Origin of the sequence: Hydrogenophaga sp. T2 (assembly GCF_049843535.1) — a bacterium.
GTDB lineage: Bacteria > Pseudomonadota > Gammaproteobacteria > Burkholderiales > Burkholderiaceae_C > Hydrogenophaga > Hydrogenophaga crocea.
The window spans coordinates 607,660-657,500 of the sequence record NZ_JBBHZJ010000002.1; the positions used below are offsets into that span (position 1 = coordinate 607,660).

The window sequence follows — 49,841 nt, forward strand, 5'->3', positions numbered from 1 at the left end:
TGACTCATTCCTTCACGATCAGCACCGGCTGCTTGGCGTGCGTGAGCACTTTCTGCGCCACGCTGCCGAGGATCAACGCCTTCACGCCCTGGCGGCCGTGCGAGCCCATCACCACCAGGTCGCAGCCCTCGGCCTGGGCGGTTTCGAGAATGCCCTCCCAGACCATGTTGCGTTCGATGGTGTCGCCCGCGAACGGCACGCCGCGCGCGCGGCAGGCTTCGGACACGACCGCCAGCGCGGTGCCGGCCACGCGCTTGGCGTCGTTGAGGTAGCTCTGCAGACCCACGGCCGACGCATCGCCGATGCCGATGTAGGGGAAGGGGTCGATCACATAGACCCCGACCACCTGGCCGCCCGAGCCCTGGGCGATCTCCGCAGCCATGGCCGCGGCCTTGATGCCGACCGCCGAGCCGTCGGTGGGAACGAGGATCTTCTTGAACATGCGGGCCTCCTGGGTGCTGCGGTGAAGGCCCATTCTGGGCCGGCACCGCGCGCCCGGGCTTGATGCCCGTCAAACCGGCGTGGCTTCCGGCCTCACGTCGACGGCGCAGTACTTGAGCTCGGCGATCTTGCCCACCGGGTCGAGCGCGGGGTTGGTGAGCACGTTGGCCGCGGCCTCGCGGTAGGCGAAGGGGATGAAGGCGGTGTCGGCGGGCAGCGCGTCGTCGAGCCGCACCGGCAGCGTGATGGCGCCCCGGCGCGAAGCCACACGCGCCGCCGCGCCCGCGCGCAGCCCCAGCCGCGCCGCGGTCAGCGGGTGCAGGCTCACCACCGGGCCGGGCTCGATCGCGTCGAGCACCGTGGCGCGCCGCGTCATGCTGCCGGTGTGCCAGTGTTCGAGCTGGCGGCCGGTGATCAGCACCAGCGGGTACTGCCGATCGGGCGTTTCGGCCGGCGGCGTGAGCGCCGCGGGCACCAGGCGGCCGCGGCCGTCGGCCGTGGGAAAGCCGTCGGTAAACACCACGGACTGGCCGGGGTCGGCCTCGTCGGCCACCGGGTAGGTGACCGCGCCCTCGCGCCACAGGCGCGGCCAGCTCAGTCCGCGGATGCTGGGCATGAGCGCGCGCATCTCTTCGTACACCGCGGCGATGCCCTGCGTGGCATCGCCGCTGCCGCTGCCGTCGGGCGCCACGCCGTAGCGCCAGGCCAGGCCCAGGCGCTGCGCGAGCTGCTCGGTGATCCAGGCGTCGGCGCGCGCCTCGCCCGGCGAACCCACGGCCTTGCGGCCGAGCTGCACGCAGCGGTCGGTGTTGGTCACGCTGCCGGTCTTCTCGGGCCAGGCGGTGGCGGGCAGCACCACGTCGGCGAGCGTGGCGGTTTCGGTCAGGAAGATGTCGATCACCACCAGGTGCTGCAGGGCCGCGAGCGCTTCGCGCGCGTGGGTGGCGTCGGGGTCGCTCATGGCGGGGTTCTCACCCTGCACGAGCATGGCGGTGATCTCGCCACGGTACGCGGCGTCGACGATCTCGACCACGGTGAGGCCGGGCTCGCTGCCCAGCGTGCCCGCGGGCAGGCCCCAGAGCGCCTCGGCCTTCTCGCGCGCGGCGCCATCGGCCACGCGCGCGTAGTCGGGCAGCACCATGGGGATCAGGCCGGCGTCGCTCGCGCCCTGCACGTTGTTCTGGCCGCGCAGCGGGTGCAGGCCGGTGCCGGGGCGGCCGATCTGGCCCGTGACCAGCGCGAGCGCGATCAGGCAGCGCGCGTTGTCGGTGCCGTGGGTGTGCTGGCTCACGCCCATGCCCCAGAGGATCATGGCGTTCTTTGCGGTGGCGTAGGCGCGCGCGACCTCGCGCAGCGTGGCCGCGTCGATGCCGCAGACCGGGGCCATGGCCTCGGGCGTGAACGCCGCCACGTGTTCGCGGATGAGCTCGAAATCGCGCGTGTGGGCGGCGATGTAGGCGGGGTCGGTCAGGCCCTCGGCCACGATCACGTGCAGCAGCGCGTTGAGCAGGGCCACGTCGCTGCCGGGCTGGAAGCCCAGGTGCTTCCAGGCGTGGCGCGCGAGCTCGGTGCGGCGCGGGTCGGCCAGCACCAGGCGGGTGCCGCGCTTCACCGCGTTCTTGATCCAGGTCGCACCCACCGGGTGGTTCTGCGCCGGGTTGGCGCCGATCAAGAGCACGAAATCGGCGTGGGCCACGTCGCGCAGCGGGTTGGTGACCACGGCCGAGCCCAGACCCTCCATGAGCGCGGCCACGCTGGAGGCGTGGCACAGGCGCGTGCAGTGATCCACGTTGTGGGTGCCGAAGGCGCTGCGCACGAGCTTCTGGAACAGGTAGGCCTCTTCGTTCGTGCCCTTGGCCGAGCCGAAGCCCGCAACCGGGCTCGCGCGACCGCGCGCGGCCGTGGCCTGCAAGGCGCGCTGGAAACCCGCGGCGGCGAGATCGAGCGCTTCGTCCCAGCTCGCTTCGCGGAACTGCGCGCGCAGCTCGTCGGGCGTGAGGCGGCGGCCCACGGCCAGCGGGTCCTTGGCCACGCCGGCGCGGCGCACCAGCGGGCGCGTGAGGCGCTCGGGGCTGTGCGCGTAGTCGAAGCCGAAGCGGCCTTTCACGCAGAGCCGGCCTTCGTTGGCCGGGCCCGCGATGCCCTCGACGTGCGCGATGCGGTCGTTCTCATCGACGTGGTAGCGAAGCTGGCAGCCCACGCCGCAGAAGGGGCAGACCGAATCGACCTGCTTGAGCGAGGGCTTGGCGAAGGCACCGTTGGCGGGCGCGATGGCGCCCGTGGGGCAGGCCTGCACGCACTCGCCACAGGCCACGCAGGTGCTGTCGCCCAGGGGGTCGTTCTGGTCGAACACGATCTGCGCGTGGCCGCCGCGGAAGGCCAGGCCCAGCACGTCGTTGCCCTGGGTCTCGCGGCAGGCGCGGATGCAGCGCGTGCACTGGATGCAGGCATCGCGGTTCACGGCCATCGCCGGATGGGAGCGGTCTTCTGCCACGGCCTCGCGCGCGGCGAAGTGCCCGGCGCGCGCGCCGGTTTCGCGCGCCCAGTGCGCGAGCTCGCTGTCGTGTTTGAGCGCGGCGGTGCCGGGCGCGTCGGCCAGCAGCAGTTCGAGCACGGTTCGGCGCGCGGTCGCCGCGCGCGGCGTGTCGGTCTTGACCACCATGCCCGCGCTCGGTGCGCGGCAGCACGAGGGCGCGAGCACGCGCTCGCCCTCGATCTCGACCACGCAGGCGCGGCAGTTGCCCGCGGGGCGCAGGCCGTCGCTCGCGCACAGGCGCGGCAGCACGACGCCCGCGCGATCGGCGGCCTGCAGCAGGGTTTCGCCGGGTGCGGCCTCCACCGCGCGGCCATCGAGGATGAAGGGGATGTTCACGGGCCCACCTCGTCGGGGAAGAACCGGCGCACGCTGTCCACCGGGTTGGGCGCGGCCTGGCCCAGGCCGCAGATGCTGGCCTCGCGCATCACGGCCGAGAGTTCGTCCATGCGCTCGCCGTCCCAGGCAGGCGACTGCATGAGGCGCACGAGCTGGCCGGTGCCGGCGCGGCAGGGCGTGCACTGGCCGCAGGATTCGTGTTCGAAGAAGCGCATGAGGTTGAGCGCCGCGTCGCGCGCGCGGTCGTGCTGGCCCAGCACCACCACCGCCATCGATCCCACGAAGGCGCCGTGCTCGGCCAGGGTGTCGAAGTCGAGCGGCACGTCGGCCAGCGACGCGGGCAGGATGCCGCCCGAGGCGCCGCCGGGCAGGAAAGCGTGCAGCGTGTGGCCCTCGGCCATGCCGCCGGCGAATTCGTCGATGAGCTCGCGCAGCGTGATGCCCGCGGGCGCGAGGTGCACGCCCGGCCGTTTCACGCGGCCCGAGACCGAAAAGCGCCGCAGGCCGTGGCGGCCGCGGCGGCCCTGCGCGGCCCAGGTGGCGCCGCCCTGCGCGAGCAGCAGCGGCACCCACCACAGGGTTTCGAGGTTGTGCGCGAGCGTGGGCCGGCCGAACACGCCGTGGTGCGCCACGATGGGCGGCTTCAGGCGCGGCAGGCCGCGCTTGCCTTCGATCGATTCGATCAGCGCCGACTCTTCGCCGCACACGTAGGCGCCCGCGCCGCGGCGCAGCTCGATCGCCGGCGCACGGTAGCCGGGGAAGCGCTCGGCCAGCGCCTGCAGCCGCGGCCGCAGGGATGCGATCTCGCGTTCGAGCAGCGCGCGCGCGTCGTGGTACTCGTCGCGCAGGTAGAGCCACACGTGGCTCAGGCCCACCACCTCGGCCGCGATCAGCAGGCCTTCGAGCACCTGCGGCGCGCCCGTGGTGAGCACGTGCCAGTCCTTGAAGGTGCCGACCTCGCCTTCGTCGATGTTGACCACGCCGTAGCGCACGCCCGGCTGGGCGCGCACCGTGTCCCACTTGCGCCAGGCCGGAAAGCCCGCGCCGCCCAGGCCGCGCAGGTTCGCGGCCTTGAGCTCGGCGATCACCGCATCGCCCGTGAGCGCGCCCGCGAGCAGCCGCTGCAGTTGTGTGAGCGCATTGGCCTGCGGCGCGGGCAGCGCGCGCGGGCCGGTGGCGCCGCGCGCGATGGCGTCGCCGATGGCCTCGGTGCTGGCGTGCGGCAACTGGTGCTGGCCCACGCAGGCCGCGGGCGCCTGGTGGCACTGGCCGATGCAGGGCACGGGCTCGACGGCCAGGTGCGGACGGTCCGCGAGCGCGGCCCGGGTGCGCGCGAGCAGGTCCTCGCCGCCGGCCATGGCGCAGGCCAGGCTGGTGCACACGCGCACCGTGGTGCGCGCCACCTCGGCGGTGTCGTCGACGAGCTTGAAGTGGTGGTAGAAGCTCGCGACCTCGTAGACCTCGACCTGGCTCAGGCGCAGCCGCTCCGCCAGCGCCGCCAGATGGCCCTGGCGCAACGCGCCCTCGGCGTCGTTGAGGCGGTGCAGGTGCTCGATCAGCAGGTCGGGGCGCGGCGCCAGGCCTTCGCAGAGCGCCGCCACGCGCTCGCGCGCGGCCGGCTCGACCTGGCGGCCCTTGGGGGTGCGGCGGGCCGCCCCGCGCGCCTGCCGTTCGAGCGGGCGGATGGGGATGACCACGGGTGTGGCGGAAGAGGTGTTCATCGTGGGGTCCGGGCTGTGACAGCACGGTAGCACCATGAAGGCCGCTTAATATGTTCGGTCTTGCACATAGGGGATCCGTCATGCCCGCCCGTTCCGCCGCCGCCCTGCACGTCAGCCTGCACCCGCACTGGCGCGTGGGCCGCAGCGAAAGCGACACGCTCGACGCCACCGCCCTGCTCGACCTGCTCGCCACGGTGCAGGGCACGGGCAGCATCGCGCAGGCCGGGCGCGAGCTGGGCCTGTCGTACCGCCACGCCTGGGGCCTTCTGCAACAGGCCGAGGCGCTGTTCGGCCAGCCGCTGCTGATGCGCGGGCGCGGCCGCGGCTCGGCGCTGACCGAGCTCGGCGAGAAGCTGGTCTGGGCCGACGCGCGCATCGGCGCGCGCCTGCAGCCGCTGCTCGAATCGCTGGCCTCGGAGCTCGAGGGCGAACTGGGCCGCGTGCAGCGGCGCACCCGCGCCGTGCCGCGCCTGCACGCGAGCCACGGCTTTGCAGTGGCCGCGCTGCGCGAGCAGCTCGCCGCGCGCGAGGTGGCGGTGGAGGTGCGCTACCGCAACAGCCTGGAGGCGGTGGCCGCGCTCGCGCACGGGGAGTGCGAGCTCGCGGGCTTTCACGTGCCGCTGGGCGCCTTCGAAGCCGAGGCCGCGGCGCGCTACCGCGCCTGGCTGCAACCCGAGCGCCACCGGCTGGTTCACCTGGCGGTGCGCACCCAGGGTCTGTTCGTGGCCCCGGGCAATCCGCTGGGCCTGAGCGGGCTGGCCGATCTGGGCCGCCCGGGCCTGCGCTTCGTGAATCGGCCCGAGGGCTCGGGCACGCGCGTGCTCACCGAACTGCTGCTGCAACGCCAGGGCCTGGCGGCTCGCGCGGTGAGCGGCTGGGACAACACCGAGCTCACGCACGCGGCCGTGGCGGCCTACGTGGCGAGCGGCATGGCCGACGTGGGCATCGGCGTGCAGACCGCGGCGCAACGCTTCGGCCTGCACTTCATCCCCTTGCTGCGCGAGCGCTATTTCTTCGCGGTGCCGGCCGACGCGCTGCAGCGCGACACGCTCAAGCCCGTGCTTGCGGTGCTGCGCTCACCGGCGTTCCGCGCGCGCGTGGCCGCGCTCAAGGGTTACGAGGCCGCGCAGACCGGTCAGGTGCTCACGCTGGGCGAGGCCTTCGGGGCCTGAGGCCGCGCACGGCTCAGGCCGTGCGGGCCAGCAGCGCGTGCGCGCGTTCGCGGCTGCTGCGCTCGTCGGGCGCGAGGGTGGCCTCGCGCAACACGGCCTGCACGTAACGCGCGTGCGCGAGCGCGCGGCGCAGCTCCTGCATGAGGCGCTGGGCGCCCTCGGGCTCGGCGAGCCAGAGCACCTGCAGCAGGTAGATGCGGCCGCTGTCACCGTCGCACGCCAGCACGCCCTGGTGCCGGGGCACGCTCTGCAGGTTCAGCTGCAGCAGCCGGCCCAGCACCGCGTCGCCCTGCCCGGCTTCGAGGCGGCCGATGGGGATGCGCGCCTGCAGCAGGTGGGGCGCGTCGAAGGCCGAGTAGCACAGCTCCAGGGCGAAGCCGTCGAGCGTGAGCGGCAGGCAGGCCTGGGGGGCCTGGGGCGCGGGCAGGCCCGCGAATTCGCACCATTGCCGCAACGCGGCCTGAAAAACGCCTAGTGCCATGCGGGCTCCCTGGCGGCGGTCGACCGCCTGTTCGATGGCGACTGTGTCGCGGGCCCGGGGCAATGATTCCGCGGCCCCGGGGCGGCGTGATCGAGAGATCAGCGCCGCTGCACGCCCACCGCGGTCTGCCCCGCGCGCTCCCAGGCGCCGCTGTCGAACCAGGCGTCGCCCGCGAGCCAGGCCTGCAGCATGGGCAGGGCGTCGAAGCCCCAGAACACGCGGCCATCGGCCACCACCGCGGGCACGCCGAACAGACCGAGCGCGAGCGCTTCGTCGGTGTTGGCACGCAGGCGCCGCTTCACGGTGTCGCCGTCGGGCGCGAGCCATTCGCGGCCGCGCTGGCGCATGTGGTCCTGCAGGCGTTCCTGCAGCGCGGCCAGGCGCGCCGGATCGGCCGCGTCGGCGCCGCCGTGCCACACGTGCTCGAACAGCAGCCCGGTGACGTAGCGGTTGGTGTCGCCGGGCGCCTCGTCCTGCGCGGTGGCCAGGCCCAGGCGCAGCAGCGGCAGCGGGTTGAAGGGATGGGCCGCGGGCATGTCGAGGCGGATGCCGTGGCGGTGCGCGAGCCACTGCACCTGGCGGTAGGTCCAGTCGCGCTTGCCCGGGATCTCGGCCGGGCCGAGCTGGCCGTGGGCCTTGAGCAGCGCCGCGAACAGCACCGGGCGGTAGCGCACCGCCACGCTGTGGCCTTCGAGCGCCTGCGGCAAGGCCGCGAAGGCCAGGTGGGCGTAGGGCGAGATCGGGTCGTAGAAGAACTGCAGCTCGGTCATGCGGGCACCTCGCGGGTTTCGAGCTGCGCCCACACGGCGAGCTTGGCGGCGTCGTCCAGGCGGCTCCAGGCGCCGATCTCGTCGAGCGTGCGCCGGCAGCCCACGCACATCAGGCTGCGTTCGTCGAGGCGGCAGACGCCGATGCAGGGCGAGGGCGCGGCCACGCCGGGCTGGCGCAGGCGGGCGCGCGCGAGGTTGGGGCGCTCGGGCGTCTGGCTCATGCGGTTTCGATCTGCACCACGTCGGCCACGGGCGCGCCGGTGTAGCGCGCAAGCTCCTGCGGCGTGAGCGGGAACACCGCGTGCGGGTGGCCCGCGGCGGCCCAGATCACGTCGAAGCGGAACAGCTCGCGGTCGATCAGCGTGACGGGTTCGTTCGCGTGCGCGAGCGGCGACACGCCGCCGATGGAGAAGCCGGTCTGCGCCTTCACGAACTCGGCGTCGGCGCGGCCGAGCTTGCCGCCGGCCTCGGCGCACACGATGTCCTGCACGCGCTTTTCGTCCACGCGGCGGTCGCCCGAGGTGATGACGAGCACGGCGCGCTCGTCGCTCTTGCGGCGGAAGATGATGCTCTTGGCGATCTGGCCCAACGCCACGCCGAGCGCGTCGGCGGCCTGCTGCGCGGTGCGCGCGGCGTCGTCGAGCATCACGGGGGCATGGGCATGACCGAGCGCGGCGAGGCGGTCGGCCACGCGCTGGATGGCGGGAGTGGGGGCAGCGGAATTCAAGCTCATGGCCCGGGATGGTAGGGGGCTGCCGATCGGTCCGTCGGCGGCGTCAGCCCTGCCGCTTGGCGAGCAGCGCGCGCGCCACGCGCGAGTTGGTGGGCCGGCCCAGCTGCTCGCTGATGTAGCTGCCGGCGTCGATCAGCGCGTCGAGGTCGATGCCGGTCTCGATGCCCATGCCGTGCAGCAGGTAGACCACGTCTTCGGTGGCCACGTTGCCCGTCGCGCCCTTGGCGTAGGGGCAGCCGCCCAGGCCGGCCACGGAGGTGTCGTGGTGCCACACGCCCATCTCGAGCGCGGCCAGGGTGTTGGCCACGGCCTGGCCGTAGGTGTCGTGGAAGTGGCCCGAAATCTGGTCGATGTGGAAGTGCTTGAGCGTGGCCTCGATCGCGGCCTGCACCTTCTTCGGCGTGCCCACGCCGATGGTGTCGGCCACGCCCACGTGCTCCACGCCGATGCCCTTCATGAGACCGGCCAGGTAGTCCACGCGCGAGGGCGGCACATCGCCTTCGTAGGGGCAGCCCACGGTGCAGCTCATGGCGCCACGCACCGCGATGCCCGCGGCCTTGGCGGCCTGCACCACGGGCGCGAAGCGCTCGATGCTCTCGGCGATGCTGCAGTTGATGTTCTTCTGGCTGAAGGCCTCGCTGGCGGCGCCGAACACCACGATCTCGTCGGGCTTGTCGGCCAGCGCGGCCTCGAAGCCCTTGAGGTTGGGCGTGAGCACCGAGTAGCGCACGCCGGGCTGACGCCGCACGCCCTGCATCACCGCGTGGTTGTCGGCCATCTGCGGCACCCACTTGGGGCTCACGTAGCTCGTGACCTCGATCTCTTTGAGGCCCGCGGCCTGCAGGCGGTGCACCAGCTCGATCTTGACCGCGGCGGGCACGGGCTGTTTCTCGTTCTGCAGGCCGTCGCGCGGGCCCACATCGACGATCTTCACGCGGGAGGGCAGGTTGTTCATGGGGCGTCCTTGTTCAATAACCGCGGCGGCGGTCGACCTCGCCGGCCACGGCCTCGCCGCGTTGCAGCGCGGCGATCTTGCGCGCGATCTGGGCGATGCTCTCGTCGCGCAGGGTGCGCGCCGAGGTGTGCGGCGTGACCGTGATTTTCGGGTGCTTCCAGAAACCATGGTCGGCAGGCAGGGGTTCGGTGCGGAACACGTCGAGCGTGGCGCCGGCCAGGTGCCCGTCGTCGAGCAGCGCGAGCAGGTCGGCGTCGACCAGGTGCGCGCCGCGCGCGAGGTTGATCACGTAGCCGCCGGGGCGCAGCAGGCCCAGCGTGCGGCGGTTCAGGATGTTCTCGGTCTCGGGCGTGAGCGGCAGCAGGTTGATGAGCACGCGGCACTGCGACAGGAAGGCGTCGAGCTGCGCCTCGCCCGCGTGGGTGGTCACGCCCTCGATGGCCTTGGGCGTGCGGCTCCAGCCGTGCACCGGAAACTCGAACACCGTGAGCGCGCGCGCCACGCGCTCGCCGAGCACGCCCAGGCCCATCACGCCCACGGGGAAGTCGGCCCGCGCCCGCGGCTTGCGGTAGGACCAGCGGCCTTGGGCCACGTCGGCCTCGTAGCCGTCGAGCTCGCGGAAGTGGCGGATCACCGCGTGGCAGGCGAACTCGGCCATCTGCACCGACATGCCCGCGTCGTCGAGCCGCACGATGCGCGTGGCCTCGGGAATGCGCAGGGCGAGCAGCGCGTCCACGCCGGCGCCGGTGTTGAACGCGGCCTTCAGGCCGGGCTGTTCATCGAAGAAGGCCTGCGGCGGCGCCCAGACCACCGCGAAATCGGCGGCGGGCGCACCTGGCTGCCACACGCTCACGGTGGCTTCGGGGAAAGCGGCCTGCAGGCCCTGTTGCCAGGGCTCGGCCTTTTGCTGGCTGAGACAGACGGTGATGTGCATGGGCCGAGCTTACGCGGGCCGCGCGGCGCGATCTGTCACGCGCCCGCCAGCTTGAGCAGCTCCGCGCCCTCGGCCACCTGGTCGCCGGGCGCATAGAGCAGTTCGGCCACGGTGCCGTCGGCGGGCGCGGCGATGGTGTGCTCCATCTTCATGGCTTCCATCACCGCGAGCGCCTGGCCCTTCTTCACCGCGTCGCCGGCCTTCACCGCGAACGACACCACCTTGCCCGGCATGGGCGCGGTGAGGCGGCCGCTGTCGCCCTCGCCTTCGCCGGCGTGGGCCAGCAGATCGATCTCGACCAGGCTGGTGGCGCCGCGCGCGCAGAACACGTGCACGGTCTCGCCGGTGGTCCAGGTCTGCACGGTGTCGCGGCGGCCCGCGAACTGCAGGTCGAAGCGGCCTTCGGGCAGGGCCTCGAAGCGCAGCGGGCCTTGCAGGTCACCGAGCGCGAGCGTGGGCTCACCGCCACGGCCGTAGGTGAGCGTGGCCTGCAGGCGTTCGCCGGCCACCTCGAAGTCGAAGCGGCGCGTGGTGAGGCCGTGCGAGCGGAAGCCGTCGCGGCGCGAGAACGGGTCGGCGCCTTCGAGCGCGCGCTCGGCGCGCAGGGTCTGCGCGACCGCGGCGGCCACGGCCGTGGGCGTGCCCACGCGGTCCTGCTGGAACAGCACCGCGGCCTCGCGCGGGATCAGCGCGGTGTCGAGCCGCGCCCGCGCGAAGGATTCGCTCGCCACCACGTGGCGCAGGAACTGCACGTTGGTGGCCAGGCCCACGATGCGCGTCTCGGCCAGGGCGGCGTCGAGCCGCGCAAGCGCCTGCTCGCGCGTGTCGCCGTGCACGATGAGCTTGGCGATCATCGAGTCGTAGAAAGGGCTGATGGCGTCGCCCTCGCGCACGCCGTCGTCGAAGCGGATGGCCCCGCGCTCAAACGCGCTGTGCGCGGGCTTGCGGTAGACCTGCAGCGTGCCGGTGGCGGGCAGGAACTGGTTGTCGGGGTTCTCGGCGCAGATGCGGGCCTCGATCGCGTGGCCCTGCATGCGCAGTTCGTGCTGCTGCAGCGGCAGCGGTTCGCCCGCGGCCACGCGCAGCTGCCACTCCACCAGGTCGAGGCCGGTGATGGCCTCGGTCACCGGGTGCTCGACCTGCAGCCGGGTGTTCATCTCCATGAAGTAGAAGCGCATGGCCTCGGGACGCTCATAGCCCTCGGGCTGTTCGACGATGAATTCCACCGTGCCCGCGCCCACGTAATTCACCGCCTTGGCCGCGGCCACCGCGGCCTCGCCCATGCGCTGGCGCAGCTCGGGCGACATGCCGGGCGCGGGCGCTTCTTCGAGCACCTTCTGGTGGCGGCGCTGCACCGAGCAGTCGCGCTCGAACAGGTACACGCAGTGGCCGTGCGCGTCGCCGAACACCTGGATCTCGATGTGGCGCGGGCGCTGCACGTACTTCTCGATCAGCACCGCGTCGCTGCCGAAGCTGTTGCGCGCCTCGCGCTGGCAGCTCGCGAGCGCGGCGGCGAAGTCTTCGCTCTTCTCGACCACGCGCATGCCCTTGCCACCGCCGCCCGCGCTGGCTTTGATGAGCGCGGGGTAGCCGATGCGGTCGGCCTCGCGCTGCAGCAGCGCGGGGTCCTGGTCGGCGCCGTGGTAGCCCGGCACCAGCGGCACGCCGGCCTTCTCCATGAGGCGCTTGGACTCGGCCTTGAGGCCCATGGCCTCGATGGCCGAAGAGGGCGGGCCGATGAACACCAGGCCGGCCTGGGCGCAGGCGTCGGCGAAGGCCTCGTTCTCGCTCAGGAAGCCGTAGCCGGGGTGGATGGCCTGCGCGCCCGTGGCCTGCGCGGCCGCGATGATGCGCTCCCACTGCAGGTAGCTCTCGCGCGGCGCGGAGCCGCCGATGTGCACCGCCTCGTCGCAGGCGGCCACGTGCTTGGCGCGCGCGTCGGCGTCGGAGTACACGGCCACGGTGCGGATGCCCAGGCGGCGCGCGGTGGCGGCGACGCGGCAGGCGATTTCGCCGCGGTTGGCGATCAGGATCTTGGTGAACATGGGGCGTCTTTCGGCGGGTTCAGGGGAGCCAGTGCGGCGGGCGCTTGTTCAGGAACGAGGCCAGGCCCTCGCGTCCCTCCTCGCTGGCGCGGATGTCGGCGATGCGGCGTGCGGTCTCGCCGCGCAGCTCTGCCGTGATCGGCTGGCCCGCGACGTCGCGCACCAGGGCCTTGCAAGCGCGCACCGCGGCCGGGCCGTTGGCCACCAGCGTGGCCACGAGTTCGTCGACCCGGGCGTCGAGCGTGTCGGGCGTGGCGAGTTCGTGCACCATGCCCAGCGCGTGCGCCTGCGCGGCGCCGAAGCGCTCGGCCGTGACCATGTAGCGGCGCGCCGCCTGCGCGCCCATGGCGCGGGCCACGTAGGGGCTGATGGTGGCGGGCAGCAGGCCCAGGCGCGCTTCGGACAGGCAGAAGGTCGCGCCCTCGACGGCCACGAGCACGTCGCACACCGCGGCCAGGCCCATGCCACCGGCGTAGCAGTCGCCCTGGATGCGGCCCACGATGGGCACCGGGCACTGGTCCAGCGTCCACAGCATGTCGGCCAGGCGCTGCGCGTCGGCGCGGTTCTCGTCCCACGAGTAGCCGGCCATGGCCTTCATCCAGTGGAGGTCGGCGCCGGCGCAGAAGGCCTTGCCGTGCGCGCCGAGCACCACCACGCGCAGGTCCTTGTCGTGCGCGAGCATTTCGAAAGTGCGCGTGAGCGCGGCGATCACCTCGTCGTTGAAGGCGTTGCGCACCTCGGGGCGGTTGAGCCACACGCGCGCCACGTGCGCGCTGGGGCGGGTCAGTTCGATCACATCGCTCATCTCAATACCTCTTGGCCACTTCTTCGAGCATCACCTCGGTCGCGCCGCCGCCAATGGCCAGCACGCGCGCGTCGCGCCACAGGCGCTCGATCGCGGTCTCGCGGATGAAGCCCATGCCGCCGTGGAACTGCTGGCAGGTCTGCACCACCTCGTTCACGAGCTCGCCCGTAAGCGCCTTGAGCATGGACACCTGCTGCACGATGTCGCGGCCCTGGGTCACGTTCCAGGCGCAGTGGTACATGAACTGGCGCGCTGCGCGCACCTTGGCGTCGAGCATGGACAGGCGCTGGCGGATGGTCTGCTGGTCCCACAGCGGGCCGCCGAAGGCCTGGCGCTGGCGCACGTGGTCGAGCGTGAGCTGCAGCGCGCGCTGGCAATGGCCCACGGCCATGGCACCGAGCGCGATGCGCTCGGTCTGGAAGTTCTGCATCACCGCGTAGAAGCCCTTGCCCTCTTCGCCGAGCAGGTTGGCCGCGGGCACGCGCACGTTGTCGAACACCAGCTCGGCCGTGTCGGAGCTGAGCCAGCCGGTCTTGTTCAGCGCGCGGCCCACGCTGAAGCCCGGCGTGCCCTTCTCCACGATGAACATCGAGACCTCGCGCTTGCCGGGGCCGGTCTTGGCCGCGACGAAGTACAGGTCGGCGTGCACGCCGTTGGTGATGAACATCTTGGTGCCGTTGATCACCCAGTGATCGCCGTCGCGCACGGCGCGCGTGCGGATGCCGGCCACGTCGGAGCCGGCGCCGGGCTCGGTGATGGCCACGGCGCAGATGGCTTCGCCCGCGCACACGCGCGGCAGGTGCCGGGCCTTTTGCGCGGCATTGCCCGCGTGGTGCAGGTGGGGGCCGGCCATGTCGGTGTGCACGAGCACGGTGATGACGAAGCCCGCGTAGGTGCTCTGCGACAGCGCCTCGGCGAACACCAGGTTGGTCAGCGCGTCGGCGTCGCCGCCGCCGTGCTCGCCCTCGAAGGCCAGGCCCAGCAGACCGGCCTGGCCCATGCGGCGCAGCACCTCGCGCGGCACGAAGCCCTGGCGCTCCCAGGCGTCGGCGTGCGGCTCGACCTCGCGCGCGAGAAAGCGCGCCACCTGTTCGCGCAGGGTCTGGTGCTCGGGCGTGTCGTAGATGGTGGATTCCATGCGCTTGTCTCCGTCGGTGCGCCGGCTTCAGCCGGTCGGGGTCTTTTGGGCCTGCAGGAAATACACGAGGTCGAGCTCGGGCGCGGGCTCGCCGAACGCGGTGAGCGTGGCCGTGATCTGGCCGCGGTGGTGCGTGGCGTGGTTGAACACGTGGGCCAGCGTGGGGGCGAACGGCAGATCGACCTCGGCGCCGTTCATGCGCGTGTAGCGCAGCCGGGCCTCGAAGCGCTCGGCCGGCCAGGCGGCGATGGCGTCGGCCCAGGCCTCGGCGCCCGCTTGCAGCGCTTGCGCCAGGCGCGCGCGGTCGGCCTCGGCCTCGTGGTCGAGCGCGAGCCGCGGCGATTCGCCGTGGGCGAAGCGCCGGAACCACAGCAGGCTTTCGCCCACGAGCAGGTGGTTGAGCGTGCCGTGCACGCTCTTGAAGAACAGGCCCACGTCGCGCCGGTAAGCGTCGTCGTCGAGCGCGGCCACGGCGGCGAGCAGGCGCTGGGTGGCCCAGGCGTGGTAGCGCGCGAGCAGGTGGAAGTGGGCGCGTGCGTCCACGGCGGCTCAGCAGTTGAAGGGTTCCACGCCGCCGTCGAAGCTGCGGCGGCGCAGGACCAGCTCGGGCAGCACCAGTGCTTGCCCGTTGCGTTGCGCGGCGGGCCAGGCCAGCCGCACCATGGCGCCAGGCTGGGGCACCAGCGCCAGCAATTCGACGCGCCCGCCCGAGCGCGAGGTCTCGATCGGCTCGCCCTGCTGCCAGCGATCCCCCGGGCCGGGCGCGCGGCCGCCGTAGGACGGGTCGGTGAAACGGGCCGCGACGGGCTGGCCGTCCACCTCGAGCACGACAGGACCGGACAACGCGATCACCGTGCGCGCCGGCAACGTGAACGCCAGCGAGATCTGCAGGCCGCGCGTGTCCCCGCGGTCGAGCACGCTGCGCACCTCGATGAACAGGCCATCACCCAGGTCCAGCCGCACACCCGTCTGTGGCCCGGACTTGCCCTGGCAGTTCGCGCGCCGCCACTCGGCGCGCGCCAGCGGGGTCTCGGGACGGTAGTAGGTGCCATAGGGCGCGACCACGCAGGCGGGCAGCGTGGCCACGGCCGCCAGCGCGATCCAGTGGCGGCGGTTCAGCAAGGGCTTGGCCAGGCGCTTCATGGTCGCTGCCCCGGCTCACATGCGGAACACGCCGAACTTCGGCTCGCCGATGGGCGCGTTGAGCGTGGCCGACATCGCGAGCGCGAGGATGCGGCGCGTGTCGGCGGGGTCGATCACGCCGTCGTCCCAGAGGCGCGCGCTCGCGTAGTAGGGATGCGACTGGTGCGCGAACTGGTCGAGCAGCGGCTGCTTGAAGGCCGCTTCCTCCTCGGCGCTCCACTGGCCGCCCTTGGCCTCGATGCCGTCGCGCTTGACGGTGGCAAGCACGCTGGCGGCCTGCTCGCCCCCCATCACGCTGATGCGCGCGTTGGGCCACATCCAGAGGAAGCGCGGGCTGTAGGCGCGGCCGCACATGCCGTAGTTGCCCGCGCCGTAGCTGCCGCCGATGATGATGGTGAACTTGGGCACCTGCACCGTGGCCACGGCCGTGACCATCTTGGCGCCGTGGCGCGCGATGCCTTCGCTCTCGTACTTGCGGCCCACCATGAAGCCGGTGATGTTCTGCAGGAACAGCAGCGGCACCTTGCGCTGGCCGCACAGCTCGATGAAGTGCGCGCCCTTTTGCGCGCTCTCGGAGAACAGCACGCCGTTGTTGGCCACGATGCCGATGGGCATGCCCTCGATGTGCGCGAAGCCGCAGACCAGGGTGCTGCCGTAGCGCGCCTTGAACTCGTGGAACTCGGAGCCATCGACGATGCGCGCGATGATTTCGCGCACGTCGTAGGGTTTGCGCGTGTCGGTGGGGATCACGCCGTAGATTTCTTCGGCCGCGTACAGCGGCGCGCGCGGCGCGATCAGCGCCTGCGCCACTTCCTTGCGGCGGTTGAGCGTGGCCACGGCCTGGCGCGCGAGCGCGATGGCGTGGGCGTCGTTCTGCGCGAGGTGGTCGGCCACGCCCGAGAGGCGGGTGTGCACGTCGCCGCCGCCCAGGTCTTCGGCGCTCACGATCTCGCCGATGGCGGCCTTCACCAGCGGCGGGCCGCCCAAAAAGATGGTGCCCTGGTTCTTCACGATGATGGTCTCGTCGCTCATCGCGGGCACGTAGGCGCCGCCCGCGGTGCACGAGCCCATGACCACGGCGATCTGCGCGATGCCCTGCGCGCTCATGTTGGCCTGGTTGTAGAAGATGCGGCCGAAGTGCTCGCGGTCGGGGAAGACCTCGTCCTGGTTGGGCAGGTTGGCGCCGCCCGAGTCCACCAGGTAGATGCAGGGCAGGCGGTTCTGCATGGCCACCTCCTGCGCGCGCAGGTGCTTCTTCACCGTCATGGGGTAGTAGGTGCCGCCCTTGACGGTCGCGTCGTTGCAGACGATCAGGCAGTCGACCCCGCTCACGCGGCCGATGCCCGCGATCACGCCGGCGCAGGGCGCGTCGCCGTTGTACATGCCGTGCGCGGCCAGCGGCGACAGCTCGAGGAAGGGCGTACCGGGGTCGAGCAGCATCTGCACGCGGTCGCGCGGCAGCAGCTTGCCGCGCGCGGTGTGCTTGGCGCGCGCGGCCTCGCCGCCGCCTTGCGCGGCCTTGGCCAGTTGCCGTTTCAGGTCCTCGACCTGGGCGCGCATGGCCTCGGCGTTGGCCTGGAATTCGGCCGATCGGGGGTTGAGCTTGGTCTCCAGGAGGGGCATGGCAGGGCCTGTGTCTTGTGGGGCGGACGAGGCGCGAGGGTACACCCCGGCGGCGGCTTTCCGGTCGCCACGGCGGTAGCAAATCGCGCCACGCTTTCGGGCATGATGGCACACTCGCGCGATGGCCAACGCCCTGCCCGACACCGCCGATCTGCACACCGGCCCCGCGCTCACGCCCATGGCGCTCGTGAAGGCCATGGCGCTGGCCTACCGGGCGCGCGGCATGGACCCGTCAGGCGCGCTCGCACAGGCACAAATTCCGCCAGCACGGCTGAACGACCCCCGCGCACGCATCACGGCCGCGCAGATGGAGGCGGTGTCGTACGCGGCCATGCGCGAGCTCGACGACGAGGCCCTGGGCTGCTTCGAGCGCGCGCTGCCCTGGGGCAGCTACGGCCTGCTCGCGCGCGCCTCGCTGTCGGCGCCCACGCTGGGCGTGGCGCTCAAGCGCTGGTGCCGCCACCACGGTCTGCTCGCGCAGGCCATCGCGCTCTCGGTCGAGGTGGCGGGCGAGCGCGCCGAGATCGTGCTGCGCCTGGTGCGCGACCCGGGCCCCATGGCCGAACTCAGCGCGGTCTCGGTGCTGCGCAACATCCACGGCCTCGCGGCCTGGTTCATCGACTCGCGCATCCCGCTGCTCGACGCGCGCTTCCCCTACCCCGCGCCGCCGCACGTGGCGGCCTATGCGGTGCTGTTCGACGCGCCCAGCCGCTTCGGCGCGCCCGAGGCCGCGATCGCCTTCGACGCGCAATACCTGGCGCTGCCGCTGCGCCGCGACGAGGCCGCCATGCGCCAGCTGCTGCAGCGCGCGCTGCCGCTCACGGTGCGCTCGTACCGGCGCGACCGGCTGCTGGTGCAGCGCGTGCGCGACCTGCTCGCCAACCAGCCGCTGGCGGCGCACAACGCCGACGACATCGCCGCGCGGCTGCACACCTCGGCGCGCACGCTGCACCGGCAGCTCAAGGAAGAAGGCGCGAGCCTGCAGGCGCTCAAGGACGCCGTGCGGCGCGAGCGCGCGAGCCAGCTGCTGCTGCGCACGAACCGGCCGATCAAGCAGGTGGCCGAGGCCGTGGGCTTTCGCAACGAGAAGAGCTTCATCCGCGCCTTCCGCGCCTGGACCGGGCACTCGCCGGGCGACTGGCGCCAGCGCTGAGCCGGTTCGCGGCACAATCGGGAATAATTCTCATTTGCCAAGATCGCCCCGACCATGATGCTGCGAATCCCCCAGGTGCTGACGCCCGAGCAGGTGCGCCAGTGCCGCCAGTTGCTCGACGCGGCCGACTGGTCCGACGGCCGCGCCACCGCGGGCCACCTGGCCGCGCAGGTCAAGCACAACCGCCAGCTCGGTGACGACCAGCCCGCGGCGCGCGAGATCGGCGAGCTGGTCCTGCAGGCGCTGGGCCGGCACCCGCTGTTCGTGTCGGCCGCGCTGCCGCTCAAGGTGCTGCCGCCGCGCTTCAACCGCTACGAGGGCGGCGGGCACTACGGGCCGCACGTGGACGCGGCGGTGTTCAGCGTGCCGGGCACGCCGCACCGCATCCGCAGCGACCTGTCGGCCACGCTCTTTTTCAGCGAGCCGCACGAGTACGAGGGCGGCGAGCTCACGGTGCAGGACCACTTCGGCCCGCACAGCGCCAAGCTCGCCGCGGGCGATCTGGTGCTCTACCCGGGCACCAGCCTGCACCACGTCACGCCGGTCACGCGCGGCGTGCGACTGGCCGCGTTCTTCTGGGTGCAGAGCCTGGTGCGCGACGACAGCCAGCGCAGCCTCATGTTCGAGCTCGACACCGCGATCCAGCAACTGGCGCGCGACACGCCGGGCCACCCGGCCCTCGACCGGCTCACGGGCGTGTACCACAACCTGCTGCGGCAATGGGCGAACACCTGAAGCCGCCGCTGGCGCAGATCCCGCCCACGGTGGCGGCCGTGGCCGACTACGAGCCGCTCGCGCGCGAGCGCATGGGCGCGCCGGCCTGGGCCTGGCTGCAGGGCGGCGCGGCCGACGAGATCACGCTGCGCGAGAACCGCGCGGCCTTCGAGCGGCTGCGGCTCGCGCCGCGGGTGCTCGCCGAGCTCGCCGGCGGCCACACGCGGCTCACGCTGCTGGGCCAGGCGCTCGACCACCCCCTGCTCGTGGCGCCCATGGCCAGCCACGGTCTCGCCCACCCCGACGGCGAACTGGCCACCGTGCTGGCGGCGGCCGCCATGCGAACCCCGGTGGTCGTGAGCACGCAGTCGGGCACGCCGCTGGAAGCGCTGGCGCAGGCCGCGGGCGCCGCCCAGCCTCCCATGCCGCTGTGGTTCCAGCTCTACCTGCAGCCCGACCGCGGCTTCACGCGCGCGCTGGTGCAGCGCGCCGAGGCCGCGGGCTACCGCGCGCTGGTGCTCACCGTGGACGCGCCCGTGAGCGGCGCGCGCAACACCGAACAGCGCGCGGGCTTCGTGCCGCCGCCGGGCCTGGGCGCGGTGAACCTGCAGGGCGCCAGGCCCCTGCCGCCGCACACCGCGCGCCCTGGCCAGCCGCCGCTGTTCGGCAGCCCGCTGCTCGACGCCGCGCCCACCTGGCGCGACATCGCCTGGCTGCGCGAACAGACCGCGCTGCCCATCGTGCTCAAGGGCGTGCTCGCGCCGGCCGACGCGGTGCGCGCCGCCGATGAAGGCCTGGCCGGCGCGATCGTCTCCAACCACGGCGGGCGCGTGCTCGACACCGTGCCCGCCACGCTCGACGCGCTGCCCGCGATCGCGCAGGCCGTGCAGGGCCGGCTGCCGCTGCTGCTCGACGGCGGCGTCCGCCGCGGCACCGACGTGTTCAAGGCGCTCGCGCTCGGCGCCTCGGCGGTGCTGGTGGGCCGGCCGGTGCTGCACGGCCTCGCGGCCGCGGGCGCGCCGGGCGTGGCCCATGTGCTGCACCTGCTGCGCACCGAACTCGAAATGGCCATGGCGCTGTGCGGCTGCCGCACGCTGGACGAGATCGACGCCTCCCGGCTCTGGCGCGGCTGAGCCGCGCGCCGGCTCAGAGCCGCAGCTCGCGCATGTGGTGGAACACGCGCGCCACCGGCAGGCCCTCGAAGGCGCGGCCGTGGCCCTGGGCGCAGAAGCCCCACACGGTCGCGCCCGCGGCCAGGCCGGCCTGCGCGCCGGGCGCGGTGTCCTCGATCACCAGGCAGCGCTTGGGGTCCACGCCCAGGTGCGCGGCCGCGGCCAGGTACACATCGGGCGCGGGCTTGGAGCGCGGCAGGTCGTGGCCGCTGAACACCGCGTCGCCGAAGTAGCGCGACAGGCCCACCTTGTCGAGCTGCATCAGCACCTTGGGCTTGTCGGCGCCCGAGGCGCAGGCGATGCGCCCGCCGGTGTGTGCGTGCACCTGGGCCACGGCGTCGTGGATGCCTTCGATGGCCTGCAGCTCGGCCAGCAGCCGCGCGTTGCGGCGCACATAGAAGCCCTTGAGCCAGTCTTCGCTGAAGGGGCGGCCCGTGTGGTGCTCGATCAGCGCGCGCTGGTCGCGCACCGCGCGGCCGATGAACAGGCGTTCGCAGTCTTCGGCGCTGATGGCCCAGCCCGCTTCGGTGAGCAGCTCGCGCAGCACGCCGTTGGTGATGGGTTCGCTGTCCACGAGCACGCCGTCGCAGTCGAACAGCACGGCCTCGAATGTCATGCGGTGTCCTTGGTGATGAAGTCGCCGTCCACGTAGAACCACTGGCCGCCCTCGCGCACGAAGCGGCTGCGCTCGTGCAGCCGGTGGGCACGGCCCGCGCTGCGCGAGCGCGCCACGAACTCGACCTCGGCGCGGTCGGGGGCGGTGTCGCGCCGCGCGCGCACTTCCAGGCCCAGCCACTTCACGCCGGGCTCGAGGTCCAGCGTGGCCGGGCGCGTGCTCGCATGCCAGGTGGCGAGCAGGTGGGCCGCGTCGCCGCGCACGAAGGCCGTGTAGCGCGAGCGCATGAGCGATTCGGCGTCGGGCGCGGGCACACCGGTGCCCAGGTAGCGGCCACAGCAGGCGCTGAACGCGGGGCCGCGGCCGCAGGGGCAGGCGTCGGGGGCGGGGGTGGGCATGGGGCTTTGCAAAGAGGCCGGATTATCGATGCCCCTGTGCGGCATGGGCCTTCCGGCGCCGGTTCCACAATGCGCGCTCCCCCCACCAGGAGACCCCATGAGCCCCCTCGACAGCTTCCCCATCACGAAGAAGTGGCCCGCGCAGCACCCCGACCGCCTGCAGCTCTATTCGCTGCCCACGCCCAATGGCGTGAAGGTGTCGATCGCGCTCGAAGAAACCGGTCTGCCCTACGAGCCGCACCTGGTGCGCTTCGACACCAACGACCAGCTCTCGCCCGAGTTCCTCTCGCTCAACCCCAACAACAAGATCCCCGCGATCATCGACCCCGACGGCCCCGAAGGCCGTCCGCTCGCGCTCTGGGAATCGGGTGCGATCCTGGTCTACCTGGCCGGCAAGACCGGCCGCCTGCTGCCCACCGACACCGCGGCGCGCTACGAGACCCTGCAATGGCTGATGTTCCAGATGGGCGGCATCGGCCCCATGTTCGGCCAGCTCGGTTTCTTCCACAAGTTCGCGGGCAAGGACTACGAAGACAAGCGCCCGCGCGACCGCTACGTGGGTGAGAGCAAGCGCCTGCTGGCGGTGCTGAACCAGCGCCTCAAGGGCCGCCGCTGGATCATGGGCGACGAATACACCATCGCCGACATCGCGGTCTTCCCCTGGGTGCGCAACCTCGTGGGCTTCTACGGCGCGGGCGATCTCGTGGGCTTCGCCGACTTCCCCGAGGTGCAGCGCGTGCTCGACGCCTTCGCGGCCCGCCCCGCGGTGCAGCGCGGCCTCAACATTCCCGCCCGCGACTGAGGCGCCGCCGGGGCGGCGCTACTTGCGCCAGAAGTGCCCGGTGAACAGCACCAGCACCGTGAGCAGTTCGAGCCGCCCCATCATCATGGCCGCGCTCAGTACCCAGAGCTGGGCGTCGCTGAGCACGCCGTAGTTGCTGGCCGGCCCCACCACGCCCAGGCCGGGGCCGATGTTGTTGACGGTGGCGATGACCGCGGTGAACGCGCTCACGATGTCCAGGCCCGTCATCAGCAACAGCATGGTCAGGCCCACGGTGGCCGCGCCGTAGATCAGCATGAAGCCGAACACCGCGTTCATCACCGGCGCGGGCACCACCGCGCCGGCCAGCGTCACCGGATTCACCACGCGCGGGTGGATGATGCGCACCAGCTCGCGCCGCGCCTGCTTCACCAGCAGCACCATGCGGACCATCTTGATGCCGCCGCCCGTGGAGCCCGCGCACGAGGCGAAGCAGCCGAGGAAGATCAACAGCACCGGCAGGAACACCGGCCAGGCCGCGTAGTCGGTGGTGCTGTAGCCCGTGGTGGTGGCCAGCGACACCACGTGGAACGCCGCGTTGCGCAATGCGGTGGGGAAATCGGCGTACACGCCGTGCGCGAGCAGCATGAGCGTGACCACCGCGATGGCCACGGCCAGCACCACGAGGTAGGTGCGGATCTCGCGGTCGCCCGTGATGGGGCGCAGCGAACGGTGCTTGAGCACCACGAAGTAGCGCAGGAAGCTGATGCCCGCCATGGTCATGAAAGCCGTGGCCACCCACTCGATGCGCGCCGAGTCGTAGTGGCCCAGGCTCGCGTCGTAGGGCGAGAGCCCGCCCAGGCCCATGGTGGTGCACATGTGCATGAAGGCGTCGGCCCAGCCCATGCCGGCCCAGCGGTAGGCCAGCATGCAGGCCACCGAGAACAGCACGTACACGCCCCACAGGCCGCGCGCGGTCTCGGCGATGCGCGGGGTGAACTTGGTGTCCTTCATGGGGCCGGGTGTTTCGGCGCGGTAGAGCTGCATGCCGCCCAGGCCCAGCAGCGGCAGCACGGCCACCACCAGCAGCATGATGCCCAGGCCGCCGATGAGCTGCAGGAAGCAGCGCCACACGTTGATCGACACCGGCAGCGCGTCGAGCCCCGAGATCGCCGTGGCGCCGGTGGCGGTGAGCGCGCTCATGGCCTCGAAATAGGCCTGGCTCACGGTCAGGCCGGGCACCGCGTAGTGCAGCGGCACCGCCGCGTAGAGCGGCAGCACCACCCACACCAGGTTCACGAGCAGAAAGCCGTCGCGCGGCATGAGTTCGCGCCGGTGGCGCTTGGTGGCCATCCACAGCAACCAGCCGCTGAGCGCGGTGGCCGCGAAGCCCAGGGCCCAGACCTGCACGTGGTGGTCGCGGTCGAGGAACCAGGCCCAGGCCAGCGGCACCAGGAAGGTGGGCGAAAAGGCCAGCAGCACGCGCGAGAACACGCAGAGAACGGGCAGCCAGAGGGAGTGCATGGCGGGCGCGCGTTCAGCCGAAGAAGGTGGCGCTGACCTGGAACAGCTTTTCGACCTCGCGCACCAGGCGCTTGTGCGGGATGAACAGGATGATGTGGTCACCATCCTCGATCAGCAGGTCGTGGTGGGGCATGAGCACCTCGGAGTCGTGGCCCTCGCCGCGCACGATGGCGCCGATGCGCGCGCCCTTGGGCAGCTTCACCTCTTCGATGCGCCGGCCCACGAGCTTGCTGGTTTTCACGTCGCCGCGTGCAATGCCTTCGAGCGCCTCGGCCGCGCCGCGGCGCAGGCTGTGCACGGCCGCCACGTCGCCGCGGCGCACGTGGGCCAGCAGCTCGCCGATCACCGCCTGCGAGGGCGAGATCGCGATGTCGATGGTGCCGCCCTGCATCATGTCGGCGTAAGCACGGCGGTTGATGAGCGCCATGACGCGGCGCGCGCCGAGCCGCTTGGCCAGCATGGCCGACATGATGTTGTCCTCGTCGTCGCTCGTGAGCGCGAGGAACATGTCCATCTCGCCCACGTTTTCCTCTTCGAGCAGGTCCTCGTCGGCGCCGTCGCCCTGCAGCACCAGCATGCTCGAGGGCAGCTGGCTCGCGAGGTACTCGCAGCGCCGGCGGTCGCGCTCGAGCAGCTTCACCTCGCACTGCCCCACCAGGCTGCGCGCCAGGCGCAGCCCCACGCGGCCGCCGCCCGCGATCATCACGCGCTGCACCGGCTGGTCGGTGTTGTGGATGGCGGCCAGCACGTCGCGGATCTTGTCGGTGTCGGCGAGCACGAAGACCTCGTCGCCCGCGAGGATGCGCGTGGACGGCGTGGCCTCCATCTCGGTGTCGAGCCGGTAGAGCGCCACCACGCGCATCTCGCAGCGGGTGAAGCGCTCGCGGAACTCGCCGATGGTGTGGCCCACGAGCGCGCCGCCGTGGCTCGCGCGCACCGCGATCAGGCTGGCGCGGCCGCCCGCGAATTCGAGCACCTGCAGCGCCTCGGGGTAGCTGATGAGCTGGTGGATGTAGCGCGTGACCGAGGCCTCGGGGCAGAGCACGTGGCTCACCGAGAAGCTGGTGCGCGAGAGCTGATCGTCGCCTTCGCCATCGGTGAACTCGGGTGAGCGCAGCCGCGCGATGGTGGTGGGCACGTTGAACACGTCGTGCGCCACCTTGCAGACCACGAGGTTGGTCTCGTCCTGCGCGGCGCAGGCGATCACCATGTCGGCGTCCTTCACGCCGGCGTCGCGCAGCACCGAGGGCTGGATGCCGTTGCCCACCACGCCGCGCAGATCGAGCTTGTCTTCGAGCAGGCGCAGCCGCGCGGGGTCCATGTCGATGACGGTGATGTCGTTCTGCTCCGACACCAGGCTCTCGGCCACGCTTTCGCCCACGCGGCCCGCACCGAGGATGAGGATGTTCATGGGAGCGGGATCATATGCGCGCGCGACATCGGTGATCGCAACAGCAGGACCCGGCCCACCCCACCCGCCACCCAGGACGCGCGCCGCGACGGCGCCCGCCTGTTGTCCCCTGTTGTCCGTTCGCCAGCGAGAGGCCCCATGTACCTGCACAGCGCCCCCAAGCCCCCTTCCACCCCACCCCGGTCCACCGCCGGCCTGCCGCACACGCCCGCACCGCCCGACCCCGTGAACCCGCCGGACGCGGCGGGCCTGCCCACCGGCGAAGCCGGCGCCGCGCAGGGCGCGGGCGATCGCGCGACGGCGCAGGACACGGCGGTGGCGGCAGCGGTGGCGGCCATCGTCGCCCACCCCAGCTTTCCGCACGCCGACGTGATGCAGGCCCTGCTGCTCGCCTGGGGCGGCTGGTGCGGCAGGGCGCAGGACTTCGTGAACACGGTGGTGGTCGAAAAGGAGGGGCTGTTCAAGGCCTATCCCGATGCCCGGGCTGCCTTCGGCCAGGCCCTGCAGGCGGCCGTCGCGCAGCAGCTGCCCGACGCCCTGCAGCGGGCCCTGGGCCGGGTCATCGAGGACAGCGGCCCCTCGTACACGCGCCGGAAAGCCGCGGTGATCGCCTGGGCGAACGCGTCCGGCGCCCCGGTGCGGTCCGCCTCGCACCCGGACGCACCCATCCCCGTCCTCCCCACCCCCACGCTGGCCGAGTCGGTCGCGAACGCGGTGGAAACGGTCATGCGGCAGCTGCCCGACACCGCGCCGATGGGCCATCTGCTGAACGCCCTGGCGTTCGCCTGGGGGCGCAGCTACGACACCGACCCCATGGGCGCGTGGCGCACGCAGCCCACCCTGCCCGCGCACCCCCCGAAGTCGTTCATCGCCTTCATCCAGACCTTCAACAGCACCAAGCAGAACCTGCGCGCCCGGTGCCCGGGCCAGGAGGCCCTCATCGCGTTCAACAACGCCATTCGCGCGGCCCTGCTCGCGCGGCTGCCGCGCCCACTGCAGGACGCCTACCCCCAGTGGCCGCCCGGCACGGACTACGCGCTGCAGCGGCAGCAGGCGCAGCAGTGGGTGAAAGACGAGCAGGCGCTGTTCGAGAAGAACCTGGTGCTGCTGGTGGACCGCGTCACCCCGCGCAACCCGTCGCCCGCCGAAGTGCTCGGCCTGCTGGCCCACACCTGGGGCTTCGAGCCGCCGGCGCTGACAGCCCCGCACGAGGCGATACAGAACCGGCACACCCTGCACACCTGGCAGATCGAGCAACAGGCCCTGATCGCGACGTACGGCGCACCCGTGCACGGCGACATCCGCGCCGCAATGCGCGAACGCCTGCTCGACGCGCTGCCCGAGGAAATGAAGAACGCCTACATGCAGCTCGAGGCGCTCGGGCTGGCGCCGGCGCAGGCCCACGAAGACCCCTGGGAGCTGCGCTGGATGCGGGCCTGCCTGAAGAACCTCAAGGACCTGTGAGCCCGGCGCGCGCTCAGGCCAGCGCGCGCTGAATCAGGATCTTCTGCACGTCCGAGGTGCCTTCGTAGATCTGGCACACCCGCACGTCGCGCCAGATGCGCTCGACCGGGAAGTCGCTCACGTAGCCGTAGCCGCCGTGCACCTGGATCGCGTCGCTGCAGACGCGCTCGGCCATCTCGCTCGCGAACAGCTTGGCCATGGCGGCTTCCTTCAGGCAGGGCCTGCCGGCGTCGCGCAGCGCGGCCGCGTGCAGCACCAGGGCGCGCGCGGCCTCGATCTGCGTCGCCATGTCGGCCAGGCGAAAGCCCACGGCCTGGTGGTTGAAGATGGGCTGGCCGAAGCTCTCGCGCTGCTTGGCGTACGTGAGCGCGCATTCGAAGGCGCTGCGCGCCATGCCGATGCTTTGCGCGGCAATGCCGATGCGCCCGCCTTCGAGGGCCGACAGCGCGATCTTGTAGCCCTCACCCTCCTGGCCGATCAGGTTCTCGGCCGGGATGCGGCAGTTCTCGAAGTTGATCTGCGCGGTGTCGCTGCTGTGCTGGCCCACCTTGTCCTCGAGCCGCGCCACCACGTAGCCCGGCGTGTCGGTGGGCACGAGGAAAGCGCTCATGCCGCGCTTGCCCGCGGCCTTGTCGGTGACGGCAATGACGATGGCCAGGTGCCCGTTCTTGCCGCTGGTGATGAACTGCTTGACGCCGTTGATCACGTAGTCGCCGCCCTGCTTCACGGCCGTGGTCCGCAGCGCCGACGCGTCCGAGCCCACGTGCGGCTCGGTGAGGCAGAAGGCGCCGAGCATCTGGCCGGCCGCGAGCGGGCGCAGCCAGCGCTCCTGCTGCTGCGCATTGCCGTAGCGCAGCAGGATGGCGTTGACCGGGCAGTTCGTGACGCTGATCGCGGTGCTGGTGCCGCCGTCGCCGGCGGCGATCTCTTCGAGCACGATGGCCAGGGTCACGTAGTCGAGGCCGGCGCCGCCCAGGGCCTCGGGCACGCAGATGCCGTAGGCGCCGAGTTCGGCGAGCCCGCGGTGCACGTCGTGCGGAAAGTGGTGTTCCTTGTCCCACTTCGCGGCATTCGGCCAGAGCTCGGCCTGGGCGAAGGCGCGCACGGCGTCGCGCACGGCTTCCTGGTCGGGGGTCAACAGCATTCAGCGCTCCGGGTCGGGGGTTCGTTCCTGGGCGAGCTGCGCGAGGTAGCGCGCGCGCGTCGCCTCTTCGCTTTCCAGCTCGACGGCGGCGCCGAGCTGGTCGCGGATCATCTGGTTCATGGTGGGCAGGCCGCTGCGCTCGGGCCAGCTCTCGGGCGACCACAGCTTCGAGCGCATGAAGGCCTTGGCGCAGTGCAGGTAAACCTCGTGCACGGTGATCTCGATCACGAGCCGGGGGCGCTGGCGTTCCTGCGCGAAGGCGTCGCCGAATTCGGGCTCGTCGCGCAGGCGCGCGCGGCCGTTCACGCGCAGCGTTTCCTCCACGCCGGGGATCAGGAAAACCAGCGACAGCCGCGGGTCGGCGAGCAGGTTCTCCAGCGTGTCCAGGCGGTTGTTGCCAACCGAGTCGGGCAGCAGCAGGGTGCGCTCGTCGCGCACCTTCACGAAGCCGGGCGCGCCACCGCGCGGCGAAGCGTCGAGCAGCCGGCCGTGCACACCGCTGCTCGCGAGCACGCAGAACGGCGAGCGCTCGATGAAGCGGCGCGCGTGCGCGTCGATGCGGGCCATCTGCTTGAGCAGCGCGCGTTCGCGCGGCTGGCCGTAGAGCGCGCGCAACTGGTCGATGGTGTGGATCATGGTCGTTCGCTCACCAGCCGTCGAAGGCGCGGCCATCCTGGTCGATGAAGGCACCGCGTTGCGCGGGCGTGAGGCGCGCGAGCGTGGCGCGCATGCGGCTCACGCTGTCGTCGACGGTGAGCGGCGCCGCGGCGCCGCCCATGTCGGTCTGCACCCAGCCCGGCGACAGCGCCACCAGCGTGGCGCGCGGGTACTGGTGCTGGGCACAGGCCACGGCCATGTTGAGCGCGGCCTTGCTCGCGCGGTAGAGCCAGCCCCGGCCGTCGGGCACGCCGCGGATCTGCGCCATGGCGCTCGAGATGAAGCCGAAGCGGCCGCCCGCCTCGTCCACCAGCGGCGCCACCTGCGGAATCGCCTGCATGGCGCCGAGCAGGTTGGTGTGCATGGCGAGGTCGAAGGCCTCGCGCGTGGGGGGCACGCCGGCGTCGATGCGCGGGAACACGCCGGCCACATAGAGCGCGGTGTCGAGCTTCTCGCCATCGAGCTGCCAGGCCAGGCCGCTGATGCTCGCGGGCTGGGCCACGTCGATGCGCAGCGCCTCGGCGCCGAGTTCGCGCAGACGCTGCAGGCCCGCGTCGTCGCGCGCGGTGGCGATCACGCGATCACCCGCTTCGCGGTACTGGCGCACGAACTCGAGGCCGATGCCGCGCGACGCGCCGATGACGAGGACCGTGCTCACACCAGCTCGATGGCCATGGCCGTGGCCTCGCCGCCGCCGATGCACAGCGTGGCGATGCCCTTCTTGCCGCCGCGCGCCTGCAGCGCGTGGATCAGCGTGACCAGGATGCGCGCGCCGCTGGCGCCGATGGGGTGACCCAGCGCGCAGGCGCCGCCGTTCACGTTGACCTTCTCGTGCGGCACCTTGAGCTCGGCCATGAGCGCCATGGGCACCACGGCGAAGGCCTCGTTGACTTCCCACAGGTCCACGTCCTCGACCTTCCAGCCGGTGGCCGCGAGCAGCTTCTGCGTGGCGTACACGGGCGCGGTGGTGAACCAGTTGGGTTCCTGCGCGTGCGTGGTGTGGCCCACGATGCGCGCGATGGGTTTGGCGCCCAGGCGCTGCGCGGTCGAGGCCTTGGCCAGCACCAGCGCGGCCGCGCCGTCGTTGATCGACGAGCTCGAGGCGGCGGTGATGGTGCCGTCCTTCTTGAACGCGGGCTTGAGCGCGGGGATCTTGTCGAGCTTGATCTTGCCCGGGCCTTCGTCCACCGAGACCACGCGCTCGCCGCTGCGGTCTTTCACGGTGACGGGCACGATCTCTTTCGCGAAGGCGCCGCTCTCGGTGGCGGCCTTGGCGCGCGTGACCGAAGCGGTGGCGAAGGCGTCCTGCTGCTCGCGCGTGAACGCGTATTTGGCGGCGCAGTCCTCGCCGAAGGTGCCCATGCTGCGGCCCGGCTCGTAGGCGTCTTCGAGGCCGTCGAGCATCATGTGGTCGTAGATCTTGTCGTGGCCCATGCGGTAGCCGCCGCGGCCCTTGAGCATGAGGTAGGGCGCGTTGGTCATGCTCTCCATGCCGCCCGAGACCATCACCTGAGCACTGCCCGCCACCAGCAGGTCGTGCGCGAGCATGGTGGCCTTCATGCCCGAGCCGCACATCTTCGAGAGCGTGACCGCGCCGGTGGACAGCGGCAGGCCGCCCTTGAGCAGGGCCTGGCGCGCGGGCGCCTGGCCCTGGCCGGCCATCAGGCAGTTGCCGAACAGCACCTCGTCGACGGCCTTGGGATCGACGCCGCTGCGCTCGACCGCGGCCTTGATGGCCGCACCGCCGAGGTCGTGTGCCGACAGCGCGGCGAAGTCGCCCTGGAAGGCGCCCATGGGGGTGCGTGCGGCACCGAGGATGACGATGGGATCGGACATGGTGTGCTCCTGTGTGAAAGGGAATTCAGGCCGCGGCCGGGGCATGGCAAGGGCGCGTCCCGCGGCCGCAGACTCAGTCGCGCGAGCGCACCGCCACGCCTTCCACGGCGCGCAGGTACGCGGTGTCGAGATCGGGGTTGCCGCGCAGGGTCATGAACAGGTCCTGCACCAGGCCGTCCTTCAAGCCATAGACCCAGCCGTGCAGCGCGATCGCCTGACCGCGGCTCCAGGCGTCCTGCACCACGGTGGTCTGCGCGAGGTTCACCACCTGCTCGATGGCGTTGAGCTCGCACAACGCGTCGAGGCGGTGCTTCTCGGGCAGGCCCGCGAGCAGCGCCGCATGGCGGTCGCGCACGTCCTTGATGTGGCGCAGCCAGTTGTCGGCCAGGCCCACGCGGGCATCGCGCAGCGCGGCCTGCACGCCGCCGCAGCCGTAGTGGCCCACCACCATCAGGTGCTCGACCTTGAGCACGTCGACCGCGTACTGCACGGTGGACAGGCAGTTGAGGTCGGTGGGCACCACCACGTTGGCCACGTTGCGGTGCACGAAGACCTCGCCCGGGTCGAGGCCGGTGATCTGGTTCGCGGGCACGCGGCTGTCGGAGCAGCCGATCCACATGTAGCGCGGGCTCTGCTGTTGCGAAAGTTTGGTGAAGAATCCCGGGCGCTCGGCCTCGACCTGGGCCGCCCAGCGCCGGTTGTGTTCCAGCAGGTGTTGAAGATCGTCGCTCATGGGGGCATTGTCCCAGCACCGGGCCTGCGCCCGCCTTACAGGGTCTCGGCGAACAGTTCGCGGCCGATCAGCATGCGGCGGATCTCGCTGGTGCCGGCGCCGATCTCGTAGAGCTTGGCGTCGCGCCAGAGGCGGCCCAGCGGGTATTCGTTGATGTAGCCGTTGCCACCGAAGATCTGCACGCCCTCGCCCGCCATCCAGGTGGCCTTCTCGGCGGTCCAGAGGATCACGCTCGCGCAGTCCTTGCGCACCTGGCGCACGTGCTCGGTGCCCAGCAGATCGAGGTTCTTGGCCACGGTGTAGGCGAAGCTGCGCGCGGCCTGCAGCACGGTGTACATGTCGGCCACCTTGCCCTGGATGAGCTGGAACTCGCCGATGCTCTGGCCGAACTGCTTGCGGTCGTGGATGTAGGGGATCACGTTGTCCATGACCGCCTGCATGATGCCCAGCGGCCCGCCGCTGAGCACGGCGCGCTCGTAATCGAGCCCGCTCATGAGCACCTTGGCGCCGTTGTTGAGGCCCCCCAGGATGTTCTCGGCCGGCACCTCGACGTTCTGGAACACCAGCTCGCCCGTGTGGCTGCCGCGCATGCCGAGCTTGTCGAGCTTCTGCGCGATCGAAAAGCCCTTCATGCCTTTCTCGATGAGGAAGGCCGTGACGCCGCGCGCGCCCATCTCGGGTTCGGTCTTGGCGTAGACCACCAGGGTGTCGGCGTCGGGGCCGTTGGTGATCCACATCTTGCTGCCGTTGAGCAGGTAGTAGCCGCCCTTGTCCTCGGCCTTGAGCTTCATGCTGATCACGTCGGAGCCCGCGCCCGGCTCGCTCATGGCCAGCGCGCCCACGTGCTCGCCGCTGATCAGCCTGGGCAGGTACTTCTGGCGCTGCGCGTCGTTGCCGTTGCGCTTGATCTGGTTCACGCACAGGTTGGAGTGCGCGCCGTAGCTCAGGCCCACCGACGCGCTGGCGCGGCTGATCTCCTCCATGGCCACCATGTGCGCGAGGTAGCCCATGTTGGCGCCACCGTAGGTCTCGGGCACGGTGATGCCGAGCACGCCGAGCTCGCCCATCTTGCGCCACAGGTCCATGGGGAACTGGTCGCTGCGGTCGATCTCGGCGGCGCGTGGCGCGATCTCGGCCTGCGCGAAGTCGCGCACGGCGTCGCGCAGCGCATCGATGTCGTCGCCCAACTGGAAGTTCAGGCCGGGAAGCTGGTTCATGGGGAATGTCTCCGGGTTGTGTTCAGCCGCGCACGTCGTCGCGGCCGGTGACGGTCATGAGGGTGCAGCCCATGGTGGCCACGAGTTTCTCGCGGCCCTGGTGCAGCGCAAAGGCCTGGCCCTCGACCACGCTCACGGTGCGGCCGGGCTTGATCACCGTGCCCACCATGCGGAAGCTCTCGCCCTGTGCGGGCGCGAGCAGGTTGATCTTGAATTCGATGGTGAGCACGGCCGCGTCGGCCGGCATGAGCGTGAAGCCCGCGTAGCCGCAGGCCGAGTCGAGCGCGGTGGACACCATGCCCGCGTGCAGGAAACCGTGCTGCTGCGTGAGGTGCTTCGCCCAGGGCAGCGTGATGACCACGCGCCCCGGCGCCACGTCGGCGAGCGTGGCGCCCAGCGTGCCCATGGCGCCCTGCAGCGCGAAGCTGGCGCGCACGCGCTCGGCGTAGTTCGGGTCCTTGGGCTGGAAAGCGGTGCTCATGGGGATGGGCCTGGCGGGCACCCGGCGCGGGCGCGAAGCCGCGATTCTATGTTTACGTTTACGTAAACGTCAATTCGACGGGGCGGACTCAGGCGCCCTTGCGCTCGACCTTGTTGAGCAGCGCGCGCGCTTCCTTCTCGTGCACCTTGACCTCGTCGAGGTTGGCCACGAGATCGGCCATCTGCTCTTCGAGCTGGCGCCGGTGTTCGGCCAGGATGGCGAGGAATTTGCGCAACTGGGGCCCGGTGTCGCGCGGGCTGTCGTACATGTCGATGATGTCCTTGGCCTCGGTGAGCGAGAGGCCCAGGCGCTTGGCGCGCAGCGTGAGCTTCAGGCGCGTGCGGTCGCGCGCACTGTAGACGCGGTTGCGGCCACCCGGGCCTTCGCGCTTGGGCTGCAGCAGGCCCATGTCTTCGTAGAAACGGATCGCGCGCGTGGTGAGGTCGAACTCGCGCGCGAGGTCGCCGATGGTGTAGGTCGGGTTGGTGGCCATGGTGCGGTGTCGGGTGGCAGACAGGGGATCGCCCGTGGTGCTCCGTAGAATGCCCGTTTCTTGACGTTTACGTCAACGTCAAAGCAAGCATCTTAGCGCCAGCCCTTCGCCCCATGAGCCTTTCCCGCGACCAGCTCGAAGCCCGCCTGCAGTACCCGCTGGGCGCCGCCCTGCCCGAGACCGGCCGCGCGCTGCCAGTGGCGCCGGGCGTGAAATGGGTGCGCATGGGCCTGCCCTTCGCGCTCGACCACATCAACCTCTGGCTGCTGCGCGACCGCCTCGACGGCCGCGAGGGCTGGACCGTGGTGGACTGCTGCATCGCGCGCGACGAAACGAGGGCGCAATGGGAGCAGGTGTTCGCCAACGAACTCGACGGCCTGCCCGTGCTGCGCGTGATCGTGACCCACATGCACCCCGACCACATCGGGCTGGCGCAGTGGTTGTGCGAGCGCTGGGACTGCCGCTTGTGGATCAGCAGCACCGATTACCTGATGGCCCGCCTGGGTTCGCAGACCACCACCGGCTTCGGCGGCGAGGCCGCAGCGGCCTTCTTCGCGAGCCACGGCCTCAACGATCCCGAGAGCGTGGCCAAGGTGCGTGCGCGCGCCAACTACTACCCGAGCCTGGTGCCGGGTGTGCCCGCGCAATCGCGCCGCCTGCTCGACGGCCTGGTGGTGACCATCGGCGGGCACGGCTGGCGCTGCATCAGCGGCTTCGGCCACGCGCCCGAGCACATGGCGCTGTGGTGCGAGGCGCTGGGCGTGCTGATCAGCGGCGACATGATCCTGCCGCGCATCTCGACCAACGTGAGCGTGTACGACCAGGAGCCCGAGGCCGATGCGCTCACGCTGTTCCTCGACTCGATCGACAAGTTCCTGCCGCTGCCGGAAGACACGCTGGTGCTGCCCTCGCACGGCCGGCCGTTCCGCGGCCTGCACGAGCGCATCCGGCAGCTGCACGAGCACCACGACGAGCGGCTCGCCGAGGTGATGGCCGCCTGCCGCGAGAAGCCCTGCAGCGCGAACGACGTGCTGCCGGTGCTGTTCCCGCGCGCGCTCGACCTGCACCAGACCACGTTCGCGATGGGCGAGGCGGTGGCGCACCTGCACCGCTTGTGGCACGCGGGCGCGCTGCGACGCGAGCGCGGCGAGGACGGCGTCTGGCGGTTCAGCGTGGCCTGACAGCGCTCAGTCCTCGCCCAGCGGCAGCGCCGAGGCCTTGAGCGCGCGGCGGCGCTCGAGGTGGTCGGGCATGACGCTGGCCACCACGTCCCAGAAGCGCGGGCTGTGGTCCATGTGGCGCAGGTGGCTGAGCTCGTGCACCACCACGTAGTCGACCATGTCGAGCGAGAGGTGGATCAGCCGCCAGTTCAGGCGGATGCGGCCGTCGGCGCTCGCGCTGCCCCAGCGCGTGTCGGCGTTGGAGAGCGACAGCCGCGTCCATTGCACGCCGAGCCGCGGCGCGAAGTGGTTGAGCCGCTCGGTGAACACGCTGCGCGCGTGGCGCATGAGCCAGGCCTGCGCGGCGTCGCGGATCTGGCTTTCGCTGGCGTGCCGGGGCAGGCCCACGCGCAGCGTGCGCGTGGCGCTGTCGAGCGCGGCGCCGCGGCCCGAGAAGCCGTGCGCCGGGTCGAGCTGCAGCCGCACCGGCTCGCCGAGCAGGGGCAGCGCCACGCCATCGGCCCAGGCGATGCGGTTGCGGGCCTGGCGCTCGGCGCGCTCGCGGGCCTCGATGAGCTTGTCGATCACCCAGCCGGCCTTCTCCTGCAGCACGGCCTCGATCTCGCCGAAGGTGCTCCAGCGCGGCGCGCGCACGCTCAGGCCTTCGGTGCCCACGCTCAGGCCGATGGTGCGGCGCTTGCCGCGCTGGAATTCGTAGCCCACCTCGCAGCCGCGCAGGCGCACCAGGCGGTTGGCGCGCGGGTGGTGCCAGGTGCCGGGCTGGAACACCTCGGCCATGGGCAGCGCGGGCGCTGCCGCGGCGGCGGGTGCGGGGCCGGGCGCGGGCGGCGCGCGCGGGGCTTCGGGCGGGTCGTCGCCGAACAGGTCGAAGGCGAGCTGCACGAAGCGCTGCATGGGCCTCAGCGGTAGGCCTCGGGGTCGAGGCGGCGCATCTCGGCCTCGATCCAGGCCTCGACCTCGCGCATGAGTTCGTCGGCGTCGCGGCCCTGGCTGGGGATGGGTTTGCCGATGGAGAAATCGACCACGCCCGGGCGCTTGAGGAAGGCCTTGCGCGGCCAGCACTTGGCCGAGGTGACGGCGACCGGGATCACGGGCGCGCCGGTGGCCACGGCCAGGCGCGTGCCCCCGGTCTTGTACTGGCCCTGCTGGCCGCGCGGGATGCGCGTGCCCTCGGGGAACATGATCACCCAGGTGCCCTGGTCGAGCAGGCGCTGGCCCTGTTCGACCACCTTGTTGAAGGCCTGGGTGCGCTTGCTGCGGTCGATGTGGATCATGTCCATGCGGCCCATGGCCCAGCCGAAGAAAGGCACGTAGAGCAGCTCCTTCTTGAACACGTAGGCCAGCGGGTGCGGCATGAGCGTGGGCATGGCAAAGGTTTCCCACGTCGACTGGTGCTTGACCAGCAGGATGGCCGGCGCGGTGCTGCCCACGGGCAGGTTCTCCATGCCCGTGACGCGGTTGCGGATGCCCAGGATCAGCGTGCCGCTGTGCACCGCCAGGCGCAGCCAGCCCACGCACATCCAGTACAGCGCGGTGCTGCTGATGAAGGGCGACACAAGGATGACCGCGAGCGCCCACGGGATCACGGTGACCACCATGAACAGCATGTGCAGCAGCGAGCGCAAGGCGTTGACGAGGATCATGCGGCGGTCTTGGCGGCGGGAGCGGGTTGGGCGAGCAGCCAGTCGGCGAAGGCGCCGAGGTTGGCGTGCACCTGGGTGCCGGGCGGCAGGCCGGGAATGGCCGCGGCCTCGTGGCCCGCGAGCCCGGCCGAGGCGCCGGTGAGCAGCAGGTGGGTGGGGCAGCCGGCGGCGGCGCCGGCCTGCACGTGGCGCAGCGAATTGCCCGCGGCGGGCACGTCGGCCAGCGGCACGCCGAAGCGCGCGCCGATCTGCAGGAACAGGCCGGGCAGCGGCTTGCGGCAGTCGCAGCGGTCTTCGGGCGCGTGCGGGCAGATGAAGATGGCCTCGACGCGCGCGCCCGCGGCCGCGAGCTGGCGGTGCATCTTCACATGGATGGCGTTGAGCGAGGCCATGTCGAACAGGCCGCGGCCGATGCCCGACTGGTTGGTGACCAGCACCACGCGCCAGCCGCCGTGGTTGAGGCGGGCCACGGCCTCGAGCGCGCCGGGCAGCGGCTCCCACTCGTCCGGCGACGCCACCTTGTCGTCGCGGCCGCGGTTGAGCGTGCCGTCGCGGTCGAGGATGAGCAGCTTCATGCCGCGATCATGCCGCGAGTCGGGACAGATCGGCCACGCGGTTCATCGCGCGGTGCAGTTGCTGCAGCAGCGCCAGCCGGTTGGCCTTGAGCGCGGCGTCGTCGGCATTGACCATCACGCCGTCGAAGAAAGCGTCGACCGGCGCGCGCAGCGCGGCCAGGGCCTGCAGGCTCGCGGTGAAGTCGCCGGCGTCGAACTTCGCGTCGGCCGCGGGCACGGTGGTCTGCATGGCGGCGAACAGGGCCTGCTCCGCGGCCTCTTGCAGCAGGGCCTCGCTCACGGCCTCGCCCACGCCCTCGGCCTTCTTGAGGATGTTGCCGATGCGCTTGTTGGCCGCGGCGAGCGCGGGCGCTTCGGGCAGCGCGGCGAAGGTGCGCACGGCCTGCAGGCGCTTGCCCACGTCGGCCAGGCGCGCGGGGCGCAGGGCGATCACGGCGTCGACCTCCTGCGCGGTGTAGCCCTGCTCGCGTAGGCTGCCTGCGAGGCGGTCGTAGATGAAGTCGGCGAGCGCGTCGGCCGGGTCCTTGATGAGGGCGCCAAAGGCCGGCACGGCGGCGCGGATGAGCGCGCCGAGGTCGAGCGGCAGGTCCTGCTCGATCAGCATGCGCACCACGCCCAACGCATGGCGGCGCAGCGCGAACGGGTCCTTGTCGCCCGTGGGCAGGTTGCCGATGCCGAACATGCCCACCAGCGTTTCGAGCTTGTCGGCCAGCGCCACCGCCGTGCCCACGGCGTTGCGCGGCAGCGCGTCGCCCGCGAAGCGCGGCTTGTAGTGGTCTTCGATGGCGAAGGCGATGGCCTCGCTCAGGCCGTCGTGGCGCGCGTAGTAGCCGCCCATGATGCCCTGCAGCTCGGGGAATTCGCCCACCATGTCGGTGAGCAGGTCGGTCTTGGCCAGGCGCGCGGCGGTGTCGGCCTGCTGCGCGAGCACGTCGCCGCCCAGCATCTGGCCCACCGCGCGCGCAATGGCGCGCACGCGCTCCACGCGCTCGCCCTGGGTGCCGAGCTGGTTGTGGTAGACCACCTTGCCCAGGCCCTCGACGCGCGATTCGAGCGTCTTCTTGCGGTCCTGGTCGAAGAAGAACTTGGCGTCGGCCAGGCGCGGACGCACCACGCGCTCGTTGCCGCCGATCACGGCGCTGGCGTCGGCCGGGCGGATGTTGCTGACCACCAGGAAGCGGTGCGTCAGGCGGCCCTGGGCGTCGAGCAGCGGGAAGTACTTCTGGTTGGCCTTCATCGTGAGGATGAGGCATTCCTGCGGCACGTCGAGGAACTGCTGCTCGAAGGCGCAGACCAGCACGTTGGGGCGCTCGACCAGCGCGGTGACCTCGTCGAGCAGGGCCTCGTCCTCGATGGGCCGGCAGCCGCCGCCCACCTGCGCGGCGGCCGCGGCGAGCTGGCGCGCGATCTCGGCGCGGCGCTCGGCGAAGGACGCGATCACCGCGCCCTCGCTCGCGAGCGTGGCGGCGTAGGCGTCGGCATGCGGCACCACCACCGGGTCGGCCTTGGCCTCGAAGCGGTGGCCGTGCGTGGCGTTGCCGGCCTGCAGGCCCAGCGCCTTCACGGGCACCACGCCGGCGCCGTGCAGCGCCACCAGACCGTGCGCCGGGCGCACGAACTGCACGCTGTCCCAGCCCGGCAGCTCGCAGCCCGACTCGAGCTGGTAGGTCATGACCTTGGGAATGGGCAGTTGCGCGATGGCTTCGTCGAGCGCCTTCTGCAGGCCGGCCGCGAGCTCGGCGCCCGGGGCCACGCTGTCGAAGAACAGGGCCTCGGCCTTGCCGTCGGGTGCACGGCGCAGGCCGGCCACGGCCGAGGCATCGGCACCGAGCGCGCCCAGGCGCTTGAGCAGCGCGGGCGTGGGCTGGCCGCTGGCGTCCAGGCCCACGGCCACGGGCATGAGCTTTTGCGACACCGGTTTGTCGGCGGCGCGCGCGAGCACGCCCGTGACGTGCGCGCCCAGGCGGCGCGGCGACGCGAAGGCCGTCACGGTGGCGTCGGCCGGGGCCAGGCCCTGGGCCTTGAGGCTCTGGGCCAGCACCGTGGCGAAGGCGTCGCCGAGTTTCTTGAGCGCCTTGGGCGGCAGTTCTTCGACGAAGAGTTCGACGAGCAGGTTCTGTGCGGTCATCGGTGTGGGGGCTTTTCTGCTCACGCGGCCTTCTTGGGGATCTGGGCGACCCACGCGCGCGGGGCGAGCGGGAAGCCCAGGCGTTCGCGGCTCTCGTAGTAGCTCTGGGCCACGCTGCGCGCGAGGTTGCGGATGCGGCCGATGTAGGCCGCGCGCTCGGTCACGCTGATGGCGCCGCGTGCATCGAGCAGGTTGAAGCTGTGCGCGCACTTGAGCACCTGCTCGTAGGCCGGCAGCGCGAGCTGCTCGGCCATGAGGTGCTTGGCCTGCTTCTCGTGGGCGGCGAAGGCGGTGAAGAGGAAGTCGGCGTCCGAGTGCTCGAAGTTGTAGGCCGACTGCTCCTTTTCGTTCTGCAGGTACACGTCGCCGTAGCTCAGGCCTTCGGTCCAGGTGAGGTTGTAGACGTTGTCCACGCCCTGCAGGTACATGGCCAGACGTTCCAGACCGTAGGTGATCTCGCCGGTGGCGGGTTTGCAGTCGATGCCTCCGACCTGCTGGAAGTAGGTGAACTGCGTCACCTCCATGCCGTTGAGCCAGACCTCCCAGCCCAGGCCCCAGGCGCCCAGCGTGGGGTTCTCCCAGTCGTCCTCGACGAAGCGGATGTCGTTCTTCTTGAGGTCGAAGCCCAGGGCTTCGAGCGAGCCGAGGTAGAGCTCGAGGATGTTGGCCGGCGCGGGCTTGAGCACGACCTGGTATTGGTAGTAGTGCTGCAGGCGGTTGGGGTTCTCGCCGTAGCGGCCGTCCTTGGGGCGGCGGCTGGGCTGCACGTAGGCCGCTTTCCAGGGCTCGGGGCCGATGGCGCGCAGGAAGGTCGCGGTGTGGCTGGTGCCGGCGCCGACCTCCATGTCGTAGGGCTGCAGCAGCGCACAGCCGTGCTGCGCCCAGTAGTTCTGCAGGGTGAGGATGATTTGCTGGAAGGTCAGCATGCGCATGGGCCCGCGCGAGGGCGGGCTGCCGTGTTCGATTCAGGGGGAGCGCGGCCGCAGTGGCGTCGCGCGGACAGCCGGCGATTTTACGAGGGGCGGCGGCTCAGCGCCGCCCGGCCCCTGCAGCGGCTCAGCGCCGCCGCGTGCGTCCGCCGCGGCGCCCGAGGTTGCGCAGCGAGGCGATCGCCAGCACGAGCATGCCGCAAACCAGCCACAGCGGGTTGAGGCCCCAGCGCGAGGCCCACTCGGCATAGGGCGTGAGGCCGCTGCGGCCTTCGACGGTGGCCTCGAGCCGGCCGCGCTCGAGCCGCGGCAGCGCGTGCGTGACCACGCCGCGGTGGTCGATGGCCGCGGTGGCGCCGGTGTTGGTGGCGCGCAGCATGGGTCGGCCGAACTCGAGCGCCCGCAGGCGCGATATCTGCAGGTGCTGATCGATGGCCACGGTGTCGCCGAACCAGCCGATGTTGCTGAGGTTCACGAGCACGGTGGGCGCGTTCTCGGCGCTCTCGAAGGCGGCCGCGATCTCCTCGCCGAACAGGTCTTCGTAGCAGATGTTGGGGGCGATGCGCTGGCCGGCCCAGATCCAGGGCGGCTGGGGCAGCTCGCCACGCGCGAAATCGCCCAGCGGGATGTTCATCATCTGCGTGAACCAGCGGAACAGCGGCGGGATGAATTCCCCGAAGGGCACCAGGTGGTGCTTGTCGTAGCGGTGCACCTCGCCGGCCTGCGGATCGCTCAGCGCGCGGCGCGCGGCGGCGGGCGTGATGCCCCAGGCCGAGTTGGTGTAGCCGGCCTCGTAGCTGCCCAGCGGCAGGCCGGTGAGCACGGCCACGGGCTGGGCGCCCGCCTGTTCGGCCAGCGGCCGCAGCAGGCCGCGCCAGAAGGCCGGATCGATCTGCCCCGGCAGCAGCGGCAAGGCGGTTTCGGGCGCCACCACGAGCTGCGGTCCCTGGCCCGCGGCGGCGGCGGCCACGCCCTCGAGCATCTGGCGCGGGTACCAGTCGAGCGCTTGCGCCACGCCGGTGCCGGGCACGAACTTCTGGTCCTGCGGAATGTTGCCCTGCAGCAGCCACACGCGCAGCGGGCCGGTGGACGCGGTCTTGGCCTGCCCCAGGTTGCGCCAGCGCTCGCCGCCACCCAGCAGGCTCACGAGCAGCGCCGCCACCACGCAGGCACTGACCACACCACCCGCCAAGCGCCACCACGACAGGCTGCGCAACTGCAGGCCGGTCTTGGGCGTGGTGACGTAAACCCCGCCCGTGGGGCGCGTGCCCACAGGCCGCACCGGCTGGCGCAGCCAGGCGAGCACGCGGTGCACCACCGCGGTGAGCAGCGAGGCCAGCACATAGGCGAGGACAGCGGCCAGAAAACCCATGCCGTAGACGCCCACGAGCGGCGCCCAGGGCGCCATGAGATCGACCTGGGCATAACCGCCGGCACCCCAGGGGAAACCGGTGAAGAACTCGCCGCGCGCGAGTTCGGCGATGGTCCACACGCCCGCGAACAGCAGGGCCTGCGCGCTGCGCGAGAGCGGGGCCCAGGCGCAGAGGAAGCCGACGGCGAAGGCGTAGTACAGCGCCAGCGCGCCCGCGAGCGCGAACACCGCGAGCGCGGCCATCCACGCGGGCAGGCCGCCGTAGGTGTGCAGCGACACGAACAGCCACCAGAACGTGCCCGCGAGCCAGGCCGTGCCGAACACCCAGCCACGCCACATGGCCTGCCCCACGCGGGTGGCGAACTGCAGCGCGAACACCAGCAGCGCGAGCGAGGCGATCTGCAGGCCGCCGCTGGGCTGGCCGGGCGCGAAGCCGGGAGGGGCCCAGTCTCTGAGCGGCCAGGCGAGCGAGGCGGCCTGACCGAGGCCGCCGAGCAGGCAGACGAAGAAGAACAGCAGGCCGGCCAGGCGCGAACCGCGGCCCGGCGGGCGCCGCGTCATCGGATGGAAGCTCGAGGGCGTGTGGAGCGAACCGAAGAGGCTGCGCATGGGCCGGGGCGTGGGCGAGCTCAGGGCTCGGAGGGGATGGGCGCGACCTTGAACCACTTCACCGCGCCGCCCTTGGTGTGCAGCACGGTGAAGCGCAGGCCGTCGATTTCGTGCACCTCGCCGCGCTTGGGCACGTGGCCCATGGTGTGCGCGATCAGGCCGCCGATGGTGTCGAAGTCCTCGTCGGACAACTTCAGGCCGAAGGCCTCGTTGATGCGCTCGATCGGCGTGTCGCCGCTCACGCGCCAGGTGCTGTCGGCGAGCGCGAACACGTCGCCGGCGTCTTCGTCGACATCGAACTCGTCCTCGATCTCGCCGACGATTTCCTCGAGCACGTCTTCGATGGTGAGCAGGCCCGCCACGCGGCCGAATTCGTCGATGACGATCGCCAGGTGGTTGCGGTTGCCGCGGAACTCGCGCAGCAGGTCGTTGAGGCCCTTGCTCTCGGGCACGAAGGTGGCCGGGCGCAGCAGCGCGCGGATGTTGAGCTCGGGCGCGCGCTGCAGCTTGAGCAGGTCTTTGGCGAGCAGGATGCCGATGATGTTCTCGCGCTCGCCTTCGTAGACCGGGAAGCGCGAGTGCGCGGTGTCGATCACGAGGTGCAGCAGTTCGTCGAACGGCGCATCGATGTCGATCATGTCCATGCGCGGGGCCGCCACCATCACGTCGCCGGCGGTCATGTCGGCGATGCGGATCACGCCCTCGAGCATCACGCGCGATTCGGCGTTGATGATGTCGTTGTCTTCCGCCTCGGCGAGGGTCTCGATCAGCTCGTCCTTGGAGTCCGGGCCGGGGTGGAGGAACTCGGCAAGTTTTTGCAGGAAACCGCGCTTGTCGGCAAGCCGCAGGCCACGCTGCGGCCCGCTACTGGGGGGGTGGTCAGCCACTGGGGAAGACGGAGGTTGGAACAGCGGGCAAGGATACCCCAAGGGCATGGCAGAACAAGCCCCCGCGCGCGCCCGGCGGCCGCTGGCGGGCGACGCCTGTTCAGTTGCGCATGCGATCGCGCGCGTCGCGCACGCCCTGGCGGATTTCCTGCAGCATGCCGATGAGACCCCAGAACTGCTTGGCCTGGGCCTTGAGGTGGTAGTCGGTGAGCGCCACCTGCTCGCTGAGCAGGGCGCTCACGCGCGAGTCGAAATCGGCCGGCGGCAGGCGCAGGTGGGCGTCGGTCTCGGAGCCCGCGCGCTCGAGCACCGCGCCCGCGTTGCGCGCGATCTTGAGCATCGCGGTGTTCTCGGACAGCGCGTGGATGAAAAGCTGGGACACCCCCTCGTTGCGCGCCTGCACCACGGCGCGCTCGAACAGGCGGCTGCCATAGCCCTTGCCGCGCGAGGTCTTGGCGACCGACACGCCGAACTCGGCGCAGCTGCGCAGCTGGGGATCGACCGAGAACGCGAGGTGCGCCATGGCGATGAGGTGCAGACGGCGGTTGAAGATGCCGAACAGCATGTCGCGCTCGAAGTTGAGCTGGTCCACGTAGCGGCGGATCTGCTCGTCGGTGGCGGCGTAGCCGAAGCGCAGGTAGCGGTCGGCGGTGTCGAGCGCGAGCAGGTGCGCCAGGATGCTGGCGCGGTGATCGATGTCGAGCGATCGGATCGGCACCGTCCCGGCATCGGGGCGCTCGTGGCCGGGGGGCGCGGCGGCGTCGGGGGAACTCATGGGTGTCGTGCGGACGGATAGCGGGAAGGGTTCAGAGCATCGCGCGCGATGGGCTTGCGCGCAAGCCATCCCTGTCCGGTGCGTTCACAGCGGCAAGGCGGTGGTGCTCTTGACGCGGTCCATCACGAAGCTGGTCTTGCAGTCCTGCACGCTGGGGTGCTTGAGCAGGGTGTCCATCATGAAGCGCGAGTAGGCGGCCATGTCGGTCACCACGAGGCGCAGCTGGTAGTCCATGTCGCCCGTGAGGGCCACGCACTCCACCACCTCGGGCCAGGCCATGACGCTGGCGCGGAACTCGTCCATGGGATTGCGCTTGTTGCCCTCGGCGTGCTTTTCGAGCCGCACGCTCACGTGGGCCGTGAGGCCCAGGCCCACGGCCTCGGGCTTGAGCAGCGCCACGTAGCGCGCAATGACCCCCGCCTCTTCGAGCCGCCGCACCCGGCGCAGGACCGCGCTCGGCGACAGGCCCACGGTCTCGGCGATGTGGTCGTAGGTGGCGCGGGCGTCGGCCTGCAGGGTGCGCAAAATCGCGCGATCGAGCTTGTCCAAGGCTTCCATCGCCAGGATTTTGCAGGATTCATGCGTCCTTGACCAAAGGAACGCCCACAAACGACGGAATCGTGCCACCCTGCGCCGATACAGTGGCCCATCCGCCCGAACCCCGAAGGAGACCGCCATGAACGCCGCCTTGCCCGCTTCCGCCACCACCGCCTTCCAGGGCTGGGACAACCCCATGGGCACCGATGGCTTCGAGTTCATCGAATACGCCGCACCCGACCCCGTGGCCATGGGCGCGCTGTTCGAGCGCATGGGCTTCAAGCCGATCGCGCGGCACCGGCACAAGGCCGTGACCCTTTACCGCCAGGGCGAGATCAACTTCATCATCAACGCCGAGCCCGACAGCTTCGCGCAGCGGTTCGCACGCCTGCACGGCCCCAGCGTGTGCGCCATCGCCTTCCGCGTCAAAGATGCCAAGGCCGCCTACGAGCGCGCGATTTCGCTGGGTGCCTGGGGCTACGCGGGCCAGGCCGGCCCGGGCGAGCTCAACATCCCGGCCATCAAGGGCATCGGCGACTCGATCATCTATTTCATCGACCGCTGGCGCGGCAAGAACGGCGCCAAGGACGGTGACATCGGCAACATCGGCTTCTACGACGTGGACTTCGAGCCGCTGCCCGGCGCCGAGCTCAACCCGGTGGGCCACGGGCTGACCTACATCGACCACCTCACGCACAACGTGCACCGCGGCCGCATGGCCGAATGGGCCGACTTCTACGAGCGGCTGTTCAACTTCCGCGAGGTTCGCTACTTCGACATCGAGGGCCAGGCCACGGGCGTGAAGAGCAAGGCGATGACCAGCCCCTGCGGCAAGATCCGCATCCCGATCAACGAAGAAGGCAACGAGAAGTCCGGCCAGATCCAGGAGTACCTGGACCGGTACCACGGCGAGGGCATTCAGCACATTGCCATGGGCTCGAGCAACCTCTACGACACGGTGGACGCGCTGCAGATGGCGGGCGTGAAGCTGCTGATCACCAGCGAGACCTACTACGAGCTGCTGCCCAAGCGCATCCCGGACCTGCAGGAAGACATCGAAGGCCTGAAGCAGCGCAACATCCTGGTGGACGGCGCGCCCGGCGAGCTGCTGCTACAGATCTTCAGCGAGAACCAGTTGGGGCCGATCTTCTTCGAGTTCATCCAGCGCAAGGGCAACCAGGGCTTCGGCGAGGGCAACTTCAAGGCCTTGTTCGAGACCATGGAGCTCGACCAGATGCGCCGCGGCGTGCTCAAGGGCTGAAGGAAGACGACCATGGCCGTCGAACCCGTCGTCTACGGCGCCAGCGAGCGCCCGCCGCGTGGCGACTACAGCCGCGCGCGCGACGACTACACCTGTGCGCAGAACTGGTCCGCCTACACCCAGGCTGACCACGACACCTACCGCCGGCTGTATGAACGGCAGAGTGCACTGCTGCCGGGACTGGCGTCGCAAGCCTTCATCGACGCCCTTCCCTCGCTCGGCGTGCGCGACCGCATCCCGCGCTTCGACGAGATCAACGAGCGCCTCCGGCCAGCGACTGGCTGGGAGATCGTGGCGGTGCCGGGGCTCATCCCCGAACTGCCATTCTTCGAGCTGCTGGCGAGCCGCCGCTTTCCGGTGACCGACTGGATCCGAAAGCCCGAAGAATTCGACTACGTGGTCGAGCCCGATGTCTTCCACGACCTGTTCGGCCACGTCCCGCTGCTGTTCAACCCGGTGTTTGCGGACTATGTGCAGCGCTACGGGGCGGGCGGCATCAAGGCCCACCACCTGGGCGCGGGCGAGTTGCTGTCGCGGCTCTACTGGTACACGATCGAGTTCGGCCTGATCCACGAAGCCCAGGGCCTGCGGGCGTACGGCGCCGGCATCCTGAGTTCGTCGGGCGAGCTGCGCCACAGCGTCACGAGCCCGCGCGCGCAGCGCATCGCGCTCGACCTGGTGCGCTGCATGCGCACGCGCTACAAGATCGACGACTACCAGGCCACCTACTTCGTGATCGACAGCTTCCAGCAGCTGTTTGACGTGACCGCGCCCGACTTCACCCCGATCTACGCCGCCGTGCGCTCGCTCGGCGAGTTGTCGGCCGACGCCAGCCTGGCCAGCGACTCGTCCATCACCCTGGGGTGAAACGCGAGGTCCACGTGGGCCGCGCCGGCCACGTGGCGGTTGTCGGCGCCGGGCAGCGTGGCGGTGCTGGCGGGAAAGACGATGTTGTCGGTGTTTGTGTACCAGCACAGAAAGCCCTCGTAGGCCCGGTCGCCGGCCAGCGCCTGTTCGCGGCGCTCCAGTTCGCACAACCAGTCACAGCCTGGCGCCATTTGACGCCCGTTCGCCACGCGGCTGAAGTGTGCAAGCCAGGTGCCCCGGTGTGGCGACGCGATGGTGATCACGCCGCCGATGCGCTCGCGGTGGTCTGCGCGCTGGGCCAGCCAGATGCGGGCCGCGAGCCCGCCCATGCTGTGGCAGACCAGGACCGGTTTCGCTCCCGGGTTCAGCGCCTCCGCGCGCTGGACGGCGGCTTCGATCACGTCGGCATACGCGTCGATGGGGCCGAAGACCGGCTCGAGATTGACCGACACATAAGCCCGCCCTTCGGCACGCAAGCGGGCCATCCAGGGCAACCAGAACCCGCGGTTACAGACAAAGCCGTGGATGAAAACGGCCGCCGCAGCATTGGTTTGCCCCGGGATTTCGTCGTCGGGCCAAAGACGCCACCGGAACGGCTGTCGCCAGGCAAAGACCACCGGAGCGGTGTGGGACTCCTGCCACCACGCGTGCAGCCACTCGCGAAGGCCCGCGCGCGGCGCGGCGTCGCCGCGGTTGACGCGCGCGGCGATCAGCATTTCAAGACCCAGAACCCAGGCGTGCCCCGTGAGCACCAGGAACGCCAGCGCGCCACCGGCCATGGTTCGTCCCAGGGCCACGAATACGGCCGCGACGAACAACAGCGCCAGGGCGCCCAGGCTGGTGAATCGCTGCAGCGTGGCGAGGCGAGATGTGTCGGGCAGTGGGGCTGGGTGTCCATCGCTCATGGCGCAACTATCGCATTTCGGGGGATACGACCTGGTCCCGGGGATCGGGGCTAGACTGGCCAGCATGGCTTCTGCGTCGCCTTCCCTGGCCATTCGGGCCAACCTCGACCGGGTCGCCCGTTTGCGCTCGCGTGCCGCCGCGGAGGGCGAAGCGGCGGCGGTCAGCGCCATCAAGCGGCTGCAGGCGCTGCGTTTCGCGGGCACTTATGCCGACCTGACGGGCCGGCCCGATTCGCTGGCTGCCGTGCGCTTTTTCCTGGACGAGTTGTACGGCGAGCACGACTTCTCCGCGCGCGATGAGCAGTTCGGCCGCATCGCAGGCGCCCTCGAAAAGTTGTTTCCCGATGCCGTGGCGCAGTTGGCAGTGGACCTCACCGAGGTGCACGCGCTGACCGAAGTGCTGGACCACGAACTCGCGGGCCATTGGCTCGCCTTGCCCGCCACGTGGCCGGCGTCTCAGCGCTACCTCGAGGCCTGGCGTCTGAGCGGCGAACGCAGCGATCGAGAGCGGCAATTGGCGGTGGTGGGCCACATGGGTGCCGAGCTCACGCGGCTCACCCGAATGCGCTCCCTTCGCATGGCTCTGCGCATGATGCGCCGACCAGCCCACGCAGCGGGCCTCCAGGCATTGCAGCATTTTCTCGAGACGGGTTTTGACGCGTTCGCCGCGCTCAAGTCGCCAGAAACCTTTCTGCAGACAATCGTGCAGCGCGAATCGCAATGGCTCGATCTCTTGTTCGACGGCGCCCCGGATGTGACCTGTCCCCGGCTTGACAATGCATGGGGGGCCGGGCTTGCGACGGGAGGGCAGGCCTCCACAATGGCCGGATGAATTCCATGAGCGCATTGCGTCCAAAGGAGGCCGACACCTGGTTGAAATCGCTGGGCATCGTCGTGTTCGAGCGCGGCTGGCTGTCCTCGAACAACGTCTTGCTGTTGGCAGAGGACGGCGCGGCGATCGTGGACACGGGTTACGCAAGCCATGCCGATTTGACGGTCGAGCTGGTTCGCAGGGCATTGGGCCCACGGCCACTGCGGCACATTCTGAATACCCATCTGCACAGCGATCATTGCGGCGGCAATGCAGCACTTCATGCCGCGTGGCCCGATGCCCGCATCAGCATTCCGCCGGGGCTCGCCGACGCCGTTCGCGCCTGGGATCGGGTGGCCCTCACACATGAGCCAACGGGGCAAGAGTGTCCCCGGTTCGCGGCCCATGGCTTGTTGACTCCCGGCGAAACCTTCGCGCACGGTGGGCTGTGCTGGGACGTGCATGCCGCAGACGGGCACGATCCGCATGCCGTGGTGCTGTTTGAGCGCGCTCACGGCGTATTGATGTCGGCGGATGCGCTGTGGGGCAATGGCTTCGGTGTCGTGTTCCCGGAGCTGGAAGGCGAGTCGGGGTTCGCCGAAGTGAGCGCCACACTTGATCTCATCGAGCGGCTGAAGCCCGAATGGGTCATCCCGGGGCATGGCCCTGTGTTCCACGGTGCCGCCGTGGGCGAGGCCATGCGCAAGGCACGCTCACGACTTGCACAGTTTGAAGCCGATCCGCGCCGTCACCGCCGGCACGCGCTCAAGGTTTTGATCAAGTTCAAGCTGCTCGAATGGCAGCGGGTCTCCCAAACCGATTTGCTCGCGTGGTTTGCGCAGTCACGCTATTTCACAAGCATCGCCAACGCAGACGGCACGGCTCCGATGGACGAAGTACTGGCAGGCCTGCTGAACGAGCTCGAACAATCGAACGCTTTGCGGCAAGAAGATGCCTTCGTTGTGAACATTTGAACGACTGCTGAAAATCGAACACGCAAAGAAGAAACCCCCAACACCATGTGGTGCTGGGGGTTGCTTGCTTGTAAGAGCCTGACGATGACCTACTTTCACACGGGAATCCGCACTATCATCGGCGCAAAGGCGTTTCACTGTCCTGTTCGGGATGGGAAGGAGTGGGGCCACCTTGCTATGGTCGTCAGGCATAACGGGTTGCCTGGCTGAGGCTTGCTCAGCCAAGCGAATTCATAGAGTCGTGTGAGCTCTGCATTTGCAAAGCATCAGCGTTTATTTTGATTGCTGCCAACGATGGCATATCGTTGCATTGCTTCAAACGATGTCGATGACATCAAAGTTATAGGGTCAAGCCGCACGGGCAATTAGTACTGGTTAGCTTAACGCATTACTGCGCTTCCACACCCAGCCTATCAACGTCGTGGTCTACGACGACCCTTCAGGGGGCTCAAGGCCCCGGCAGATCTCATCTTGGAACGAGTTTCCCGCTTAGATGCTTTCAGCGGTTATCTCTTCCGCACTTAGCTACCCGGCAATGCCACTGGCGTGACAACCGGTACACCAGAGGTGCGTCCACTCCGGTCCTCTCGTACTAGGAGCAGGCTTCCTCAAATCTGCAGCGCCCACGGAAGATAGGGACCAAACTGTCTCACGACGTTTTAAACCCAGCTCACGTACCTCTTTAAATGGCGAACAGCCATACCCTTGGGACCGGCTACAGCCCCAGGATGAGATGAGCCGACATCGAGGTGCCAAACACCGCCGTCGATATGAACTCTTGGGCGGTATCAGCCTGTTATCCCCAGAGTACCTTTTATCCGTTGAGCGATGGCCCTTCCATACAGAACCACCGGATCACTATGTCCTGCTTTCGCATCTGCTCGACTTGTCAGTCTCGCAGTTAAGCACGCTTATGCCATTGCACTATTAGCACGATGTCCGACCGTACCTAGCGTACCTTCGAACTCCTCCGTTACGCTTTGGGAGGAGACCGCCCCAGTCAAACTGCCTACCATGCACTGTCCCCGACCCGGATCACGGGCCTAGGTTAGAACCTCAAACACACCAGGGTGGTATTTCAACGTTGGCTCCACCTGATCTAGCGACCAGGCTTCAAAGCCTCCCACCTATCCTACACAGATCTGTTCAAAGTCCAATACAAAGCTACAGTAAAGGTTCATGGGGTCTTTCCGTCTTTCCGCGGGGAGATTGCATCATCACAAACATTTCAACTTCGCTGAGTCTCGGGAGGAGACAGTGTGGCCATCGTTACGCCATTCGTGCAGGTCGGAACTTACCCGACAAGGAATTTCGCTACCTTAGGACCGTTATAGTTACGGCCGCCGTTTACTGGGACTTCGATCAAGAGCTTGCACCCCATCAATTAATCTTCCAGCACCGGGCAGGCGTCACACCCTATACGTCCACTTTCGTGTTTGCAGAGTGCTGTGTTTTTAATAAACAGTCGCAGCCACCTATTTTTTGCAACCCATTCGTGCTTCGATGTTCTCTACACACTACTAGGGCACACCTTCTTCCGAAGTTACGGTGTCAATTTGCCGAGTTCCTTCTCCCGAGTTCTCTCAAGCGCCTTAGAATACTCATCTCGCGCACCAGTGTCGGTTTGCGGTACGGTCGATCACAAGCTGAAGCTTAGTGGCTTTTCCTGGGACCCCTTTCAGTTACTTCGCGAGCAAGCTCGCTCGATCGACAGCCTCGGTATATGCGCGCCGGATTTGCCTAACGCGCGCCTACATCTGCCTAAACCGGGACATCCAACA

General features: G+C 70.4%; 49 protein-coding genes and 2 rRNA genes (2 of these 51 only partly in view). 12 read left to right on the forward strand and 39 right to left on the reverse strand.

The features are described from left to right. On the forward strand, positions 1-3 hold the 3' end of the coding sequence (locus WDZ95_RS06530) for an ABC transporter substrate-binding protein (RefSeq protein ID WP_425777108.1). It extends 1,104 nt beyond the left edge of the window; 3 of the gene's 1,107 nt are visible here — the last part of the coding sequence; its start codon lies off the left edge, out of view; it ends in the stop codon at positions 1-3. A 1-nt stretch (position 4) separates the two neighbouring features. On the opposite strand, the gene WDZ95_RS06535 is transcribed toward WDZ95_RS06530, so the two are convergent. The 3 genes from WDZ95_RS06535 to WDZ95_RS06545 all read right to left on the reverse strand — a co-directional run bounded on the left by WDZ95_RS06535 (position 5) and on the right by WDZ95_RS06545 (position 5,034). Continuing rightward, entirely contained in the window at positions 5-442 is a 438-nt protein-coding gene (locus WDZ95_RS06535; RefSeq protein ID WP_425777110.1) for a universal stress protein, read from the reverse strand. Between the two features lie 69 nt (positions 443-511). Further along, positions 512-3,313 (reverse strand): molybdopterin-dependent oxidoreductase, encoded by a 2,802-nt coding sequence (locus WDZ95_RS06540; protein ID WP_425777112.1) that lies wholly within the window; start codon positions 3,311-3,313, stop codon positions 512-514. Next, complete coding sequence (locus WDZ95_RS06545) at positions 3,310-5,034, reverse strand: NADH-ubiquinone oxidoreductase-F iron-sulfur binding region domain-containing protein (RefSeq protein ID WP_425777114.1); 1,725 nt, start codon at positions 5,032-5,034, stop codon at positions 3,310-3,312. The genes WDZ95_RS06540 and WDZ95_RS06545 overlap by 4 nt, the downstream gene beginning before the upstream one ends. Before the next feature lie 80 nt (positions 5,035-5,114). On the opposite strand from WDZ95_RS06545, the gene WDZ95_RS06550 reads away from it, so the two are divergent. Beyond that, a complete protein-coding gene (locus tag WDZ95_RS06550) occupies positions 5,115-6,206 on the forward strand; it encodes a substrate-binding domain-containing protein (protein ID WP_425777116.1) in 1,092 nt (363 codons plus the stop codon). Positions 6,207-6,219: 13 nt separating this feature from the next. Here the strand turns inward: WDZ95_RS06550 and WDZ95_RS06555 are convergent, their stop codons facing one another. The 12 genes from WDZ95_RS06555 to WDZ95_RS06610 form a co-directional block, all read right to left on the reverse strand. Continuing rightward, a complete protein-coding gene (locus WDZ95_RS06555; RefSeq protein WP_425777118.1) occupies positions 6,220-6,687 on the reverse strand; it encodes a CesT family type III secretion system chaperone in 468 nt (155 codons plus the stop codon). Positions 6,688-6,785: 98 nt separating this feature from the next. Beyond that, positions 6,786-7,457, reverse strand: a complete 672-nt coding sequence (locus WDZ95_RS06560; protein WP_425777120.1) for a 2-hydroxychromene-2-carboxylate isomerase — start codon at positions 7,455-7,457, stop codon at positions 6,786-6,788. After that, positions 7,454-7,678 (reverse strand): DUF1289 domain-containing protein, encoded by a 225-nt coding sequence (locus WDZ95_RS06565; RefSeq protein ID WP_425777122.1) that lies wholly within the window; start codon positions 7,676-7,678, stop codon positions 7,454-7,456. Before WDZ95_RS06565 ends, WDZ95_RS06560 begins: the two co-directional genes overlap by 4 nt. Next, positions 7,675-8,190, reverse strand: a complete 516-nt coding sequence (locus WDZ95_RS06570; RefSeq protein WP_166229814.1) for a YbaK/EbsC family protein — start codon at positions 8,188-8,190, stop codon at positions 7,675-7,677. The genes WDZ95_RS06565 and WDZ95_RS06570 overlap by 4 nt, the downstream gene beginning before the upstream one ends. Before the next feature lie 43 nt (positions 8,191-8,233). Then, entirely contained in the window at positions 8,234-9,145 is a 912-nt protein-coding gene (locus tag WDZ95_RS06575) for a hydroxymethylglutaryl-CoA lyase (RefSeq protein WP_425777124.1), read from the reverse strand. 13 nt (positions 9,146-9,158) lie between these two features. After that, a complete protein-coding gene (locus tag WDZ95_RS06580; RefSeq protein ID WP_425777126.1) occupies positions 9,159-10,079 on the reverse strand; it encodes a 2-hydroxyacid dehydrogenase in 921 nt (306 codons plus the stop codon). Positions 10,080-10,114: 35 nt separating this feature from the next. Beyond that, positions 10,115-12,124, reverse strand: coding sequence for an acetyl-CoA carboxylase biotin carboxylase subunit (locus WDZ95_RS06585; RefSeq protein ID WP_425777128.1), 2,010 nt, complete (start codon positions 12,122-12,124; stop codon positions 10,115-10,117). Positions 12,125-12,143: 19 nt separating this feature from the next. Continuing rightward, positions 12,144-12,929 carry an enoyl-CoA hydratase/isomerase family protein gene (locus tag WDZ95_RS06590; protein ID WP_425777130.1) on the reverse strand — a complete coding sequence of 262 codons (786 nt, stop codon included), beginning with the start codon at positions 12,927-12,929 and terminating at the stop codon, positions 12,144-12,146. A 1-nt stretch (position 12,930) separates the two neighbouring features. Next, complete coding sequence (locus WDZ95_RS06595; protein WP_425777132.1) at positions 12,931-14,067, reverse strand: acyl-CoA dehydrogenase family protein; 1,137 nt, start codon at positions 14,065-14,067, stop codon at positions 12,931-12,933. 27 nt (positions 14,068-14,094) lie between these two features. Then, positions 14,095-14,610 carry a DinB family protein gene (locus WDZ95_RS06600; RefSeq protein ID WP_425777134.1) on the reverse strand — a complete coding sequence of 172 codons (516 nt, stop codon included), beginning with the start codon at positions 14,608-14,610 and terminating at the stop codon, positions 14,095-14,097. 6 nt (positions 14,611-14,616) lie between these two features. Further along, positions 14,617-15,210, reverse strand: a complete 594-nt coding sequence (locus WDZ95_RS06605) for a hypothetical protein (RefSeq protein WP_425777136.1) — start codon at positions 15,208-15,210, stop codon at positions 14,617-14,619. A gap of 15 nt (positions 15,211-15,225) precedes the next feature. After that, positions 15,226-16,833 (reverse strand): carboxyl transferase domain-containing protein, encoded by a 1,608-nt coding sequence (locus tag WDZ95_RS06610; protein WP_425777138.1) that lies wholly within the window; start codon positions 16,831-16,833, stop codon positions 15,226-15,228. A 121-nt stretch (positions 16,834-16,954) separates the two neighbouring features. On the opposite strand from WDZ95_RS06610, the gene WDZ95_RS06615 reads away from it, so the two are divergent. The 3 genes from WDZ95_RS06615 to WDZ95_RS06625 are packed head-to-tail and all read left to right on the forward strand — an operon-like array spanning position 16,955 to position 19,833. Beyond that, positions 16,955-17,986 (forward strand): AraC family transcriptional regulator, encoded by a 1,032-nt coding sequence (locus WDZ95_RS06615; protein ID WP_425777140.1) that lies wholly within the window; start codon positions 16,955-16,957, stop codon positions 17,984-17,986. Between the two features lie 54 nt (positions 17,987-18,040). Then, positions 18,041-18,721, forward strand: coding sequence for a Fe2+-dependent dioxygenase (locus tag WDZ95_RS06620; RefSeq protein ID WP_425777142.1), 681 nt, complete (start codon positions 18,041-18,043; stop codon positions 18,719-18,721). Next, positions 18,706-19,833 carry an alpha-hydroxy acid oxidase gene (locus WDZ95_RS06625; RefSeq protein WP_425777144.1) on the forward strand — a complete coding sequence of 376 codons (1,128 nt, stop codon included), beginning with the start codon at positions 18,706-18,708 and terminating at the stop codon, positions 19,831-19,833. Before WDZ95_RS06620 ends, WDZ95_RS06625 begins: the two co-directional genes overlap by 16 nt. Positions 19,834-19,846: 13 nt before the next feature. On the opposite strand, the gene WDZ95_RS06630 is transcribed toward WDZ95_RS06625, so the two are convergent. Together WDZ95_RS06630 and WDZ95_RS06635 are read right to left on the reverse strand one after the other, a co-directional pair. Next, positions 19,847-20,488, reverse strand: a complete 642-nt coding sequence (locus tag WDZ95_RS06630; RefSeq protein ID WP_425777146.1) for an HAD family hydrolase — start codon at positions 20,486-20,488, stop codon at positions 19,847-19,849. Beyond that, positions 20,485-20,886, reverse strand: coding sequence for a YchJ family protein (locus WDZ95_RS06635; protein ID WP_425777148.1), 402 nt, complete (start codon positions 20,884-20,886; stop codon positions 20,485-20,487). The genes WDZ95_RS06630 and WDZ95_RS06635 overlap by 4 nt, the downstream gene beginning before the upstream one ends. 97 nt (positions 20,887-20,983) lie before the next feature. On the opposite strand from WDZ95_RS06635, the gene WDZ95_RS06640 reads away from it, so the two are divergent. Further along, a complete protein-coding gene (locus WDZ95_RS06640; protein WP_166229786.1) occupies positions 20,984-21,688 on the forward strand; it encodes a glutathione binding-like protein in 705 nt (234 codons plus the stop codon). 18 nt (positions 21,689-21,706) lie between these two features. On the opposite strand, the gene WDZ95_RS06645 is transcribed toward WDZ95_RS06640, so the two are convergent. Both WDZ95_RS06645 and trkA read right to left on the reverse strand, forming a co-directional pair. Further along, the gene (locus WDZ95_RS06645) at positions 21,707-23,170 is read right to left on the reverse strand and encodes a TrkH family potassium uptake protein (protein WP_425777150.1); all 1,464 of its coding nucleotides are present in this window, start codon (positions 23,168-23,170) and stop codon (positions 21,707-21,709) included. Positions 23,171-23,183: 13 nt separating this feature from the next. After that, positions 23,184-24,581, reverse strand: coding sequence for a Trk system potassium transporter TrkA (gene trkA / locus WDZ95_RS06650; protein ID WP_425777152.1), 1,398 nt, complete (start codon positions 24,579-24,581; stop codon positions 23,184-23,186). A 138-nt stretch (positions 24,582-24,719) separates the two neighbouring features. On the opposite strand from trkA, the gene WDZ95_RS06655 reads away from it, so the two are divergent. Then, positions 24,720-26,045, forward strand: coding sequence for a hypothetical protein (locus tag WDZ95_RS06655; RefSeq protein WP_425777154.1), 1,326 nt, complete (start codon positions 24,720-24,722; stop codon positions 26,043-26,045). A gap of 13 nt (positions 26,046-26,058) precedes the next feature. Here the strand turns inward: WDZ95_RS06655 and WDZ95_RS06660 are convergent, their stop codons facing one another. The 8 genes from WDZ95_RS06660 to WDZ95_RS06695 all read right to left on the reverse strand — a co-directional run bounded on the left by WDZ95_RS06660 (position 26,059) and on the right by WDZ95_RS06695 (position 32,606). Further along, a complete protein-coding gene (locus WDZ95_RS06660; RefSeq protein WP_425777156.1) occupies positions 26,059-27,189 on the reverse strand; it encodes an acyl-CoA dehydrogenase family protein in 1,131 nt (376 codons plus the stop codon). After that, on the reverse strand, positions 27,190-27,825 hold the full coding sequence (locus tag WDZ95_RS06665) for a pyridoxamine 5'-phosphate oxidase family protein (RefSeq protein ID WP_425777158.1): 636 nt from the start codon (positions 27,823-27,825) through the stop codon (positions 27,190-27,192). A gap of 10 nt (positions 27,826-27,835) precedes the next feature. Further along, on the reverse strand, positions 27,836-28,504 hold the full coding sequence (locus WDZ95_RS06670; protein WP_425777160.1) for an SDR family oxidoreductase: 669 nt from the start codon (positions 28,502-28,504) through the stop codon (positions 27,836-27,838). Then, on the reverse strand, positions 28,501-29,682 hold the full coding sequence (locus WDZ95_RS06675; protein ID WP_166229774.1) for an acetyl-CoA C-acyltransferase: 1,182 nt from the start codon (positions 29,680-29,682) through the stop codon (positions 28,501-28,503). The genes WDZ95_RS06670 and WDZ95_RS06675 overlap by 4 nt, the downstream gene beginning before the upstream one ends. A 73-nt stretch (positions 29,683-29,755) precedes the next feature. Next, positions 29,756-30,415: a carbonate dehydratase gene (gene can / locus WDZ95_RS06680; protein ID WP_166229772.1), complete on the reverse strand. Its 660-nt coding sequence runs from the start codon at positions 30,413-30,415 to the stop codon at positions 29,756-29,758. 35 nt (positions 30,416-30,450) lie between these two features. Next, positions 30,451-31,632, reverse strand: coding sequence for an isovaleryl-CoA dehydrogenase (locus WDZ95_RS06685; RefSeq protein ID WP_425777162.1), 1,182 nt, complete (start codon positions 31,630-31,632; stop codon positions 30,451-30,453). Positions 31,633-31,654: 22 nt separating this feature from the next. Further along, positions 31,655-32,113: a PaaI family thioesterase gene (locus WDZ95_RS06690; RefSeq protein ID WP_425777164.1), complete on the reverse strand. Its 459-nt coding sequence runs from the start codon at positions 32,111-32,113 to the stop codon at positions 31,655-31,657. Positions 32,114-32,201: 88 nt separating this feature from the next. After that, positions 32,202-32,606 carry a MerR family transcriptional regulator gene (locus WDZ95_RS06695; protein ID WP_166229766.1) on the reverse strand — a complete coding sequence of 135 codons (405 nt, stop codon included), beginning with the start codon at positions 32,604-32,606 and terminating at the stop codon, positions 32,202-32,204. Between the two features lie 113 nt (positions 32,607-32,719). Between WDZ95_RS06695 and WDZ95_RS06700 the strand changes: the two genes are divergently transcribed. Further along, entirely contained in the window at positions 32,720-33,787 is a 1,068-nt protein-coding gene (locus tag WDZ95_RS06700; protein ID WP_425777167.1) for an MBL fold metallo-hydrolase, read from the forward strand. A 6-nt stretch (positions 33,788-33,793) separates the two neighbouring features. Here the strand turns inward: WDZ95_RS06700 and WDZ95_RS06705 are convergent, their stop codons facing one another. From WDZ95_RS06705 to WDZ95_RS06745, 9 genes are all read right to left on the reverse strand, one after another. Continuing rightward, positions 33,794-34,681, reverse strand: a complete 888-nt coding sequence (locus WDZ95_RS06705; RefSeq protein WP_425777169.1) for a M48 family metallopeptidase — start codon at positions 34,679-34,681, stop codon at positions 33,794-33,796. Between the two features lie 5 nt (positions 34,682-34,686). Continuing rightward, positions 34,687-35,430, reverse strand: coding sequence for a lysophospholipid acyltransferase family protein (locus WDZ95_RS06710; RefSeq protein ID WP_425777171.1), 744 nt, complete (start codon positions 35,428-35,430; stop codon positions 34,687-34,689). After that, positions 35,427-36,005 carry a D-glycero-beta-D-manno-heptose 1,7-bisphosphate 7-phosphatase gene (gene gmhB / locus WDZ95_RS06715; RefSeq protein WP_287469716.1) on the reverse strand — a complete coding sequence of 193 codons (579 nt, stop codon included), beginning with the start codon at positions 36,003-36,005 and terminating at the stop codon, positions 35,427-35,429. The genes WDZ95_RS06710 and gmhB overlap by 4 nt, the downstream gene beginning before the upstream one ends. A gap of 7 nt (positions 36,006-36,012) precedes the next feature. Next, positions 36,013-38,133: a glycine--tRNA ligase subunit beta gene (gene glyS / locus WDZ95_RS06720; protein ID WP_425777173.1), complete on the reverse strand. Its 2,121-nt coding sequence runs from the start codon at positions 38,131-38,133 to the stop codon at positions 36,013-36,015. Between the two features lie 20 nt (positions 38,134-38,153). Further along, a complete protein-coding gene (gene glyQ / locus WDZ95_RS06725) occupies positions 38,154-39,059 on the reverse strand; it encodes a glycine--tRNA ligase subunit alpha (RefSeq protein WP_166231506.1) in 906 nt (301 codons plus the stop codon). 130 nt (positions 39,060-39,189) lie between these two features. Further along, positions 39,190-40,995, reverse strand: a complete 1,806-nt coding sequence (lnt, locus tag WDZ95_RS06730; RefSeq protein ID WP_425777266.1) for an apolipoprotein N-acyltransferase — start codon at positions 40,993-40,995, stop codon at positions 39,190-39,192. 68 nt (positions 40,996-41,063) lie between these two features. Further along, complete coding sequence (locus WDZ95_RS06735) at positions 41,064-41,930, reverse strand: HlyC/CorC family transporter (protein ID WP_205710679.1); 867 nt, start codon at positions 41,928-41,930, stop codon at positions 41,064-41,066. A 100-nt stretch (positions 41,931-42,030) separates the two neighbouring features. Then, positions 42,031-42,705 carry a GNAT family N-acetyltransferase gene (locus WDZ95_RS06740; protein WP_166229755.1) on the reverse strand — a complete coding sequence of 225 codons (675 nt, stop codon included), beginning with the start codon at positions 42,703-42,705 and terminating at the stop codon, positions 42,031-42,033. Between the two features lie 84 nt (positions 42,706-42,789). Then, positions 42,790-43,263, reverse strand: coding sequence for an Lrp/AsnC family transcriptional regulator (locus WDZ95_RS06745; RefSeq protein WP_166229753.1), 474 nt, complete (start codon positions 43,261-43,263; stop codon positions 42,790-42,792). Positions 43,264-43,381: 118 nt separating this feature from the next. On the opposite strand from WDZ95_RS06745, the gene hppD reads away from it, so the two are divergent. Both hppD and phhA read left to right on the forward strand, forming a co-directional pair. After that, positions 43,382-44,503 carry a 4-hydroxyphenylpyruvate dioxygenase gene (gene hppD / locus WDZ95_RS06750; protein WP_425777176.1) on the forward strand — a complete coding sequence of 374 codons (1,122 nt, stop codon included), beginning with the start codon at positions 43,382-43,384 and terminating at the stop codon, positions 44,501-44,503. 12 nt (positions 44,504-44,515) lie between these two features. After that, positions 44,516-45,370, forward strand: coding sequence for a phenylalanine 4-monooxygenase (phhA, locus tag WDZ95_RS06755; RefSeq protein WP_425777178.1), 855 nt, complete (start codon positions 44,516-44,518; stop codon positions 45,368-45,370). Here the strand turns inward: phhA and WDZ95_RS06760 are convergent. Next, positions 45,292-46,275, reverse strand: a complete 984-nt coding sequence (locus WDZ95_RS06760) for an esterase/lipase family protein (protein WP_425777180.1) — start codon at positions 46,273-46,275, stop codon at positions 45,292-45,294. The genes phhA and WDZ95_RS06760 overlap by 79 nt on opposite strands. Positions 46,276-46,339: 64 nt before the next feature. On the opposite strand from WDZ95_RS06760, the gene WDZ95_RS06765 reads away from it, so the two are divergent. Both WDZ95_RS06765 and WDZ95_RS06770 read left to right on the forward strand, forming a co-directional pair. Then, positions 46,340-47,107 (forward strand): FFLEELY motif protein, encoded by a 768-nt coding sequence (locus WDZ95_RS06765; protein ID WP_425777182.1) that lies wholly within the window; start codon positions 46,340-46,342, stop codon positions 47,105-47,107. Next, complete coding sequence (locus WDZ95_RS06770; protein ID WP_425777184.1) at positions 47,104-48,060, forward strand: MBL fold metallo-hydrolase; 957 nt, start codon at positions 47,104-47,106, stop codon at positions 48,058-48,060. The genes WDZ95_RS06765 and WDZ95_RS06770 overlap by 4 nt, the downstream gene beginning before the upstream one ends. A 76-nt stretch (positions 48,061-48,136) precedes the next feature. Here the strand turns inward: WDZ95_RS06770 and rrf are convergent. Then, positions 48,137-48,249: ribosomal RNA gene (rrf, locus tag WDZ95_RS06775) — 5S ribosomal RNA — on the reverse strand. Between the two features lie 155 nt (positions 48,250-48,404). Continuing rightward, a 23S ribosomal RNA gene (locus tag WDZ95_RS06780) occupies positions 48,405-49,841 on the reverse strand; it runs 1,437 nt beyond the window's last position.

What these genes read in the sequence shown, in the direction of transcription:
- WDZ95_RS06585 (WP_425777128.1), bottom strand. Translation starts at nt 12,124, where the DNA reads ATGTTCACCAAGATCCTGATCGCCAACCGCGGCGAAATCGCCTGCCGC.
- WDZ95_RS06700 (WP_425777167.1), top strand. Translation starts at nt 32,720, where the DNA reads ATGAGCCTTTCCCGCGACCAGCTCGAAGCCCGCCTGCAGTACCCGCTG.
- WDZ95_RS06615 (WP_425777140.1), top strand. Translation starts at nt 16,955, where the DNA reads ATGGCCAACGCCCTGCCCGACACCGCCGATCTGCACACCGGCCCCGCG.
- WDZ95_RS06765 (WP_425777182.1), top strand. Translation starts at nt 46,340, where the DNA reads ATGGCTTCTGCGTCGCCTTCCCTGGCCATTCGGGCCAACCTCGACCGG.
- WDZ95_RS06685 (WP_425777162.1), bottom strand. Translation starts at nt 31,632, where the DNA reads ATGAACCAGCTTCCCGGCCTGAACTTCCAGTTGGGCGACGACATCGAT.
- gmhB (WP_287469716.1), bottom strand. Translation starts at nt 36,005, where the DNA reads ATGAAGCTGCTCATCCTCGACCGCGACGGCACGCTCAACCGCGGCCGC.
- WDZ95_RS06710 (WP_425777171.1), bottom strand. Translation starts at nt 35,430, where the DNA reads ATGATCCTCGTCAACGCCTTGCGCTCGCTGCTGCACATGCTGTTCATG.
- WDZ95_RS06635 (WP_425777148.1), bottom strand. Translation starts at nt 20,886, where the DNA reads ATGCCCACCCCCGCCCCCGACGCCTGCCCCTGCGGCCGCGGCCCCGCG.
- WDZ95_RS06630 (WP_425777146.1), bottom strand. Translation starts at nt 20,488, where the DNA reads ATGACATTCGAGGCCGTGCTGTTCGACTGCGACGGCGTGCTCGTGGAC.
- WDZ95_RS06760 (WP_425777180.1), bottom strand. Translation starts at nt 46,275, where the DNA reads ATGAGCGATGGACACCCAGCCCCACTGCCCGACACATCTCGCCTCGCC.
- WDZ95_RS06575 (WP_425777124.1), bottom strand. Translation starts at nt 9,145, where the DNA reads ATGAACAACCTGCCCTCCCGCGTGAAGATCGTCGATGTGGGCCCGCGC.
- WDZ95_RS06660 (WP_425777156.1), bottom strand. Translation starts at nt 27,189, where the DNA reads ATGCTGTTGACCCCCGACCAGGAAGCCGTGCGCGACGCCGTGCGCGCC.
- WDZ95_RS06560 (WP_425777120.1), bottom strand. Translation starts at nt 7,457, where the DNA reads ATGACCGAGCTGCAGTTCTTCTACGACCCGATCTCGCCCTACGCCCAC.
- WDZ95_RS06620 (WP_425777142.1), top strand. Translation starts at nt 18,041, where the DNA reads ATGATGCTGCGAATCCCCCAGGTGCTGACGCCCGAGCAGGTGCGCCAG.
- WDZ95_RS06545 (WP_425777114.1), bottom strand. Translation starts at nt 5,034, where the DNA reads ATGAACACCTCTTCCGCCACACCCGTGGTCATCCCCATCCGCCCGCTC.
- trkA (WP_425777152.1), bottom strand. Translation starts at nt 24,581, where the DNA reads ATGAACATCCTCATCCTCGGTGCGGGCCGCGTGGGCGAAAGCGTGGCC.
- WDZ95_RS06655 (WP_425777154.1), top strand. Translation starts at nt 24,720, where the DNA reads ATGTACCTGCACAGCGCCCCCAAGCCCCCTTCCACCCCACCCCGGTCC.
- WDZ95_RS06770 (WP_425777184.1), top strand. Translation starts at nt 47,104, where the DNA reads ATGAATTCCATGAGCGCATTGCGTCCAAAGGAGGCCGACACCTGGTTG.
- can (WP_166229772.1), bottom strand. Translation starts at nt 30,415, where the DNA reads ATGAGCGACGATCTTCAACACCTGCTGGAACACAACCGGCGCTGGGCG.
- WDZ95_RS06745 (WP_166229753.1), bottom strand. Translation starts at nt 43,263, where the DNA reads ATGGAAGCCTTGGACAAGCTCGATCGCGCGATTTTGCGCACCCTGCAG.
- WDZ95_RS06550 (WP_425777116.1), top strand. Translation starts at nt 5,115, where the DNA reads ATGCCCGCCCGTTCCGCCGCCGCCCTGCACGTCAGCCTGCACCCGCAC.
- WDZ95_RS06640 (WP_166229786.1), top strand. Translation starts at nt 20,984, where the DNA reads ATGAGCCCCCTCGACAGCTTCCCCATCACGAAGAAGTGGCCCGCGCAG.
- WDZ95_RS06570 (WP_166229814.1), bottom strand. Translation starts at nt 8,190, where the DNA reads ATGAGCTTGAATTCCGCTGCCCCCACTCCCGCCATCCAGCGCGTGGCC.
- WDZ95_RS06555 (WP_425777118.1), bottom strand. Translation starts at nt 6,687, where the DNA reads ATGGCACTAGGCGTTTTTCAGGCCGCGTTGCGGCAATGGTGCGAATTC.
- WDZ95_RS06590 (WP_425777130.1), bottom strand. Translation starts at nt 12,929, where the DNA reads ATGAGCGATGTGATCGAACTGACCCGCCCCAGCGCGCACGTGGCGCGC.
- WDZ95_RS06595 (WP_425777132.1), bottom strand. Translation starts at nt 14,067, where the DNA reads ATGGAATCCACCATCTACGACACGCCCGAGCACCAGACCCTGCGCGAA.
- lnt (WP_425777266.1), bottom strand. Translation starts at nt 40,995, where the DNA reads ATGACGCGGCGCCCGCCGGGCCGCGGTTCGCGCCTGGCCGGCCTGCTG.
- WDZ95_RS06740 (WP_166229755.1), bottom strand. Translation starts at nt 42,705, where the DNA reads ATGAGTTCCCCCGACGCCGCCGCGCCCCCCGGCCACGAGCGCCCCGAT.
- WDZ95_RS06625 (WP_425777144.1), top strand. Translation starts at nt 18,706, where the DNA reads ATGGGCGAACACCTGAAGCCGCCGCTGGCGCAGATCCCGCCCACGGTG.
- glyQ (WP_166231506.1), bottom strand. Translation starts at nt 39,059, where the DNA reads ATGCTGACCTTCCAGCAAATCATCCTCACCCTGCAGAACTACTGGGCG.
- hppD (WP_425777176.1), top strand. Translation starts at nt 43,382, where the DNA reads ATGAACGCCGCCTTGCCCGCTTCCGCCACCACCGCCTTCCAGGGCTGG.
- WDZ95_RS06610 (WP_425777138.1), bottom strand. Translation starts at nt 16,833, where the DNA reads ATGCCCCTCCTGGAGACCAAGCTCAACCCCCGATCGGCCGAATTCCAG.
- WDZ95_RS06665 (WP_425777158.1), bottom strand. Translation starts at nt 27,825, where the DNA reads ATGATCCACACCATCGACCAGTTGCGCGCGCTCTACGGCCAGCCGCGC.
- WDZ95_RS06605 (WP_425777136.1), bottom strand. Translation starts at nt 15,210, where the DNA reads ATGAAGCGCCTGGCCAAGCCCTTGCTGAACCGCCGCCACTGGATCGCG.
- WDZ95_RS06705 (WP_425777169.1), bottom strand. Translation starts at nt 34,681, where the DNA reads ATGCAGCGCTTCGTGCAGCTCGCCTTCGACCTGTTCGGCGACGACCCG.
- WDZ95_RS06565 (WP_425777122.1), bottom strand. Translation starts at nt 7,678, where the DNA reads ATGAGCCAGACGCCCGAGCGCCCCAACCTCGCGCGCGCCCGCCTGCGC.
- glyS (WP_425777173.1), bottom strand. Translation starts at nt 38,133, where the DNA reads ATGACCGCACAGAACCTGCTCGTCGAACTCTTCGTCGAAGAACTGCCG.
- WDZ95_RS06535 (WP_425777110.1), bottom strand. Translation starts at nt 442, where the DNA reads ATGTTCAAGAAGATCCTCGTTCCCACCGACGGCTCGGCGGTCGGCATC.
- phhA (WP_425777178.1), top strand. Translation starts at nt 44,516, where the DNA reads ATGGCCGTCGAACCCGTCGTCTACGGCGCCAGCGAGCGCCCGCCGCGT.
- WDZ95_RS06645 (WP_425777150.1), bottom strand. Translation starts at nt 23,170, where the DNA reads ATGCACTCCCTCTGGCTGCCCGTTCTCTGCGTGTTCTCGCGCGTGCTG.
- WDZ95_RS06695 (WP_166229766.1), bottom strand. Translation starts at nt 32,606, where the DNA reads ATGGCCACCAACCCGACCTACACCATCGGCGACCTCGCGCGCGAGTTC.
- WDZ95_RS06690 (WP_425777164.1), bottom strand. Translation starts at nt 32,113, where the DNA reads ATGAGCACCGCTTTCCAGCCCAAGGACCCGAACTACGCCGAGCGCGTG.
- WDZ95_RS06580 (WP_425777126.1), bottom strand. Translation starts at nt 10,079, where the DNA reads ATGCACATCACCGTCTGTCTCAGCCAGCAAAAGGCCGAGCCCTGGCAA.
- WDZ95_RS06675 (WP_166229774.1), bottom strand. Translation starts at nt 29,682, where the DNA reads ATGTCCGATCCCATCGTCATCCTCGGTGCCGCACGCACCCCCATGGGC.